The sequence below is a fragment of the Nibribacter koreensis genome, assembly GCF_039541795.1.
GTDB lineage: Bacteria > Bacteroidota > Bacteroidia > Cytophagales > Hymenobacteraceae > Nibribacter > Nibribacter koreensis.
Window position 1 is genome coordinate 461,372 of sequence record NZ_BAABGX010000002.1, and the last position, 57,671, is coordinate 519,042.

51 protein-coding genes (2 of these 51 running past the window's edge) are annotated in these 57,671 nt (G+C 49.6%); 26 read left to right on the forward strand and 25 right to left on the reverse strand.

Annotated features, from left to right (window positions below):
• From ABD880_RS09180 to ABD880_RS09200, 5 genes are all read right to left on the reverse strand, one after another.
• Positions 1–115, reverse strand: partial view of a bifunctional 3,4-dihydroxy-2-butanone-4-phosphate synthase/GTP cyclohydrolase II gene (locus tag ABD880_RS09180; RefSeq protein WP_345164903.1) — the start only. The gene continues 1,088 nt to the left of window position 1, outside the view; 115 of the gene's 1,203 nt are visible here — the first part of the coding sequence; the start codon lies at positions 113–115; its stop codon lies beyond the left edge, outside the window.
• A 193-nt stretch (positions 116–308) separates the two neighbouring features.
• Positions 309–812, reverse strand: coding sequence for a hypothetical protein (locus ABD880_RS09185; RefSeq protein WP_345164906.1), 504 nt, complete (start codon positions 810–812; stop codon positions 309–311).
• A complete protein-coding gene (locus ABD880_RS09190; RefSeq protein ID WP_345164908.1) occupies positions 813–1,280 on the reverse strand; it encodes a hypothetical protein in 468 nt (155 codons plus the stop codon).
• Between the two features lie 22 nt (positions 1,281–1,302).
• Complete coding sequence (dnaG, locus tag ABD880_RS09195) at positions 1,303–3,291, reverse strand: DNA primase (protein WP_345164910.1); 1,989 nt, start codon at positions 3,289–3,291, stop codon at positions 1,303–1,305.
• A 221-nt stretch (positions 3,292–3,512) separates the two neighbouring features.
• On the reverse strand, positions 3,513–4,007 hold the full coding sequence (locus tag ABD880_RS09200; protein ID WP_345164912.1) for a DUF6252 domain-containing protein: 495 nt from the start codon (positions 4,005–4,007) through the stop codon (positions 3,513–3,515).
• Between the two features lie 244 nt (positions 4,008–4,251).
• Between ABD880_RS09200 and ABD880_RS09205 the strand changes: the two genes are divergently transcribed.
• From ABD880_RS09205 to ABD880_RS09220, 4 genes are all read left to right on the forward strand, one after another.
• The gene (locus ABD880_RS09205; protein ID WP_345164915.1) at positions 4,252–5,352 is read left to right on the forward strand and encodes an Mrp/NBP35 family ATP-binding protein; all 1,101 of its coding nucleotides are present in this window, start codon (positions 4,252–4,254) and stop codon (positions 5,350–5,352) included.
• Between the two features lie 5 nt (positions 5,353–5,357).
• Positions 5,358–5,636: a NifU family protein gene (locus tag ABD880_RS09210; RefSeq protein ID WP_066508956.1), complete on the forward strand. Its 279-nt coding sequence runs from the start codon at positions 5,358–5,360 to the stop codon at positions 5,634–5,636.
• 927 nt (positions 5,637–6,563) lie between these two features.
• Positions 6,564–7,841, forward strand: a complete 1,278-nt coding sequence (gene fahA, locus ABD880_RS09215) for a fumarylacetoacetase (RefSeq protein ID WP_345164918.1) — start codon at positions 6,564–6,566, stop codon at positions 7,839–7,841.
• A gap of 210 nt (positions 7,842–8,051) precedes the next feature.
• Positions 8,052–8,957: a flavin reductase family protein gene (locus tag ABD880_RS09220; protein ID WP_345164921.1), complete on the forward strand. Its 906-nt coding sequence runs from the start codon at positions 8,052–8,054 to the stop codon at positions 8,955–8,957.
• Positions 8,958–9,412: 455 nt separating this feature from the next.
• Here the strand turns inward: ABD880_RS09220 and ABD880_RS09225 are convergent, their stop codons facing one another.
• The 3 genes from ABD880_RS09225 to porX are packed head-to-tail and all read right to left on the reverse strand — an operon-like array spanning position 9,413 to position 12,651.
• Positions 9,413–10,645 carry an alanine dehydrogenase gene (locus ABD880_RS09225; protein ID WP_345168057.1) on the reverse strand — a complete coding sequence of 411 codons (1,233 nt, stop codon included), beginning with the start codon at positions 10,643–10,645 and terminating at the stop codon, positions 9,413–9,415.
• Positions 10,629–11,096, reverse strand: coding sequence for a tRNA (adenosine(37)-N6)-threonylcarbamoyltransferase complex ATPase subunit type 1 TsaE (gene tsaE, locus ABD880_RS09230; RefSeq protein ID WP_345164923.1), 468 nt, complete (start codon positions 11,094–11,096; stop codon positions 10,629–10,631). Before tsaE ends, ABD880_RS09225 begins: the two co-directional genes overlap by 17 nt.
• Positions 11,089–12,651, reverse strand: a complete 1,563-nt coding sequence (gene porX, locus ABD880_RS09235) for a T9SS response regulator signal transducer PorX (RefSeq protein WP_345164926.1) — start codon at positions 12,649–12,651, stop codon at positions 11,089–11,091. The genes tsaE and porX overlap by 8 nt, the downstream gene beginning before the upstream one ends.
• Before the next feature lie 133 nt (positions 12,652–12,784).
• On the opposite strand from porX, the gene ABD880_RS09240 reads away from it, so the two are divergent.
• The 10 genes from ABD880_RS09240 (at position 12,785) to ABD880_RS09285 (ending at position 21,896) form a co-directional block, all read left to right on the forward strand.
• Positions 12,785–14,017: an HD domain-containing protein gene (locus tag ABD880_RS09240; RefSeq protein ID WP_345164928.1), complete on the forward strand. Its 1,233-nt coding sequence runs from the start codon at positions 12,785–12,787 to the stop codon at positions 14,015–14,017.
• Between the two features lie 246 nt (positions 14,018–14,263).
• On the forward strand, positions 14,264–14,596 hold the full coding sequence (locus ABD880_RS09245) for an ArsR/SmtB family transcription factor (protein WP_345164931.1): 333 nt from the start codon (positions 14,264–14,266) through the stop codon (positions 14,594–14,596).
• 119 nt (positions 14,597–14,715) lie between these two features.
• Positions 14,716–15,183, forward strand: coding sequence for a DUF6428 family protein (locus ABD880_RS09250; RefSeq protein WP_345164934.1), 468 nt, complete (start codon positions 14,716–14,718; stop codon positions 15,181–15,183).
• Between the two features lie 10 nt (positions 15,184–15,193).
• The gene (locus ABD880_RS09255) at positions 15,194–15,685 is read left to right on the forward strand and encodes a GNAT family N-acetyltransferase (protein ID WP_345164935.1); all 492 of its coding nucleotides are present in this window, start codon (positions 15,194–15,196) and stop codon (positions 15,683–15,685) included.
• A gap of 220 nt (positions 15,686–15,905) precedes the next feature.
• Positions 15,906–16,685, forward strand: coding sequence for a metallophosphoesterase family protein (locus tag ABD880_RS09260; RefSeq protein ID WP_345164938.1), 780 nt, complete (start codon positions 15,906–15,908; stop codon positions 16,683–16,685).
• 9 nt (positions 16,686–16,694) lie between these two features.
• Positions 16,695–17,774: an ACR3 family arsenite efflux transporter gene (gene arsB / locus ABD880_RS09265; RefSeq protein ID WP_345164940.1), complete on the forward strand. Its 1,080-nt coding sequence runs from the start codon at positions 16,695–16,697 to the stop codon at positions 17,772–17,774.
• 248 nt (positions 17,775–18,022) lie between these two features.
• On the forward strand, positions 18,023–19,045 hold the full coding sequence (gene lpxD, locus ABD880_RS09270; protein ID WP_345164942.1) for a UDP-3-O-(3-hydroxymyristoyl)glucosamine N-acyltransferase: 1,023 nt from the start codon (positions 18,023–18,025) through the stop codon (positions 19,043–19,045).
• A gap of 31 nt (positions 19,046–19,076) precedes the next feature.
• Positions 19,077–20,471, forward strand: a complete 1,395-nt coding sequence (locus ABD880_RS09275) for a bifunctional UDP-3-O-[3-hydroxymyristoyl] N-acetylglucosamine deacetylase/3-hydroxyacyl-ACP dehydratase (RefSeq protein ID WP_345164945.1) — start codon at positions 19,077–19,079, stop codon at positions 20,469–20,471.
• Positions 20,468–21,256, forward strand: coding sequence for an acyl-ACP--UDP-N-acetylglucosamine O-acyltransferase (gene lpxA / locus ABD880_RS09280; RefSeq protein WP_345164948.1), 789 nt, complete (start codon positions 20,468–20,470; stop codon positions 21,254–21,256). The genes ABD880_RS09275 and lpxA overlap by 4 nt, the downstream gene beginning before the upstream one ends.
• Entirely contained in the window at positions 21,219–21,896 is a 678-nt protein-coding gene (locus tag ABD880_RS09285) for an ABC transporter ATP-binding protein (RefSeq protein ID WP_345164951.1), read from the forward strand. Before lpxA ends, ABD880_RS09285 begins: the two co-directional genes overlap by 38 nt.
• 876 nt (positions 21,897–22,772) lie before the next feature.
• On the opposite strand, the gene ABD880_RS09290 is transcribed toward ABD880_RS09285, so the two are convergent.
• Both ABD880_RS09290 and ABD880_RS09295 read right to left on the reverse strand, forming a co-directional pair.
• The gene (locus tag ABD880_RS09290; RefSeq protein WP_345164953.1) at positions 22,773–24,053 is read right to left on the reverse strand and encodes an erythromycin esterase family protein; all 1,281 of its coding nucleotides are present in this window, start codon (positions 24,051–24,053) and stop codon (positions 22,773–22,775) included.
• Positions 24,054–24,160: 107 nt separating this feature from the next.
• Entirely contained in the window at positions 24,161–24,901 is a 741-nt protein-coding gene (locus ABD880_RS09295; protein ID WP_345164955.1) for a DUF4197 domain-containing protein, read from the reverse strand.
• Positions 24,902–24,969: 68 nt separating this feature from the next.
• On the opposite strand from ABD880_RS09295, the gene ABD880_RS09300 reads away from it, so the two are divergent.
• From ABD880_RS09300 to ABD880_RS09310, 3 genes are all read left to right on the forward strand, one after another.
• Positions 24,970–26,232, forward strand: coding sequence for a competence/damage-inducible protein A (locus ABD880_RS09300; protein WP_345164958.1), 1,263 nt, complete (start codon positions 24,970–24,972; stop codon positions 26,230–26,232).
• A 200-nt stretch (positions 26,233–26,432) separates the two neighbouring features.
• On the forward strand, positions 26,433–27,797 hold the full coding sequence (locus ABD880_RS09305; protein ID WP_345164961.1) for a dihydrolipoamide acetyltransferase family protein: 1,365 nt from the start codon (positions 26,433–26,435) through the stop codon (positions 27,795–27,797).
• A 178-nt stretch (positions 27,798–27,975) separates the two neighbouring features.
• Entirely contained in the window at positions 27,976–28,521 is a 546-nt protein-coding gene (locus tag ABD880_RS09310; protein ID WP_345164964.1) for a hypothetical protein, read from the forward strand.
• A 380-nt stretch (positions 28,522–28,901) separates the two neighbouring features.
• Here ABD880_RS09310 and ABD880_RS09315 read toward each other — a convergent pair whose 3' ends face one another.
• Both ABD880_RS09315 and ABD880_RS09320 read right to left on the reverse strand, forming a co-directional pair.
• Entirely contained in the window at positions 28,902–31,538 is a 2,637-nt protein-coding gene (locus tag ABD880_RS09315) for a valine--tRNA ligase (protein ID WP_345164967.1), read from the reverse strand.
• 251 nt (positions 31,539–31,789) lie between these two features.
• Entirely contained in the window at positions 31,790–32,140 is a 351-nt protein-coding gene (locus ABD880_RS09320) for a 4Fe-4S binding protein (protein WP_066508922.1), read from the reverse strand.
• A 129-nt stretch (positions 32,141–32,269) separates the two neighbouring features.
• On the opposite strand from ABD880_RS09320, the gene ABD880_RS09325 reads away from it, so the two are divergent.
• The gene (locus ABD880_RS09325) at positions 32,270–33,283 is read left to right on the forward strand and encodes an acyl-CoA reductase (RefSeq protein WP_345164971.1); all 1,014 of its coding nucleotides are present in this window, start codon (positions 32,270–32,272) and stop codon (positions 33,281–33,283) included.
• 167 nt (positions 33,284–33,450) lie between these two features.
• Positions 33,451–33,750, forward strand: coding sequence for a hypothetical protein (locus ABD880_RS09330; RefSeq protein WP_345164973.1), 300 nt, complete (start codon positions 33,451–33,453; stop codon positions 33,748–33,750).
• 88 nt (positions 33,751–33,838) lie between these two features.
• Here the strand turns inward: ABD880_RS09330 and ABD880_RS09335 are convergent, their stop codons facing one another.
• The 9 genes from ABD880_RS09335 to ABD880_RS09375 all read right to left on the reverse strand — a co-directional run bounded on the left by ABD880_RS09335 (position 33,839) and on the right by ABD880_RS09375 (position 44,814).
• The gene (locus ABD880_RS09335; RefSeq protein ID WP_345164976.1) at positions 33,839–34,702 is read right to left on the reverse strand and encodes a nucleoside phosphorylase; all 864 of its coding nucleotides are present in this window, start codon (positions 34,700–34,702) and stop codon (positions 33,839–33,841) included.
• 123 nt (positions 34,703–34,825) lie between these two features.
• Positions 34,826–35,794 (reverse strand): oxygen-dependent tRNA uridine(34) hydroxylase TrhO, encoded by a 969-nt coding sequence (gene trhO, locus ABD880_RS09340; protein ID WP_345164978.1) that lies wholly within the window; start codon positions 35,792–35,794, stop codon positions 34,826–34,828.
• 216 nt (positions 35,795–36,010) lie between these two features.
• Entirely contained in the window at positions 36,011–36,643 is a 633-nt protein-coding gene (locus ABD880_RS09345) for a NeuD/PglB/VioB family sugar acetyltransferase (protein ID WP_345164980.1), read from the reverse strand.
• A gap of 43 nt (positions 36,644–36,686) precedes the next feature.
• The gene (locus ABD880_RS09350; RefSeq protein ID WP_345164983.1) at positions 36,687–37,973 is read right to left on the reverse strand and encodes a hypothetical protein; all 1,287 of its coding nucleotides are present in this window, start codon (positions 37,971–37,973) and stop codon (positions 36,687–36,689) included.
• Positions 37,974–39,269: a DUF2851 family protein gene (locus tag ABD880_RS09355; protein WP_345164986.1), complete on the reverse strand. Its 1,296-nt coding sequence runs from the start codon at positions 39,267–39,269 to the stop codon at positions 37,974–37,976.
• Positions 39,270–39,372: 103 nt separating this feature from the next.
• The gene (gene pyrF, locus ABD880_RS09360) at positions 39,373–40,203 is read right to left on the reverse strand and encodes an orotidine-5'-phosphate decarboxylase (RefSeq protein WP_345168060.1); all 831 of its coding nucleotides are present in this window, start codon (positions 40,201–40,203) and stop codon (positions 39,373–39,375) included.
• A gap of 149 nt (positions 40,204–40,352) precedes the next feature.
• Positions 40,353–40,997: an outer membrane lipoprotein periplasmic chaperone LolA1 gene (gene lolA1 / locus ABD880_RS09365; RefSeq protein ID WP_345164988.1), complete on the reverse strand. Its 645-nt coding sequence runs from the start codon at positions 40,995–40,997 to the stop codon at positions 40,353–40,355.
• 34 nt (positions 40,998–41,031) lie between these two features.
• The gene (locus tag ABD880_RS09370) at positions 41,032–43,701 is read right to left on the reverse strand and encodes an FtsK/SpoIIIE family DNA translocase (protein WP_345164991.1); all 2,670 of its coding nucleotides are present in this window, start codon (positions 43,699–43,701) and stop codon (positions 41,032–41,034) included.
• 84 nt (positions 43,702–43,785) lie between these two features.
• The gene (locus tag ABD880_RS09375; RefSeq protein ID WP_345164993.1) at positions 43,786–44,814 is read right to left on the reverse strand and encodes a quinone-dependent dihydroorotate dehydrogenase; all 1,029 of its coding nucleotides are present in this window, start codon (positions 44,812–44,814) and stop codon (positions 43,786–43,788) included.
• Positions 44,815–44,964: 150 nt separating this feature from the next.
• Here ABD880_RS09375 and ABD880_RS09380 point away from each other — a divergent pair, with 150 nt between their 5' ends.
• From ABD880_RS09380 to ABD880_RS09390, 3 genes are all read left to right on the forward strand, one after another.
• The gene (locus tag ABD880_RS09380) at positions 44,965–45,294 is read left to right on the forward strand and encodes a hypothetical protein (protein WP_345164995.1); all 330 of its coding nucleotides are present in this window, start codon (positions 44,965–44,967) and stop codon (positions 45,292–45,294) included.
• Between the two features lie 95 nt (positions 45,295–45,389).
• Positions 45,390–45,638 (forward strand): magnesium citrate secondary transporter, encoded by a 249-nt coding sequence (locus tag ABD880_RS09385; protein ID WP_345164998.1) that lies wholly within the window; start codon positions 45,390–45,392, stop codon positions 45,636–45,638.
• Between the two features lie 315 nt (positions 45,639–45,953).
• Positions 45,954–48,425 carry a penicillin-binding protein 1A gene (locus tag ABD880_RS09390; protein WP_345165000.1) on the forward strand — a complete coding sequence of 824 codons (2,472 nt, stop codon included), beginning with the start codon at positions 45,954–45,956 and terminating at the stop codon, positions 48,423–48,425.
• 1,001 nt (positions 48,426–49,426) lie between these two features.
• Here ABD880_RS09390 and folB read toward each other — a convergent pair.
• From folB to ABD880_RS09405, 3 genes are read right to left on the reverse strand one after another with little or no spacing between them, the layout of a single operon-like run.
• The gene (gene folB / locus ABD880_RS09395) at positions 49,427–49,786 is read right to left on the reverse strand and encodes a dihydroneopterin aldolase (RefSeq protein ID WP_345165003.1); all 360 of its coding nucleotides are present in this window, start codon (positions 49,784–49,786) and stop codon (positions 49,427–49,429) included.
• An 8-nt stretch (positions 49,787–49,794) separates the two neighbouring features.
• Positions 49,795–50,820, reverse strand: a complete 1,026-nt coding sequence (locus tag ABD880_RS09400; protein ID WP_345165006.1) for a DivIVA domain-containing protein — start codon at positions 50,818–50,820, stop codon at positions 49,795–49,797.
• The gene (locus ABD880_RS09405; RefSeq protein WP_345165008.1) at positions 50,817–51,746 is read right to left on the reverse strand and encodes a WD40 repeat domain-containing protein; all 930 of its coding nucleotides are present in this window, start codon (positions 51,744–51,746) and stop codon (positions 50,817–50,819) included. The genes ABD880_RS09400 and ABD880_RS09405 overlap by 4 nt, the downstream gene beginning before the upstream one ends.
• Before the next feature lie 87 nt (positions 51,747–51,833).
• Between ABD880_RS09405 and ABD880_RS09410 the strand changes: the two genes are divergently transcribed.
• From ABD880_RS09410 to ABD880_RS09425, 4 genes are all read left to right on the forward strand, one after another.
• Complete coding sequence (locus ABD880_RS09410) at positions 51,834–52,484, forward strand: 4'-phosphopantetheinyl transferase superfamily protein (RefSeq protein WP_345165010.1); 651 nt, start codon at positions 51,834–51,836, stop codon at positions 52,482–52,484.
• Positions 52,485–52,505: 21 nt separating this feature from the next.
• Complete coding sequence (locus tag ABD880_RS09415; RefSeq protein WP_345165012.1) at positions 52,506–53,108, forward strand: redoxin domain-containing protein; 603 nt, start codon at positions 52,506–52,508, stop codon at positions 53,106–53,108.
• A 449-nt stretch (positions 53,109–53,557) separates the two neighbouring features.
• Positions 53,558–54,361: a M57 family metalloprotease gene (locus ABD880_RS09420; RefSeq protein WP_345165015.1), complete on the forward strand. Its 804-nt coding sequence runs from the start codon at positions 53,558–53,560 to the stop codon at positions 54,359–54,361.
• Between the two features lie 442 nt (positions 54,362–54,803).
• Positions 54,804–55,610 (forward strand): M57 family metalloprotease, encoded by an 807-nt coding sequence (locus ABD880_RS09425; protein ID WP_345165017.1) that lies wholly within the window; start codon positions 54,804–54,806, stop codon positions 55,608–55,610.
• 389 nt (positions 55,611–55,999) lie between these two features.
• Here the strand turns inward: ABD880_RS09425 and ABD880_RS09430 are convergent, their stop codons facing one another.
• A protein-coding gene (locus tag ABD880_RS09430) for a S8 family serine peptidase (RefSeq protein ID WP_345165020.1) crosses the window boundary here: on the reverse strand, positions 56,000–57,671 show its 3' portion. Its footprint extends 983 nt past the window's final position; the window shows 1,672 of its 2,655 coding nt (coding positions 984–2,655); its start codon lies off the right edge, out of view; its stop codon occupies positions 56,000–56,002.

Consider the following 57,671-nt stretch of genomic DNA (forward strand, 5'->3'; position numbering starts at 1 on the left):
TTTTCTCAGCGGCACAGATAAAGTCGCCTTCGTTTTCGCGGTCATCATCATCTACCACTATGACTACCTTCCCGGCTCTGATGTCATCAATGGCATCTTGTATTTTATCTAACATGACATTACTGTAAAGTGAAGGACGTGTTTTTTCCACAAAAGAAGAACCCATGCCTTTGGATGCGCAAAGATAGCAGTTTTTTATGCCTAACCCTTGTTAGGAAGCAGTATCCTTGAAGTGCGTGGGATATGGAAGCGTTTTGGGGCTGTTTTCTGGAAAAGAGCGTGAAAATGGAATGAAGATACCAGATGAACTAACTGAATACGTCCAGTGAGTTCCAATAAATTCCCATCTGGCCTCTACTTTGCATAGCTACCCTATCAATTCTTTCAGGGAATGAAATCTGTTTACCCTCTAACATAAACTCTTGGAGGCTTTTGAAAGAGGAAAATCTATCAAATACAAAATCCCAGTCTATGTAATAGCCTAGCATCCAAGCGAGTTCCTTGTCAAGTGTTCCTGCGCGGATACGGTCATCTAGAACCTGAATTAATTTAAGTTCAGAGTCCTCATCCAATTCACAAATTCCTGATAAGTCACTAGGCTCAACAAGCGCGTACCATTGTATAAAAAGAGCTCTTTTTAAGGCTTCAGGCTCAAATTCAGCTAACGTTGCATATTGCCTGTGCACCTCTTTATAAGCCACAAAGATTTCTTGCAATGTGTCTTCATCTCGCGTTTTGCTACTTTTTAGTTGAAGAGCGCGAGAATAAAGCCTGTTTTCTTCTTGTGACAGTTGTTGCAAGTTTAAACCCATCTACAACTGTGGTATGTTGCTAATCTTTTCAATTACTGGCTCCAAAGTAGAAATGATATGTACCACATGGTTCTGACAGTAAACTCCATAATGCTTTAATTCATCTGGAAAGATGTAATCAGCTATCGTTTCATTTTTAATAAAACCCATATACCTAGATTTCTTAAAAATACAGAAGGTGTTAAACTCTCCTGTTTCATACTCGTCCCAATCATTGAAGTTTAAAAAACTCTCATTGAATACCTGATAAGCCACATAACGATGGAAGGAGATGTTAAACTTTGTACCGTTTTCATTCACCGACAATAGACGGTTCTCTGAAATCACCTTATCATTAATTAGTACATCTTGTACAGTTTCAGAAGTCATGGATTCTGAAATTTCCAGACAAAGACCATTATCTCTGGGTTCATACAATGCAGTTAAATACATTGATGGATACCGGTTAATTTCTTGGAAATTCTTCATTTGCTTACTTCCCTCTTGCAGACTATCTGTTCACCACAATCCCCAGCATATCGCCAATCTGCTTCTCAAAGTCTTTGAGGGCTTTGATGGTGCGAAGGACTTTGTCTAATTCTTGCGGGTCTTGGAGGGTTTGCAGGCTTTCCATGTGGCCGCGTATCATTGCTTGCACGTTTCGCCATTTCAAGCGGAGGACTTCACGCTCAGAGCCGTATTGGATGAGGTCAATCTCGCGGGGCACGAAGACTTCATGTTTGGCCCAGCCGTCGCTGAGCTCATACTTTTCGCTGACTAGGTCTATCACCTCGTTGCGGATTTCCTTTTCCTCATGTTGCATAAACTCGGAGGCGGTGGGTACAAAGCCTTGCTCCAGTTTAATGCGGCACATGTCAAAGAGGCGCTTGTAGATGGGCGTCTGGAATTCAATGTCCTCTAGTTCGCCGAGCATGAACTGACTGGCGGTGAGGCCTTCTTCTACTTCTTTGTCGGCGTAGTTGAGGATGAGTCTTATGACTTCGCGCTCCCGGGTCCTGATGAGGCTGGTGGTGTCCTCGCCCTGGTTTTCCTGTTCATAGGCTTCGGCCTCTGCCGCCGCGGCGGCTTCTGCTTCAGCGGCCATCTCTTCAAAAGAGCCAGGCGCGTAAGAACCCGGCGAAAACGCTGAAGGAGCGGAACCCGGTGCTGGCTTAGAAGACTTTTGCTCGGCCAGATGAATCTTGTTGTACTCAGAAATAAGCACCTGCTCGTCAATCCCGAACTGGATGCTACACTGCTTCAAAAATACCGACCGCTTGATGGCGTCTGGAATCTTGGCAATAGAGACCACCATCTCTCTAATGGCCTCGGCTTTTTTGACCGGGTTGTTTCTGGCCTCTTGCGCGTAGAGTTCAGACTTAAAGGATATAAAATCCTGACTGTGCGCCTTGAGGTACTCTTTGAATTTGGTGTCGCCTACCTTCCTAATGTAGCTGTCGGGGTCATCGCCGTCCGGGAACAGCACCACGTCCACGTTCAAGCCACCCTCCAGAATGAGGTCGATTCCGCGCAGAGAGGCCTTGATACCCGCCGGATCGCCGTCGTACAAGACCGTAATGTTCTTGGTGTAGCGGCCAATGAGCTTAATCTGGTTCTCTGTTAAAGAAGTGCCTGAAGAAGCCACTACGTTTTCAATGCCGCCCTGGTGCAATGACAGCACATCCAGATAGCCTTCTACCAGATAACAAACGTCCTCCTGCCGGATGGCCTGCTTGGCCTGAAATATGCCATACAGCACATCAGACTTATGGTAAATAGGCGACTCTGGAGAGTTGACGTATTTAGGCGACTTCTTGTCATTGCTCTTAAGCGTTCTTGCCCCAAAACCAATGGTACGGCCACTGACATTATGAATAGGGAACATGACGCGACCCCTAAAGCGGTCATACTGCTTGCCTTCCTCCTGCTTGACAATGGTGAGGCCGGTTTCTTCCAGGTACTTGAGTTGGAAGCCTTTCTCCAGCGCCGCTTTAGTGAAATCATCCCAGGAGTCCAGGCTGTAACCCAGTTCAAACTTCTGGATGGTGGCCGCCGACAAGCCGCGTTGCTTAAAATAGGGCGCACCTATGCTCTGGCCTTCGTCGTTTTTATGAAGCGCCTTGATGTAGTATTCTTTGGCAAAATCAGAGATGATGTAGAGGCTGTCGCGCTCGTTTTGGGCTTGGACGGCGGCTGGGCTAGTGTCTTCCTCAATGTCAATGCTGTACTTTTTGGCCAGGTACTTGAGCGCCTCCACGTAGCTGGTGCCCTCAATGTCCATGATGAACTGCACCGCGTTCCCCGCCTTGCCACACCCGAAGCACTTGTATATGCCCTTATTGGGCGCTACTGAAAAAGACGGTGATTTTTCATAGTGGAAAGGACAAGGCGCCCACAGGTTCTGACCCTTCTTCTTCAAACTCACAAAATCACCCACTACCTCCACTATGTCGGCTTGCTGGATGATTTGGTCAACAACTTCTTTCTTAATCAGGGCCATGGGTACATTTGAGAGATGCTAGTAGTAAGACGCTAGATGTTAGACTCTTTATTACTGGCTCTTTGGAGTTACAAGACAAAGATACTGCGGTTTTACTTAATCATAGTCTACCCTAATATGCAGAGGAAAAACAGAAAAAGCCAGCTATGATGGCTGGCTTTTGAGGAAATCGTTTTGGGCTGTTTCCTGGAAAACAGCCCAAAAACGGCAATTACATTCGTTTACTTTTTAGTTATGATCCCTTCAAATACTCCTTTCGTAATCTGGATCTCCTCTTGGTCTGATGGATCGCTGTTATAAGGCACCTTTTTTAATGCAATCTGGAAAGTTCCTTTCACCATATTGGTTTCTGTGTTGTAGGCAGTCACCACTACCTCAGAGGAAGCATCTTCCCTATTCAAGATATAATTGCTTTTGATAGATCCATCCTCATTCAACTTATAATAAAGAGCAAAACCTGTAGCTGGCAATTTATAGGTGCCTGTTCCTTTGAAAGCAATTTCTAAACTCATCATGCCATTCTTGGTGTAGGCGCCAATAAATAAAGAGTCTGTCCATTGTGAGATCTTATATAGATTTAAGGTAGGCGGTTTTTCTTGAGTCCAGACAACTGTGTTTTTGCTTAAGCTCGCATCTGGAGCTGGATCATCCTCTTTTCCGCAAGAAAGTAAGAACACGGCAATCAGAATGGGTAAAATGGTTTTTAGATATTTCATTTGTAATAGGATTATAGGATTGTAAAATTGAGATTTAATAGAATTAATATGACAACGCTAATATGCTAAGCAATTAGTATAAGCTTAAATCATTTTTCACCTGTTTCCCAGAAAAGAGGCTGAAAATGAGGCAATAGACAAAAACACAGTTTCCTACACGCTACTACAACTAAACCTTGCTTCTTAGCTTGTTATACAGATAGTGTGTATCTTTGCACTAGCGAAATTTAGCGCCTATATTCCTATGGCCATTACCAAAGAAGACGTATTAAAAGCCCTTAGTTATGTAGAGGAGCCAGATCTGGGCAAAGATTTGGTGACCTTGAACATGATTGAGGAGGTAGCAATAGACGGCCTTAAGGTGAGCTTCACCGTGATTCTCACCACGCCGGCCTGCCCCTTAAAAGACCTTATCCGGAATGCCTGCATCAGGGCCATAACTACCATGGTGGACCCAGCCGCCCAGGTGACCGTGAACATGACCTCGCGCGTGACCACCGCCCGCGTAGATACCACGGTATTGAAAGGCGTAAAGAATATTATTGCCGTAGCTTCTGGTAAAGGAGGCGTAGGCAAGTCTACCGTAACCGCGAATCTGGCCGTGGCTTTGGCCCAGTCGGGTGCGAAGGTAGGTTTGGTAGATGCTGATATTTCTGGCCCGTCTGTGCCGACTATGTTTGGCGTAGAGGATGCTCGTCCGGTAGTATACCGCACGCCAGAAGGCCAGAACTTGATTCAGCCTATTGAGAAATTCGGTATCAAGTTAATCTCCATCGGGTTCCTGACGCCAGCAGAACACGCGGTGGTTTGGCGCGGTCCTATGGCCAGCTCAGCCTTAAAGCAGTTCATCACCGAGGTGGAGTGGGGCGATTTGGATTATTTGCTCATTGACTTACCTCCGGGAACCAGTGACATTCACCTGACGTTGGTACAGACAGTACCGGTAACGGGCGCCATCATTGTGACCACGCCGCAGAAAGTAGCTATAGCCGATGCCGTGAAAGGTTTGCAGATGTTCAGACAACCGCAAATCAACGTGCCGGTTTTGGGCTTGGTAGAGAACATGGCCTACTTTACGCCAGCTGAGTTGCCAGACAACAGATACTATATCTTCGGGCAGGGCGGCGGACGTGATTTGGCAGAGCGCTACGGGGTTCCGTTCATTGGCGAGATTCCGTTGGTACAAAGCATTAGAGAGAACGGTGACGCGGGCACCCCGCAGATTCTGGAAGAAGGCTCACCGGCCACTGCCGTATTCAAGCAGGTGGCAGAGGAAGTTGCCCGCCAGATTTCTGTCAGAAACGCCAGCTTGGCCAGAACTCAGGTAGTAGAAATTAAAGCGTAAGTAATATGGCAGAGAGCGCATTGAATGAGATATTGCTTCTTCAGGTAGAGCAGGCCCTAGACTCCATCCGTCCGTACTTGAAAACAGACGGCGGCGACGTTAAGGTGCTGGAAATCACCGAGGAAAAGATTGTGCAGTTGGAGTTGGTGGGCGCCTGTGGTACCTGTCCTATGTCTGCCATGACCTTTAAAGGCGGCATTGAACAAGCCATCATGAAAGCCGTTCCCGAGATTAAAGGAGTGGTGGCCGTGAACCTGACGCCTATCTCTGAGAGCTTCGTGTAAGGCTTCTGAGTTAGATTTTCTTTCAGAAAAATTCGCCCACGGGGTGTTGAGGATTCTTTTATCTTCAACTCCCCGTGGGTTTTCCGTTTTTAGGCTATTTTCTGGAATTAGGGCAAAAATGGCTGATAGGTGATAGTTGATTTGTTTATTGGTAATAATCCCACCGGGGTTGATGCCCTCACCCACCACCTCATCTGCTTCTCCAGCTGTTATGATACTTACCTCTACTACTCCGCCGTTGTTGGTGTTATCACCAACGACCAATATTGCTTCTCCAGCTGCAGTACAGTTGTGCATGAATGTGGCTGTTCCTGCGTAATACCGTTTGCTCCGGTGCGCATTCACAGCCTTGTTTCATTTCTTCCGCTAAGCGCTCACGGCCGCGGGGCCTCGTCTTGGCCCTTCGCACTGCTGTTGTACTCTGGGCCTTTGGCCCCGCCTTTCAGGCGACGAAACAACAGAGGCGCTCAGAACCAAGACTGGTTTTGGTTCCAATCCTGCTTTGGCTATTTGGTTTTCTTAGCTAGATGTAAGTCATGGCCGTCCCTGTCGGTGCAGAGTCATGCGTGCTGCGCACGGTCTGCTTTATCTTGGTTCACGGGACTGGTTCAAGTCTTTGACTTGGACCCATGACGGCGGGCAGTTTGCAACTGCCCTGAGACGCTGGCTTTGACCTGCGCATTCCGTATTCCTTTGAAGTCGAAGATCCCGGACTTGTTCCGGGAGGAATAGGGGGATGACAGGTGCTTTCCAAATCAACAATGCCTACGCACACAAGCGGACGCTGTCCTCATTTTCATTTTTTGCTTCTTTTCCGGAAAACAGGCCAAAAACAGGTCTCACCAGAAAACTCCTACTCCTTCTGTTTAAACTTCAGAATTGTCGGGAAGGTCGCTATCTTTGTTTACCAACCTACGTCATGATTGTATGATTAGAGCCAACGACCCAACCCTTCATTCCTGGATTCAGATTGCGCCAGAGAGTGACTTTCAGATACAGAACCTTCCCTTCGGCATTTTCCAGGCCCAGGACCGCGACCCGCGCGTGGGCGTGGCCATTGGGGACTATGTGCTGGACGTGTACGTGCTCACCCAGCATGGCTTGTTTGACATGCTGGACGTGGAGGACCCTACCGTTTTTCATAGGCTGTACCTCAACGACTTCATTGCCTTGGGCAGGCCTATCTGGCGCCAGGTGCGGGACCGAATCTCTGAACTTCTGCGCAATGACAATCCAGAAATTAGGGATAACCGCGAGCTCATGGCCGAGTGCCTGGTAAAGCAGAAGGATGCCCAGATGCTGATGCCGGTGAAGGTGCCCAACTACACAGATTTTTACTCCAGTATGGAGCACGCCACCAACGTGGGCACTATGTTTAGAGACCCAGCCAACGCCTTGTTACCCAACTGGAAACACCTTCCTGTAGGCTACCATGGCCGGGCCTCATCTATCATTCCTTCTGGGGTGCCGGTGCGCCGTCCCAAAGGACAGACCAAACCCGCCGATGTAGAAAGCCCCATCTTTGGACCTACCAAACAGCTGGACTTTGAGCTGGAGGTAGCCTTCATCACAGGCAAAGCCACCGAACTGGGCTCCAGCATCACCACGCTAGAGGCCGAGGAGCATATCTTTGGCATGGTGCTGTTCAATGACTGGTCTGCCAGAGACATTCAAAGCTGGGAGTACGTACCGCTGGGACCGTTTTTGGCCAAGAACTTCGCGTCTTCTATCTCCCCATGGGTGGTGACCTTAGATGCCTTGGAGCCATTTAGAGTCCCAGGACCAGTGCAGGACCCTCCGGTATTGCCTTACTTGGAGTACAGCGGTGAAAAAAACTTAGACATCAACTTAGAGGTAACCTTAAAGGCACCAAACATGGCAGAGGAGGCCGTGATTTGCCGTTCCAACTACAAGTACATGTACTGGAACATGAACCAGCAGTTAGCGCATCACACCATCAATGGCTGTAACCTGGAAGTGGGCGACATGTACGCCTCGGGCACCATCTCAGGCCCAACGCCAGATTCTTATGGCTCCATGCTGGAACTGACCTGGCGCGGCACCAAGCCCCTGACCTTGCCAGACGGCTCTGAGCGCAAGTTCATCCATGACGGTGACACCATCACCATGCGCGGCTACGCCGAGAAGAACGGCGTGCGCGTAGGTTTTGGTGAGGTAAAAGCTAAGATTCTACCTTCCATCTAGCTAATTTGAAAATGTGAAGATGTGTAAATTTGAAGATAATTTAAACTACCATGCCGCAAGCGTCCGCTTGTGTCCGCACGTATTCCTTACAATATGCGTGCGGACACAAGCGGACGCTTGCACCATGGTAGCCTTTTCAAATTGAGTATATCATCTTCACATTTTCACATCTCCACATTTTCACATTGATTTACCTTCAAATTAGAAAAAGTGAAAGTTTTTGACCCGAAAGAGATTTCTACTGGTGAGTTTCATGCCTTGATGCTGGGTGCCATTGCGCCCCGCCCCATTGCGTTTGCCAGCACCGTAGACAAAGAAGGAAACGTGAACCTGAGCCCGTTCAGTTTCTTCAACTGCTTCGGGTCCAATCCGCCGGTGCTCATCTTCTCCCCTGCCCGCCGCGTGCGCGACAACTCTGGCAAACACACGCTAGACAACGTGCTGGAAACCGGTGAGGTGGTCATTAACATCTGCAACTACTCCATTGTGGAGCAGATGTCTTTGGCCAGTACGGAGTATGACAAAGGCGTCAATGAGTTTACCAAGTCCGGCTTGACGCCCGTGGCTTCTACCTTGATAGGCCCTCCCCGCGTGGCCGAGGCGCCGGCTGCGTTTGAGTGCAAGGTACTGGAAGTGAAACCCATTGGCGACAAGGGCGGCGCGGCCAACCTGGTTATTTGCGAGGCGGTGCTCCTGCACGTGAACGAGAATGTGCTTGGACCGGACGGGAAGAAAATCGACCCCTTCAAACTAGACGCGGTGGCCAGACTGGGTGGCGACTGGTACCTGCGCGCCAACGGCGACTGCCTCTTTGAACTGCCCAAACCCTTGCAGTCCAAAGGCATGGGCATTGACCAGTTACCCGACCACATCCGGACCAGCCAAGTCTTAACCGGCAACAACCTGGCCCGTCTTGGCAACACCGAGGCCATGCCTACGCCAGAAGAACTGCAGGCCTATGAGCATGAGCCTATGCTCCGCTACATGCTGCAAACCCACGCCCAAAACCCGCAGGAACAGGAACGCCAACTGCACCTCTTCGCCCAGAAACTCTTGGAGGAAGGACGCGTGCAAGATGCTTGGAAGGTGTTGCTTTTGGCTGAGCCGAAGGGGTAATCAGGATTTTATTTTTGGCTTGTTTTCTGGAAATCAGGCTGAAAACGGTTAATCATTGCTGATTGTTGGAGAAATCTCTAGAAAACTAATCTGGCCCGAGTCGTAATTTATCCCGAAGGATTTCGGGAGACTCAGGATTAGGGATGAGGTGTGTCTCCAGACTCACTAACACCAAGAGCCTTTTACCATAGCGCAAGCGTTCCCTTGTGTCCGCAAGCATTGTAAATCTGGAATGCGTCAGAGACAAGGCGGTGCCTGGTCTCTACAGGATTGGCATCGCCATTTATCTCCAATACCAATCCCTAATCCTAACCTTTTCCCCTAGGGAGAAGGGATAAATAAGCTAAGAGCTCCGTTTTTGGGCTGTTTTCATGAAAACAGCCCAAAAACGGAGCTCTTATAATATAAGGTAATCCAATCCTGAAAAATCGAAAGGAATCCAGAAAATCCTGCTTCTAGTTACGCACGGCAATCATCAAACTCAACTCTTTGTAGCGCATGTTGAATTTCTTGGCGATGGCGGCGTTGGTTAAGCTTCCTTTGTAGATGTAGACCCCGCTGCGATAGTGCTCATGAGTGAACAAGACTTCATTGACGCCGCCGTATTTAGAAATCTCCAGGAACATGGGCGTGAAGATATTGCTTAAGGCTTTGGTAGCGGTACGAGGTACGCGCGATGGAATGTTAGGCACGCAGTAGTGAATCACGTCATACTTGCGGTACACCGGCCGATTGTGGGTGGTCATCTCTGAGGTCTCAAAGCAACCGCCTTCGTCAATACTCACGTCAATAATCACGGAGCCAGGCGTCATCTTGGCCACTACTTCCTCTGCTATCATACAGGGCACCTGGCCTTCCTCGGCGGTGACGGCGCCAATGACCACGTCTGCGTCTTGTATCTCTTTGTGCAGGATGGTATTGTCTAGCGTAGACGTGAAGATTTGCGCGCCTACATTGTGTTTCAGTCTTCTCAGTTTATAAAGATGATTGTCAAAGACCTTCACCTCGGCCCCCAGACCTAGGGCGGCACGGGTGGCGTATTCAGCTACGGTACCGGCGCCAATGATGACAACCTTGGAGGGCGGCACACCGGTGATGCCACCCAGAATCACCCCTTTGCCTTCTTTGCCACTGCTCAAATATTCAGCGGCAATCAGCATGACGGTACTGCCGGCAATCTCGCTCATGGCCCTCACCACAGGCCTGGACTCAGACTTGTCCTTGAGGAGCTCAAAGGAGATGGCGCTTATTTTCTTGCGGGACAGGGCATTGATGTATTCAGAGGTGAGGCTGCCAATCTGCAAGGCCGAGATGAGCGTCTGGCCAGGCCTAAAGTACTCCATCTCGTCTAAGGTTGGCGGCGCAATCTTGAGGACGATGTCGGCTTCATAGACTTCCTGGGGGCTGTACACTATTTGAGCACCTGCCTCTGAATATTCATGGTCTGAGTATTTAGAAGGGGCTCCTGCGCCAGACTCCATCCAGATCTCATGCCCGTGGTCTACCAACTGCTTGACAGACTCTGGCGTGAGGCCAATACGGTTTTCCTGCAAAGAAGACTCTTTAGGAAGGCCAATGAACAGGTTGCGCTTGCGCGTTTCCACGGCCAGCATGGACTCCTTGGGCATTAGGCTGCGGGCAGTGGCCTTGGTAAGGGCCTCAAATCCAGTGCTAGGCTTTTCCGTCATTTCCTCCATAAACTCTCATCTGTATGGTACGCGCTTCGTCCTGCGGACCGGGGGCAATAGACACTATAACACCCTCCTCTGGCAACAGGTTCTCAATTTTGGACGGCCATTCTATCAAACACAGGTTGCCGGAATAAAAATACTCCAGCACGCCAATGTCCAGGGCCTCGGCGGGATCGTCAATGCGGTAGAAGTCAAAATGATAGATGACCTCGCCGCGGGCGGCCTCATACTCGTTGACCAATGCAAACGTAGGACTGCTTACGTGCTCTTGCACGCCCTTGGCCGCACATATCGCCTTGATAAACGTGGTTTTACCCGCCGCCATCTCGCCTTCAAACAAAATTATTCTTTTTTGACCGATAAATGCCAAAAATTCTGCGGCCGCCTGGGGTAGCTCTGCTTTGGAGGAAATCTGCAAGGTGCGTTCCTGCACCAATGGATCAGGCATTTTTAGAACTTAGGGTAACAAATGGAATAATAGTCTCTTCTAAAGAGACGCCCCCGTGCTGGAACGTGTCTTTGTAGTAGTTGACGTAGTAGTTGTAGTTGTTGGGGTAGGCAAAGAAATCATCGTTCATGGCAAACACGTAGGCGGTAGACACATTGGCCTTGGGCAAATGGAAGCGCTCTGGCTTGCGGCACACCAGCACGTCCTTCTCTGTGAAGCCCAGGTTCTTGCCGTGCTTGTAGCGCAGGTTGGTGTTGGTGTTGCGGTCGCCAATGATTTTGAACGGCTTTTTCACACGCACCGTGCCGTGGTCAGTGGTGATAATCAATCGGCCTTTCTTCTCGGCAATAGCTTTAAGCGTGTCAAAAAGCGGCGAGTGCATGAACCAGGAACGCGTCAGAGAGCGATAGGCGGCCTCATCGGCGGCCAGTTCCCGTATCATCTGCATGTCTGTGCGCGCATGCGAAAGCATGTCCACGAAGTTGTAGACGATCACGTTGAGCTTGTTGGACTCCAGGTTGCTCATCTTGCCTACTAACTCCTTCCCAGCCGTGATGTTAGTGATTTTGTTGTAGCTGAACTTTTCTTTGATGTTGTTCTGCTGGAGTTGAATCTCCAGGAAATCCTCTTCATGCATGTTCTTGCCTTCTTCTTCGTCGTCAGAAACCCACAGGTTAGGGTATTTCTTGGCGATTTCGGCCGGAAGCATGCCCGAGAAGATGGCGTTGCGGGCGTAAGCAGTGGTGGTAGGCAGAATGGAGTAGTACATCTCCTCGTTCTCCACGTTGAAGTAGTCGGTGATGATGGGTTCCAGCACCTTCCACTGGTCATAGCGCAGGTTGTCAATGAGCACAAAGTAGATGGGCGTGTCGCTTTCCTTCATCATCGGGAAGACGCGGTCTTTGAAGAGCTTGTGGCTCATCAAGGGGATCTCATCGGTTTCATCGTTCACCCATTCTTCATAGTTGTCCATGATGAACTTGGCGAAGTTGGTGTTGGCCTCGTCTTTCTGCATGTTAATCACGTCGGCCATGCCCTTGCCTTCGGTCTCGGCAATTTCCAATTCCCAGTAGACTAGTTTTTTGTACACGTCTGCCCATTCCTGGTAGCTGAGGCGCTCGCCAAAGGCCATGCCCAGGGTCCTGAAATCGCGTTGGTAGGAGCTGTTGGTCTTTTCATCTACCAGCCGGCGGTTTTCCAGAATCCGCTTCACGGACAGCAAGATCTGGTTGGGGTTGATGGGCTTGATGAGGTAGTCAGCAATCTTGGAGCCAATGGCCTCTTCCATGATGTGCTCTTCCTCGCTTTTGGTAATCATTACCACCGGCAGCAGCGGCCGAAGGGCTTTTATCTCAGAGAGCGCCTCCAGACCAGAGATGCCCGGCATGTTCTCATCTAAGAATACAATGTCAAAATTTTGTTCCTGCACTTTCTCTATGGCGTCTGCCCCGCTGTTGACAGGGGTCACTTCATAGCCGCGCTCCTCTAGAAAGAGGATGTGGGGCTTGAGAAGGTCAATCTCATCATCTGCCCATAAAATAGTATATCTTTGCATAGCAATATTTTTTCACGTTAGTGTGGCTTGGGAGTGCGCAATCTGGGAACAGGTCTCTTTGAAAAGGTTTTTTCCGTATAAATCGCACAACTATACAATTACCGACAACGGACACACGGAGAACTAAGTTATCTTGAATAAGAAAAAAATCTTCAACGACCCAGTCTACGGGTTCATCACGGTTCCTTCTGAGCTGCTGTTTGACATCATTCAGCATCCATATTTTCAGCGTCTTAGACGCATCAAACAACTAGGCCTCACCGAGTTTGTGTACCCTGGCGCCTTGCATACGCGGTTCCATCATGCCTTGGGAGCCATGCACCTAATGAGCATTGCCATTCAAAGCCTGAGCGGTAAAGATAATCGTATTTCTGACAAGGAATGTGAAGCCTCCATGGCGGCCATTCTCTTGCATGACGTGGGCCACGGGCCTTTTTCGCATGCGCTGGAGCATGCCATTTTTGACCAGGTGCCACATGAGCAGATCTCACTGCACATCATGCAGCTGCTCAACGAGGAGTTTGACGGCAAGCTGCAGCTGGCCATTGACATCTTCACCGACACCTACGAGCGACATTTCTTCCACCAACTGGTATCAAGCCAGCTAGACGTAGACCGCCTGGATTACCTGAACCGCGACTCTTTCTATACCGGCGTGTCTGAAGGCTTGATTGGCGCAGACCGTTTATTAAAGATGCTCAACGTGGCCGAGGACCAGCTGGTAGTGGAGGAGAAAGGCATCTATTCCATTGAAAGCTTCTTGGTAAGCCGCCGCCTCATGTACTGGCAGGTGTACATGCACAAAACGGTGACCTCTGCCGAGCAGATGGTCATGAAAGTGATGCAACGCGCCCGTGAACTCACCCAGCAAGGCGTGTCCGTGCCCGCCAGCCCGGCTCTGACCTTCTTTTTGCATGAGTCTCTGTCCATTCTGGACTTTGAGCGCGACCCAAGTATTCTCAAGAAGTTCATTGCCCTGGACGACTATGATATCTGGGGCGGCATCAAAGCCTGGGCCGAGCACCCGGACAAGATACTGAGCTACCTTTCTGTCTGCCTTTTGGAGCGGAAGCTGTTCAAAATCATCCTGTCCCCTACTCCGTTTGAGATTGAGTTTCTGGAAGGCGTGCGCGAACTAGCCCAAGAGCAGTTTAACGTGGCCCCGCAGGACGTGCATTACCTGGTGGTGACCGGCAAGATTAGCAACAACGCCTATGAATCTGGCGGCGAGACCATCAACGTACTGACCAAGCAAAGCCTGATTGTGGACGTAGCCCAAGCCTCAGACCTGCCTAACATTCAGGCCCTGAGCAAAAAAGTGGAGAAGTATTACGTCTGCTACCCAAAGGAGATTGCCAGTTTGTAAGTAATAGTTTGCAGGTATTTGCGTATTGCGCCAGCTCCTTAAGATTTTCCTTCGTTTTTGGCCTGTTTTCCGGAAAATAGGCCAAAAACGAAGGAAAAGAAAGATGTTTGATATAGTTAGAGAAATGCAAGGACTGGCTCATTACTAGTTACCAATCAAAAACTTCAGATAAAAATTCTGGAGTTTTTTTTATGAATCGAAACTTTAATCGTATTATTGCGATATAGTAATTAAAGAACGGGAATCATGGGCGTGACCAAGACACAGAATTTTACCGAGGAGCAGAACACGCTGGCTTTGTATGCAAAGGCGCTGGGTCATCCTGCCCGGGTGGCCATTCTCCAGCATTTGCTCCAGCGTACCACCTGTGTTTGCGGTGATTTGGTAGAAGTTCTGCCTTTGGCACAGGCTACCGTCTCGCAGCACTTAAAAGAACTAAAAGCAATTGGCTTGATCAATGGCACGGTAGAAGGCACCAGCGTCTGCTATTGCATCAACAAGCACAAATGGGAAGAGGTACGGGACATGCTCATGACGATGTTCGCCGCACCTGTATCTTGTGACCAGAAGTGCTGTTAACTTTTTTTGCCTTTATTCATCGTAATATTGCAATAATATATAATTGAAGAGAAAGCGGTCTCTGTACAAGCCGCCTAGCATCTGCCTTAATTTTTTAACTAGTTTTAATCCTTACTACCATGAAACTATCAGAAGTAAAAAAAATTCTGGAGACCGCTGAGTCAGTGGACTTCGGTTTAGAAAACGGAAACATGGTGCCTGAGCACTTCCATATCACAGAGGTGGGCGTGGTGACCAAGCATTTTATTGACTGCGGCGGCACTGTGCGCCATGAGAAGGTGGCCAACTTCCAACTTTGGGACGCCAATGACTTTGACCACCGCCTTAAGCCCGGCAAGCTTCTCAACATCATCAACCTCTCTGAGAAGACACTGGGCATGGAAGACCTAGACATTGAGGTGGAGTATCAAAGTGACACCATTGGTAAATATGATTTAGGGCATGACGGCAAGAAATTCATTTTAAAAGCTAAAACCACGGCTTGTCTGGCCCAGGACAGCTGCGGGATTCCGCCAGAAAAAATAAAACTTAACTTAGCCACGGTTGGGGCCGGCAACGCATGCGCCCCGGGTTCTGGTTGCTGTTAAATTACTTGCTATGGTCATAGTTGACATGTTGCCCCAACACTGGGCAGAGGTAAAACAAATTTACTTAGACGGCATAGCCACCGGCCAGGCCACCTTTAACACAGATGCTCCCTCTTGGGAGGAATGGGATAAGAGCCACTTGCCCACTTGCAGATTTGTCGCCCTGGACGGGGAGAAAGTCTGCGGGTGGGCGGCCCTTTCGCCCGTCTCTAGCCGGTGCGTGTACCAGGGCGTAGCCGAAGAAAGCGTCTACATTGCCCAGGACTGTCGGGGCAAGGGATTAGGTAGTCAGCTGCTAAGCCATTTAATCCTGGAAACCGAAAAGGCCGGGTTTTGGACCTTGCAGGCGGGCATTTTCCCAGAAAATGAAGCCAGTGTTAAACTGCATGAGAAACTAGGCTTCAGGATAGTAGGCACAAGAGAACGCTTGGCCAAACATTATGGCGTCTGGCGAGATGTATACCTGCTAGAAAGGCGCAGCACTGTGGTTGGCATGGATTAGAAGGTATTTAAAAAAAGTACCTGCCTTAAAAAGAATCACCGTAAAACAACATTTATCGTTTTTAGCCTATTTTCTAGAAATCAGGCCAAAAACGGTAGGTTATATTTTTTTGAAATATTTATTCGGTGTCTTCTAACCAAGGATTAGACCTCAACCAGAGAACTGTACGTCCATCTTATCCTTTAAAATAGATTACACCCAAAACCCACTCCAATAGTTTATGAGAATTGCTTTATTCAGTGACATACATGCCAACCTTCCGGCGTTGGAGGCAGTGCTGGCCCACATAGACCAGCAGAACCTGGACGCCGTTTATTGCCTAGGCGATTTGGTGGGCTACTGTACCTGGCCCAATGAAGTAGTGGCTGAGATTAGAAAGCGTAAAATCCCTACCCTTGCGGGTAATTATGATGAAGGCGTTGGTTTGGCTAGCCCCAACTGCGGCTGCGCCTATAAATCTGACACCGAGAAAGACCTGGGCCAGCAGTCCATTGACTATACCAACCACGTGGTCACGGATGAGACGCGCCAGTACCTGCGCATGTTGCCACGGCACATTAAGCTTACCTTTATGGATGACTCTAAACTAGAGAACAAAATAGAGCTTTTAATGGTACACGGCAGTCCGCGTAAAATCAACGAGTACCTGTTTGAGGACCGCCCAGACAAAAGCTTTCTGCACATGTTCTCTGAGGCCAATGCTGACATCCTGTTTTTCGGGCACACGCACAAGCCATACCATCGCGCCATTCCTTATGAGCAGAATGGCCAGACGCGTTACCGCCATGCCATCAACATAGGCTCAGTGGGCAAGCCCAAGGACGGAGACCCGCGCGCAGGTTACGTCATTGTGGAACTGTCCCCAGACACCAAACTCACTAATCCAGAAAGCATCCAAGTAGAATTTGTGCGGGTAAACTATGACGTGGAGAAGGCGGCGCAGGCCATAGAAGCCAGTCCCCTGCCCAATGAATTTGCCACCATGCTCAGAACCGCTTAAGCCCAGAATATGAGTCAATGTACCGTAGATCAAAGAAAGAAGCTTTCCCGCCTGGACCAATTCCTTACGCTTTGGATTTTCCTGGCCATGGGCGCAGGAGTCCTACTAGGATATTTGTACCCAGGGGTGGAAGAGGTCATTAACGTGTTTCAGGTAGGCACCGTCAATGTGCCCATTGCCATTGGTCTCATCTTGATGATGTACCCGCCGCTGGCCAAGGTGCGGTACGGGCAGCTGGGCAAAGTTTTCCAGAATGTGAAAGTGATTACGCTCTCCCTGGTCTTGAACTGGATCATAGGTCCTATTCTGATGTTTTTGCTGGCCATCATCTTCCTGAGAGACTATCCAGAGTACATGGTGGGCATCATCCTCATTGGCTTAGCCCGCTGTATTGCCATGGTTTTGGTCTGGAATGAATTGGCAGAAGGAGATAGAGAATATGCCGCTGGCTTGGTGGCTTTCAACAGCATCTTTCAGGTACTATTTTACAGTGTTTTTGCCTATGTGTTCATCACCATTTTGCCCACTTGGTTTGGCCTGGAGGGAAAGGTAGTAGACATTAGCATGGGTGACATTGCGCAGAGCGTAGGCATCTATTTGGGCATTCCGTTTTTAATGGGCTTTCTGTCCAGCCTGATTCTGCGCCGACTCAAAGGGGATGCGTGGTACCAGAGCATCTTTATACCGGCCATCAGTCCCATTACCCTCATTTCTTTACTGTTCACCATTGTGGTTATGTTCAGCTTAAAAGGAAATTTGATTGTGACCATCCCCATGGACGTGATCAGGATTGCCATACCGTTGGTCATTTACTTTGCCATCATGTTTGTGGTAAGCATTTATATGGGCAAGGCCTTGGGTGCTAACTATGCACAAAATGCGTCAGTGGCGTTTACCGCTACGGGCAACAACTTTGAGCTGGCCATTGCGGTGGCCATTGCGGTGTTCGGGTTGAATTCTGGCCAGGCGTTTGCCGGGGTGGTAGGCCCGCTCATTGAGGTTCCGGCCTTGATTGCCTTGGTGAATCTGGCGTATTGGTTTAGAAGAAAATATTACGGCCCCACAACAGACGCCGCATCAATTTCTTAGCTACCCGGCAAGTTTGGCCTACTGGTGAGGACGCTCTGGTGTATTGTAATGAAGGCTCACCCATCAACAAGTAAATACCTGTGCACAAAAACACCCTTTCCTAGTAATACCTATTGCTAGGTAATTGCTTTACAGAGAACCTGCTATCTAAACCGTGGCAGGCTTTTTTGTCTAAGTACTTTGAATAGACGAGCTACCCATTAGGTCTGGGCCAAGCATAAAATAAATTGTTTCTTTAACTTTACCCCATGGAATTTACAGTACAACAGATCGCTGATTTACTCCAGGGCCAAGTGCAAGGAGACGGTCAGGCCACGGTAAACAGATTGGCTAAGATTGAAGAGGGTACCCCGGGGGCACTTTCGTTCTTGTCTAACCCCAAATACGAGCATTTTCTGTACACCACCGGGGCATCGGCGGTGATTGTTGGCAAAACCCTGGAGCTTAAACAGGCTGTTACTACTAACCTCATTCTGGTAGAGGACCCATATAGTGCTTTTTCAACGTTACTAGAAGTCTACCAACAAGCCTTGGCGTCTATGCGCGAAGGCGTGGAAGAGCCCTGCTTCTTAGGCGAGAATTCCAGCATTGGCCCCAACCACTACCGCGGCGCCTTTTCTTACATTGGCAAAAACTGCCGCGTGGGCAAGAACGTGCACATCTACCCCAATGCCTACATTGGCGACAACGTCACCATTGGCGACAATACGGTCATTTACGCCGGCGCTAAAATCTATCCAGAAACGGTGATTGGTAGTTCTTGCACCATCCATGCCGGGGCTGTGGTAGGGAGCGACGGCTTTGGCTTTGCACCGCAGAAAGACGGCAGTTACAAAACCATTCCGCAGATTGGCAACGTGGTTTTAGAAGACCATGTGAGCATTGGCGCCAACGCCACCATTGACTGCGCCACCATGGGTTCTACCATCATAAGGCTGGGCAGTAAGATTGACAACCTGGTGCAGATTGCGCATAATGTAGAGATAGGCCAACATACGGTAGTAGCGGCCCAGACCGGAATCTCTGGTTCTGCCAAAATTGGAAACCACTGCACCATAGCCGGCCAGGTAGGTATTGTTGGGCATATCTCCATCGCAGATAAAACCATTGTAGGTGCCCAGTCTGGGGTTTCCAAGACCATAAAAGAGACAGGTACTTTCATTCAAGGCTCTCCGGCTTTTGACTACAAACAGAACCTGCGCGCCATGTCTGTTTTCCGGAAACTTCCTGAGCTACAGAAACAGGTAGATGAACTCAGAGAAAAGCGTTAACTTTGACGCCTCTTTACCTATTTAGTGCCGCATGAACGATAAACAGCATACCATCAAGGCGCCGGTAACGGTTTCTGGTATTGGATTGCATACAGGGGTTATCTCAAACATGACCTTTTTGCCTGCCCCTATCAACCACGGATACAAATTCCAGCGCGTTGATTTACCGGAGCAGCCTATTGTAGACGCTGATGTAGACAACGTGGTAGACCTGTCAAGAGGCACTACCATTGAGCAGAACGGCGCCCGCGTCAACACCGTGGAGCACGTCCTGGCGGCATTGGTAGGCTTGGAGATTGACAACGTCCTCATTCAGTTAGACGGCCCAGAGCCGCCTATCATGGACGGTAGCTCTATCCTGTTTGTACAGCCACTATTAGAAGTAGGTCTGGAAGAGCAGAATGCGCTGCGCAACTTCTTTGAGGTGCCTGAAGAGATCAGGTTCAGAGACGGTGCCCGTGAGACGGAGATTGCCATTTTACCGCTAGATGATTACCGCGTAACCGTGATGGTAGACTACCATTCGCCGGTACTGGGTAGCCAGCATGCTTCCTTGACAGACATCTCTCAGTTTAAGGACGAGATTGCCTCTTGCCGCACTTTCTGCTTCTTGCATGAGTTGGAGATGCTCTACAAGCAAAACCTCATCAAAGGCGGTGACTTGAGCAATGCCATTGTGGTGGTAGACCGCGTGGTAGAAGACAATGAACTGGATTATCTTTCTGACCTCCTTAAGAAACCTAAAGTAGAGGTAAAGAAGGAAGGAATCCTGAACAACGTTGACCTACGCTATAAAAACGAGCCTGCTCGTCATAAGCTATTAGACTTGATTGGTGACCTGGCCTTGGTAGGCCGTCCCCTGAAAGGACAGATTCTGGCTGCGCGCCCGGGTCACGCCTCTAACGTGGCCTTCGCCAAGAAAATCAAGAAATACATCAAAGAAACTGCGGTTAAAAACACGCCCATCTACGATCCTAAGAAGACGCCGGTGATGGACATTAACCGCATCTCACAGACGCTGCCGCACCGCTACCCGTTCTTGTTGATTGACAAAATCATTCATCTGGATGAGACCACGGTGACCGGCATCAAGAACGTGACCATGAACGAGCAGTTCTTTCAGGGCCACTTCCCGGGTAATCCCGTGCTGCCAGGTGTGATCCAGATTGAGGCCATGGCGCAGACAGGCGGTATTCTGGTGTTGAACACCGTGCCAGATCCAGAGAACTACTGGACCTACTTCCTAGGCATTGACAAATGCCGCTTCAGAAGAAAGGTTATTCCAGGAGATACCATTATCTTTAAGTGCGAGCTCTTGGCTCCTATTAAACGCGGTATCGCAAAAATGCAAGGTCATGCTTACGTAGCGGGCCAATTGGTAATGGAAGCAGAAATGTCTGCTAGCATCGTAAGAAAAGACGCATGAATCAGCCCCTCGCATACATCCACCCCGAAGCTAAAATAGCTCAAAACGTTGTCATAGAGCCGTTTACCAGCATCTATAAAAACGTTGAGATTGGGGAAGGCACCTGGATTGGTCCTAACGTGACCATCATGGAAGGTGCCCGCATTGGCAAGAATTGCAAGATTTTTCCGGGGGCGGTGATCTCTTCCATTCCGCAGGACCTGAAGTTTGCTGGTGAGGATACCCTTACGTTCATTGGCGACGGCACCGTGATACGCGAATGCGTGACCGTGAGCCGTGGCACCGTGGACCGCATGAAGACCGTGGTGGGCAGCAACTGCCTGATCATGGCCTATGCCCACGTAGCACATGACTGCATCATTGGCAATCACTGCATCATGGGCAATGCCGTGCAGATGGCCGGCCACGTAGTAATGGGTGATTATGCCATCATCAGCGGCGCCAGCGCCGTGCACCAGTTTGCCAAGATTGGCGCGCATGCCATGGTGTCTGGTGGTTCTTTGATTAGAAAAGATGTTCCTCCGTTTGTGAAAGCGGCCCGTGAGCCTTTGTCTTACGCCGGCATCAACTCCATTGGCTTGCGCCGCAGAGGGTATACCAATGAGCAGATTAACGACATTCAGCAGGTGTATCGCATTCTGTACATGAGCGGCTTGAACAATGCTGCCGCCGTAGACAAGATTGAACTAGAAATCTCCCCTAGCCCAGAGCGTGACGAAATCCTGAATTTTGTGCGTGACTCGGGTCGTGGCATCATCAAAGGGTACCAACGGGATGCAGATTAAGCTAACGTCTGTTGGCAAACGATATAATTACGAGTGGATTTTCAGGAATCTGTCCTATGAGTTTGTGTCTGGCAAGGCATACGCCATTTTAGGACACAACGGCTCCGGAAAATCCACTTTGATTTCCCTCCTCAGCGGTTTTCAACTCCATTCTGAAGGAGACATCTCCTACTCTTTAGGCTCCAGGCAGCTCGTGGTAGAACAGGTTTACCGCCACCTCTCCATTGCCGCACCGTATCAAGATTTACTGGAAGAACTGACGCTGGAGGAGATGATTCAATTTCATACCCGGTTCAAGTCTCTCCGTAACATCACGGCCCAGCAACTGCCAGACATTCTGCAACTACAGAAAGCCAAGCACAAATTGGTGCGTGATTTCTCCTCGGGCATGCGCCAGCGCTTAAAGTTGGGCTTAGCCCTCTATTCAGACACGCCTTTTCTGCTTTTGGATGAGCCTACTACCAACCTGGACCAAGACGGCGTGGCTTGGTACCTGGAGCATTTGCATCAAAACCGCAAAGACCGCTTGGTCATCATAGGCTCCAACGTGCCGCATGAGTACAGCTTCTGCGACGAGCAACTGTCCATCAACCAGTTTCACTACACTGCTCCCGCTCGTAAGAACAGTCTTATCCAATAGTACTTCCGTTTTTGGTCTGTTTTCTGGAAAAGAGGCTGAAAACGATTCTTGGCACAGACGCCTGCAGGAGCTCCACCCCAACCCCTCCCCAACTGAGAGGGACTTTACCTAACACGTGCGGGAGACAAGGCGGTGTCGTTGTCTCCACCTCCTCCAATGCCATCCCCCTCATCCTAACCTTCTCCCTCAGGGAGAAGGGATTGGGCTAGTCCGTTTTTGGACTATTTTCCTAAAAACAAGCTAAAAACGATTTCTTCCCAACCTGCCGCGCAAGCGAGAAAAGCATTGCAACCTTTCCTATTAGAAGTCCGCCGGCCCCTGACCGAGGGAAAAGAGACTGTTCAATCTAAGTCTCTTTTCACGAGGGAGAGAGTAGTGGCTCATCCATTGGCAAAGGCGTAAGCGGGCCATGAAATAGATAGCCTTGGCCAGGTGCACCTCTGTGAAGAAAAGACTGTCCGAGCGTTCAGCGAGTTTCTTTTCTTCTTGATTCTTTTGGTTAGGTTGAACATCAAGGAGAAAAGTGACAAACCAGGGCCGAGAGGAAGAACAGAAATAGTTGGCAAGACGGTATTGGGAGGCAGAGGCTTGAACGGCACTCTGCGGTCGTTGGTGATAACACCAACAACGGCGGGCGATATGACCAGAAGGTGTAAACACCCCTCTGCGCTCCCCTCAAGGGGAAAATCCTCGGTGCCTCAAACTCTCGTTTGGGCAATCCTCACGGGGAGAATCCGCGTTGAATAGTGATAGTCAGATAAAGAAACAGAAGTCCATTTTCAACCTGCTTCCCAGAAAATAAGCCAAAAACGGTTTTCCTTTAAACAAAGAAGCCTGTGCTATCACACAGGCTTCTTTGTTTAAAACATCATGTAGCTATTCATTCGCCGGATATAATTCTGGCGGCTCCTTTTCTTTGGTCTTCACTATGAATGGACGCAGGGCCTCGCTTTCATCAATATACAGGAAGGCGTCATAGCGCTCTGGGATAAGGGTAGGCACATAGTTGCCGTTAGACTCATGGTTAGCGTTGTACACTACCCCAATAGCCCGGTGCCCAATCTGCTGACGGGCCTCAGGGATTTCCTTTAGCTCATGAGAAAACAATAGTTTGTTGGTAGGACTCAAGGAATGGAGCCAATGTTCCCAGCTTCCTTCCTTGGCGGGAGGCATCTCCATTTTCTGCATGGGCGCACCCCAGTTACTTCCGGCAATGACAGAACCCTCATAAGAGCCAAACCCAACCAGGTAGACGCTGTCATTGCCATACTGCTCACGGGCCAACTGACCAATGTTTACCATGCCGGCACGGGCCATGTCAGTAAAGCGAGCATCACCAATGTGGGTGTTGTGCTCCCAGATGATGACTTTAGAATCGGGGCCGTGGAATTCAAGCAGGCGGTTGAGGGTCTCCATCATGTGCTCATCGCGCACGTTCCAGGAACTACCGCCGCCTCTAATCATGGCTTTGTAATAGCGCTCAGCATTCACGGCCACCAAGGCATTCTGCTCGGCGTCAAAAACAGCCTCTGGGTTGCTTGGCTCACCGCCTTCGTGCTTGCCCAGTTCCATCAAAAGCGAGAGAACGTCCTGCTCACAGTCCTCAGACACGTAGGCCACGGCGCGGGCGTACTCCTGCGGGTCTGAGCTATAGGGTTCAAAGCACTTGAAGGCTTCTTTGGCCGCTTTTAAGGCCTGGCCGTCGCGCTTTTCTAGGTACTTCATGATGCGCTGCAAGGAATCCCACAGGCTGTATACATCCAAACCATAGAACCCTACCGGTAGTGAATTGGGATGGTCATTGTGCTCTTTGAGCCATTCCACCAAGGCGGCTACCTCCCAGTTGCCCCACATCCACGTAGGCCAGCGGTTGAAGTGCTTGAGGATGTCAGACACCTTGGTGCCCGGCTTGCAATACCCTTTGATGAATTTATTGATTTGGAAGCAGTCTGGCCAGTCACCCTCTACGGCAATGAAGGTGAAGCCTTTCTCTTCTATTAAGCGCTTGGAGATGGCGGTGCGCCAGGAATAGTAGTCAGAGGTGCCATGGGAGGCTTCGCCCAGCATTACAATGCGCGAGTCTCCTATGTCCTCAATAAGCGAGTCTAAATCTGATTTGTTTTCCAGCCGATGATATGGCAGTTTGGTATATGTCATGAGTGGTAAGCAAGTGAAGTCTTGCCTTTTACCCATACATACCCAAAAAAGGTTACCCGTTTTTAATCTATTTTTGAAAAAATAGGCTAAAAACGGGTAAAGTATTTTTATTGATTGCTGCCAAACACCCTACGTAATAACTCAGTGGTCCTGGCAATGGGGTTTTCCCTGATGTTGGCCTCTTCCTGTGCTACCAAGGTAAACAACCCGTCAATGGCCTTCTGGGTGGCATAGGCCTCTAAATCTGGGTTGGCTTTCTGCACCAAAGGAATCTGGTTGTATCGGTTCACCAAGTCTGCATAATACCGCGTGGCATTCACCTTGTCCAATGAGTTTTTAATGACCGGTCTAAAAGCGGTCGTCAACTGGGAGGTGGTGGTTCTTTTCAAGAATTGGGTAGCCGCGTCTTTTTCGCCGCGCAAAATGTTCCAGACGTCTGAGAAGGTGAGTTGCTTTATGGCGCTGATGAAAATAGGCACTGCACTTTTGGCTGCATCCTCGGCACCGCGGTTCAAGGTCATGACAAATTTGTCCACCTCAGAGCCCAGACCAATACTGCGCAGGGTTTTCTCTACGCGCTGTACGTCCTGGGGAAAAGGGATTCTGATGAGGCTGTTCTTATAATACCCGTCAGTCTGAGCAGCTTGGTTGGCGCCCTTGGTGATGCCTTGAGACAAGGCTTCGCGCAAGCCCATAGCCACTTCATTCTGCGTCAAAGGACCGCCGCGGCCGGTTTGCGTAGCCATGACACCGTCCATGGTCTGCTGTATTTGGCTGGCCGTGCAGGAGGTCAACCCTAAAAATAATAGAGTGCCTAAAACAAAAGGGGACGTAGTTAATTTCTTCATCTGAGCGTACATGATTACATTTGATATAACGTAGGTAAAACTCGTTACGCATAAATCAAGCCAAACAGATGAAACAGGAGGTATCAGCAGAAATTATCACCATAGGCGATGAACTGCTGTACGGGCAAGTGGTGGACACCAACTCTGCCTGGATGGGAGAAAAACTAGGGAAAATTGGAATCAAGGTTAAGCAGATCACCTCTATTTCTGACAGCCCCGAGGCCATAGAAGAAGCTTTAGACACGGCCAAGCTGCGGGCACACGTCATTTTGATGACCGGCGGTTTAGGCCCTACCAAAGACGACCTTACCAAACACACGCTTACTAAATATTTTAAGACGCACTTGCAACTGCACCAACCATCTCTGGACAATGTGGTGGCAATTTTCAAGAAATACAACCGGCCGCTCACGGTCACCAACCAACAACAGGCCTATTTACCGGCAAGCTGCACGCCTATTCTCAACACCTTGGGCACCGCGCCCGGCATGCTGTTTGAAGAAGAGGGCCACATTATTGTCTCCATGCCCGGCGTACCGTTTGAGATGAAGGGCATGATGACCAACCACATTCTGCCGCACCTGCAAGCCCATTTCCAACTTCCCGAAATCAACCATAAAGTCATCCAGACCATTGGCCTGGGCGAGTCCTTTCTAGCCGATACCATCTCTGACTGGGAAGACAGCCTGCCTACCAACCTCAAACTGGCCTATTTACCTAACTTGTCTGGCGTGCGCTTACGCTTGACGGGCGTGTACAACGGCATTGATGATTTAGAAGACCAGATGATGCGCGAAGTAGGCAAACTAAGCGACCTCATCCCTGACTATATCTATGGCTACGGCGAGATTTCTTTAGAAGAAACCGTAGGCATGCTCCTAAACGGACGCAACTACACCATCTCTACCGCAGAGAGCTGTACCGGCGGACTCATTGGCCATAAATTGACCAGCGTGCCGGGTAGCTCCATGTATTACAAGGGCGGCATCATTGCCTATGACAACTATGTAAAAATAAATGAGCTGGGCGTGGAGCAGGACATCCTGGACAAATACGGTGCGGTGAGCGGCGAAGTAGTGCGTCAGATGGCCGAGGGCGTGCGTCGCAAGATGGGCACCGACGTAGGCATTGCCACCAGCGGAATAGCCGGTCCGGGCGGAGGAACCCCAGATAAACCCGTGGGCACCATCTGGATTGCCTATGCAGACGCTACCCAAACCATTGCCAAGAAACTCAATTACAACAAGTCGCGCTTGCTCAACATTGAGTATACGGCGCTGCAGGCCTTGAACCTCATTCGGCAAAGTTTGCCCGGCCCGGTTGAGGAATAGGTAAAAAACTCTAAATTTGCCTAACAAGCGTTAGAATGGTTGCCTTGCATTAGCACCTTACAAGAAGGTAGTTTTTGAAAACCAGCAACTTATCCTAAAACCCAAGGCTCCTAAATGTGACTGCTCATCGCTTGCTAAAAAAGATTACCGTTTACTGATTACCGTTTATTGTTAACTAATCATTGAATTAAACTGATAATATGGCCCTTGTAGAAATGGTGATGCCCAAAATGGGCGAGAGTATCATGGAAGGCACTGTCTTGAAATGGTTGAAGCAAGTAGGCGACACCATTGAGCAGGATGAGTCTGTACTGGAAGTAGCCACTGACAAAGTGGACACCGAGGTACCAGCCATCCAAGGCGGTGTGTTGAAAGAAATTCTGGTGCAGGAAGGCCAGGTTGTTGCCGTAGGCGCTCCTATTGCCATCATTAGCACCGGCGGAGATGATACTCCTTCTGCTTCTACCCCATCGGCCCAGGCGGCTCCGGCCACACAGCCTACAACCCAACCAGCGGCTCACCCAGCCGAAGCGCCTCAGGCTTCTGCCCAGGTGTCTCAGCGCTTAGAGCAACCAGCTTCGGGACGTTTCTATTCTCCGTTGGTGATGAACATTGCCCGTGAGGAAGGCATCTCTATGCAGGAACTAGAGTACATTCCAGGCACTGGCAAAGAAGGCCGTGTGTCTAAGAAAGATATTCTGGAGTATGTGGCCAACCGTCAGAGCGGCGCTCCGGCGGCATCTGCCCCGGCTCCGCAACCCGTTGCTCAGCCTGCTTCAGCACCTGCTCCACAGCAGTCGGCACCAGCTCCAGCGGCGGTTTCTGCTCCTTCTGCCCCGGCGCAGTCGTACAGCGGCAATGTAGAGATTATTGAGATGGACCGCATGCGCAAGATGATTTCTCAGCGCATGGTGGACAGCAAGCGCATCTCTCCGCACGTGACCTCTTTTGTAGAGGCAGACGTGACCAACATCGTAAACTGGAGAAACAAGATGAAGGACGCGTACAAAAAGCGCGAAGGTGAGAACCTGACCTTCACTCCTATCTTCATTGAAGCCATCGTGAAAGCCATCAAAGACTTCCCGATGATTAACGTGAGTGTGGACGGTGACAAAATCATCAAGAAGCGTGACATCAACATTGGTGTGGCCGTGGCCTTGCCTTCTGGCAACCTGATTGTGCCCGTGATTCATAACGCGGACCAGATGAACCTGAATGGTCTGACCAAGAAGGTGAATGACTTGGCAAACCGCGCCCGTTTAAACAAACTGACTGCCGCTGACCTGGCAGACCCAACCTACACTGTTTCTAACGTAGGTTCTTTCGGAAACGTGATGGGTACGCCTATCATCATGCAACCACAGGTGGCCATTATGGCCGTGGGCGCCATTAAGAAGAAGCCTGCCGTCATTGAGACGCCAGAAGGCGACTTGATAGGCATCCGTCAGTTCATGTTCCTGTCGCACAGCTATGACCACCGTGTAGTGGATGGTTCTTTGGGAGGCATGTTCGTACGCCGCGTAGGTGACTATCTGGAAGGCTTCGACCCGAACACGACTATCTAATTTGAAGATTTGAAAATTCCCTTATTCTAAGAAAAGCCTCTCCATCTGGAGGGGCTTTTTTGTTGCCCCATTTTTGGCTTGATTTCCAAAAAACAGGCCAAAAACGAAAACCCATAACCCGAACGGCTAGAATATAGTAAAAGCTGTATCTTGCCGATGCAGGTCTATCCCTACAACTATGAAAAACACCTTATTCTTAATTTTCCTGGCCTTCGTTCTGTTTCTGGCCATCTACTTTTACTGGGGCCAAAGCCAGGCCGAAAGCCAGTTAGCCAGCGCCAACACCAAAATCACCAGCCTGGAACAGCAACTGCAACGCTACACTCACTCTGCCCCGCCGGTACAGAATCCTGCCCCTAAAGACACTACCGCCAGACCCAACCCAAACAACCTGGAAGAAGACATAGTGACGCCTCCGCCTTCCACTACATTTGAGGACGAACTAGGTACCTTGAGCGCCGGAGACATACAACGTCTGCAACGCAAGGGCCTTAAAAACCCAGAGGCAGACTTGATGAATGATTTGATGCGCCGCCAAAAAACCATCCTCAACGCCACCGGCTCTATGGGAGGCACCATGGCCATCCGGGACATCCGCATCCTTAACGACCGTTACGCCATGGCCTATTTTGAAGACGGTCACAACGGCGGCCACATGCTGTTAAAGTACGCTGTGGCAGATGGCACCATCACCTGGACTAGATTAGATTCCTATAAACTATAGAAAACCGTTTTTGGCTTGTTTTCTGAAAAACAGGCCAAAAACGAAATTATCAGCTTCCATCAAATACTGCGTCAACAACGTGCAGATTCTCCCCTTGAGGGGAGCGTAGGGGGGTGTCTACATTTGCAGATTATATCTTTGTTAACTGAAGAATTTAATTTTAAGATTAGAATCACTTCTCTTTTACTTGGGACACTCTCTCATATAAGCAACATTGGCTCTCCTGTGTAAACACCCCTCTGCGCTCCCCTCAAGGGGAGAATCCGCATTAAACAAGCGTCTTTACAGGAGTTATCCTTTGGAATTATTTAATCATACAAACAAGAAAGCGGCTACCCTTTGCAGAGTAGCCGCTTTCTTTATGGGCAATAACTTAAAACTTACTCAGAAGGCAAGGCAGCTAGACTTTGCTCCAGGGCGGCAATCTTTGCTTCGGCGTCTGCTTGTTTTTTGCGCTCTGCGTTGATGACTGCATCTGGGGCACCGGCCACGAAACGCTCATTGCTTAGTTTCTTATCCACTGAAGCCAGGAACCCTTTGGTGTAGTCTAGTTCCTTCAAAATACGTTCACGCTCAGCGGCGGCGTCAATGGTCCCCTCCATCGGGATGAAGAACTCAGAGCTGTCTACCACAAACGAAAGGGCGCTGTCTAGAGGCTGTTCAGTCTCCTGAATTTCGCTGAGGTTGGCTAGTTTGCTTACTAGAGCTTCATACCCGGCAATGGCGTTTTTGCCTTCGTTCAAGCGCACGTGCAAGGCCAGTTTCTTGGCCGGGGACAGGTTCTTGCTGTTGCGCTGGTTCCTGATTTGGCCTACCACGTTCAGCACGTATTCCATGTTGCGGAGAATATCAGCGTCTACACGGCCTTGGGCTGGCCAAGGTGCTACCACCAGGCAGTCCTTCTCGGCGCGTTCTGCCATGGAATTCCAGATTTCCTCGGTGATGAACGGCATAAAGGGATGCAACACCTTCATCAACTTCTCTAAGAACTCATTGGTAGCCTGCAAGGTGCCGGCGTCAATTGGCGACCCGAAGGCTGGTTTAATCATCTCCAGGTAAGAGGAGCAGAAGTCATCCCACACCAGTTTGTACACGGTGAGCAAGGCATCTGAGATTCTGAACTTCTCAAAATGGTCTTCCAGAATGTTCAATGACTCATTGAACTTAGAATCAAACCACTTGATGGCCTTCTCGTTCGGGTTAGGCAAGGTAGCATCTACTTCCCAGCCATTGATGAGACGGAACGCATTCCAGATTTTGTTGCTGAAGTTACGGCCCTGCTCACACAATTTTTCGTCAAACAAAAGGTCATTACCCGCCGGCGAACTGAACAACATACCGGCACGCACGCCATCAGCGCCGTACTGCTCAATCAACACCAATGGGTCTGGCGAGTTGCCCAGTGACTTGGACATTTTACGGCCCTGCGCGTCACGCACAATACCAGTCAGATACACGTTTTTGAACGGCAATTCCTTCCGGAACTCATAGCCAGCCATAATCATGCGCGCCACCCAGAAGAACAGAATCTCAGGGGCAGTTACCAGGTCATTGGTTGGGTAGTAGTACAGGATATCCTCGTTGTCTGGGTCTTTGAAGCCGTCGAACACCGAGATAGGCCATAACCACGATGAGAACCAGGTATCCAACACGTCTTCGTCCTGACGCAAATCAGATAGCTGCAGATTAGCATCACCACTTTGCTCTTGGGCTAAGCGTAAGGCTTCTTCTGGCGTAGTGGCTACTACAAACGTGCCGTTAGGCAGGTAATACGCCGGAATCTGCTGACCCCACCACAGCTGACGCGAGATACACCAGTCGCGCACGTTTTCCATCCAGGAACGGTACATGTTCTTGAACTTGGGCGGGTGCAACTTGATGTTGTCGTTCATCACGTTTTCAAGCGCTGGCTTGGCCATCTCCTCCATCTTGCACCACCACTGCATAGACAGCTTGGGCTCAATTACGGCATCGGTGCGCTCAGAGAAGCCCACGTTGGTCACAGAGTCCTCTACCTTCTCCAGCAGACCTTTGGCCTCTAGTTCTTTGGTGATTTTCTTGCGTACCACAAAGCGGTCTTCGCCCACGTACAGGCCGGCGCGCTCATGGATGGTGCCGTTGTCATTTAAGACGTCAATGCTAGGCAGGTTGTGCTTCACACCCAGTTCATAGTCATTGATGTCATGGGCGGGCGTCACTTTCAAAACCCCCGTCCCGAACTCAATGTCCACGTACTCGTCAAAAATGATGGGGATGGCGCGGTTCACCAACGGAATGATGGCTTTTTTGCCTTCCAGGTGCTGGTAGCGGGGGTCTTGGGGGTGTACGCAGATAGCCACATCGCCCATGATGGTTTCCGGGCGTTTGGTGGCCACGGTCAAGACCTCGTCAGAGCCTTCAATGGCGTAGCGCAGGTAGTACAGCTTGCCGTTTACCTGCTTGAAGTTTACTTCCTCATCGGATAAAGCAGTCAGGCCCTGCGGGTCCCAGTTGACCATGCGCACACCGCGGTAGATGAGGCCTTTGCGGTACAGGTCCACAAACACTTCAATCACGGCCGCGGTCAGGTCTGGCTCCATGGTGAAACGGGTACGGTCCCAGTCACATGAGGCGCCCAGTTTCTTGAGTTGCTCTAGGATGATGCCGCCGTATTTTTCTTTCCACTCAAAGGCGTATTTCAGGAACTCCTCCCGACTGATGTCTTTCTTCTCAATGCCTTTCTCCTTGAGCATGTTCACCACGCGGGCTTCGGTAGCGATGGACGCGTGGTCCGTTCCCGGCACCCAGCAAGCCTCTTTGCCTTGCATACGCGCTCTACGCACCAAAATATCCTGAATGGTATTGTTGAGCATGTGGCCCATGTGCAAAACCCCCGTCACGTTGGGCGGCGGAATCACCACGGTGTAAGGCTCCTTTTTAGGATTGGGCTTCGACTTGAAGAAACCGCGTTCCAGCCAGGTGGCGTACCACTTGTCCTCTACTTCTTTGGGATTATATGTTTTCGGGATAGACGTCATTGGTAATGTGCTAATGTTTTCATGTGCTGATGTGCTAATTCAATAGACACCAGCTCATTTTACGTGAATCTGCAAAAATAACAAATTAGCAGACTTACGGCTCAGTTAATAGCAGTTAGATGAGTGGCATTTGGATTTAAAACTGTAAACAAGCTTCGTTTTTGGCCTGTTTTCTGGAAAACAGGCCAAAAACGGCTGAAAACAAAAAACCCGCACAGGGCGGGTCTTTTGGAATACATATAGCAATTGGCTTAGCTGGCCGCGTGTAGCCATTCTTTTTTGGCTAGCAGGTCTTCTTCGCTCTCGCGGTAGTCTGGGTCGTCTACACAGCAGTCTACCGGGCAAACCGCGGCGCACTGAGGCTCCTCATGGAAACCACAACACTCGGTGCATTTGTCAGAGACAATGTAATAGAACTCATCTGAGATGGGCGGCTGCGGGGCTTTGCCGTCAATGGTTTCACCGCCGTCTATCTCCACTTGGGTTAGAGAGGTACCGTCTCCCCAGGTCCACTGCGCGCCACCTTCATAGATGGCCGTGTTAGGGCACTCCGGCTCACATGCGCCGCAGTTGATACACTCATCCGTAATCATTATAGCCATAATCGTATCTCCTGTTTCTTTTTAGTAATTTTGCACCGGCCTCTGCGGTACGCCATTCCAAGCGCAAAAGTAATAGTTAGCGCCCATTGTATCAAACGTTTCTCACGCACTCGCTGTTCCCCTTTCAATATGATGACTTTAGAAAACCGACTTTCTGCCTTTGTAGCCTTAGGAGATTACCTACGCGCACTCACAGAAGAGGAATTAGAATACCTGGCCCGAAGAACGGGGCAGTTCAATAACTTCTTTGACTTGCCAAATGTTTCAGCGGCCCTAAGTGGCATTGCGCACATGCTTCAGCGTGAGGCGCTGGAGAAATGGGTGGCCCAGTATGATTTCAGCCAGATAACGCCCAAGAAAGTGGGCGTGGTGATGGCGGGCAATATTCCGGCGGTGGGTTTTCATGATGCGCTGTGCATACTATTGTCAGGCCACATTTTGCAGGCCAAACTGAGCTCTGATGACCCGTTCCTGGTACGTCATCTGTTAGATAAACTCATTGAGCTGGACGACCGCTTCTTGACGCAGGTACAGTTTGTGGACATGCTCAAAGAGTCTGACGCCATCATTGCCACCGGCTCTGACAACACTGCCCGCTACTTTGAGTACTACTTTGCCAAGCGCCCGCACATCATTAGAAAAAACCGCACCAGTGTGGCCGTCCTGACCGGTGAGGAAACTCTTGAAGAACTAGCCGCTCTGGGTGATGACATCCTGCGTTATTACGGGCTGGGTTGCCGAAACGTGGCCAAGGCCTACGTGCCGGTGGGCTATGATTTCACGCCTTTCTTTGAGGCCATTGAATACAAGAAGGAAGTGGTCAACCACCACAAGTACCAGAACAACTATGACTACAACAAGTCCATTCTGCTGGTGAACCGCGTGGAACATCTGGACAACGGCTTCTTAATGGTCACCGAAAGCAAGAACCTAGTCTCCCCTATCTCGGTACTGTTCTATGAAACTTACACAAACGCCGAAGACTTAAAGGCGAAACTGACCGAGGTGCAGGACAAGTTGCAGTGCGTGGTCTCCAAGGAAGGCGCGTGGCAGAACAGCTTCTCATTTGGGCAGGCCCAGTGCCCGGCCGTGACAGATTATGCAGACGGTGTGGACACCATGGCGTTTCTGGCGAAGCTGTAGCCGTTTTTGGCTTATTTTAGGCAAAACAAGCCAAAAACGCTTGTTTGTTTGGCAACAATAGCACGATTCAGATTTCTTTCGTATAAACTAAAACCAACGCAATCGTTTGCGTTTATTCTGAATTATTTATTCATTGCCAGCAGACAACCAGACAACACTGACTAATTATGGAAAAAACCGCACCTCATTTTCCGCTGATTGAGAAAGAAACCATACCTGAACTTCAGTTTGGACAAGAAGACGTTTGGGCCGATAAAGAATCTCAAAAACGCCGTATGCATGACTTGGAGCGTGCCAGCCGCTTAGGCAATGGCTATCAAGGCAAAGTTGAATTAACTTTTCAAGTAGCCAATGGCGACATTAAGCGTGTACAAACCACCATCTGGCAGGTAGACCAGGAGTACGTGACCTTGAAATCTGGGGTGACGCTTCCGCTGAAATCTGTGTTGGGTGTTGAGTTCTTCTAAATAGACGTCCTTTATAAAAGAAAAGGCTCCTGCTATCACAATAGCAGGAGCCTTTCTGTTTTAACATCATTACTGAAATTGGTCCTTCTTAAATTCTATCCAGCACTTTAATAATCAAGTCGTCAATTACCTGCTCAGAGTTATCAGCGAAGGTGTTGGAGATTCTATTGGCCACAATGGCGTTCAACGACAAGACCTCATGGCCTAGCAATCTGCCCAGCGCATAAATACCGGCGGTTTCCATCTCGAAATTGGTGAACTTAACATTCTCATACTGAAAGGCGCTTAGCTTCTGAATCAAGTCCTGCACTTTTGGCTGCAATCTTAATTGTCTTCCCTGCGGGCCGTAGAAGCCCGGGCAGGTGAACGTGTTGCCATGAATCATGTCAAAGGCAATCTGCTCGCGTAACAGATCAGAGCCCTTCGCGCAGTACGGCAAGAAACCGATACCTAGGGCCAACTGTACCTGCACCGCAATCTCGGTTTCATAGCCGGTTTCCATTAATGGGTAGAACTGCATCAAAGAATCCAAGCCCATGGCATACTCGGTGGCCAAGTGACTGCCCAGCGGAATGTCCTGCTGCAAAGCACCCGACGTGCCTATACGCACAATCTTCAGAGAGATATGGTCCTCATGGTCTACCGGCTCCCGGCTCACGAAGTCAATATTCACCAGCGCGTCCAGTTCATTGAACACAATGTCAATGTTGTCTGTGCCTATACCCGTAGAAACCACTGAGATGCGCTTGCCTTTGTAATAGCCGGTATGGGTCACAAACTCGCGTTTGGCCACCTGCACCTCAATGGAGTCAAAATGCTGGCTTACCTTGGCCACGCGGTCCTGGTCACCCACGGTAATGATGGTGTCAGAAATCTGCTCAGGCAGAAGGTTTAAATGGTAGATGCTGCCGTCGGGGTTAAAAATCAGTTCAGACTCCGGAATGCGGGCCATAGGTTCATAGTTTTAGGTAGTACATGAGAGGCAAGGTCTTCTTACCCCTAAGTAAAGAAAAAAGCGCCAGCAACATTGCCCAGAAGCAACATTTGGCGCTTTTTCTTTGAATATTATTATTGTTTACACGGCCTTAGGTTGCTCCGTCTTGCGGCGGTTCAAGCCTTTGTACGGGTTGTAGCCGTTGGTGTTTTTTTGGTAATAACCAGTGCCATCATACGGGCGCTTGTCGGGGTGCTCCTGGCAGGTGGTAGAGCAGGCGCCATCCATGTGAGTACCGCAGGCTTCACAGATGGGCACGTGTAGGTTGCAGTGCGGGTTGGCACAGTTCACCATTCTAGCAGAAGGTGTCTCGCAGACATGACATTTAGAAATGACCACCGGATTGACCGTGTTCACGTCCACGGCCACGCGGTTATCAAAGACATAGCATTTGCCTTCAAAGTCCTCGCCGCCAGCTTCCATGCCATACTTAATGATGCCGCCGTGCAATTGGTACACGTTCTCAAAACCACTCTCCAGTAAGAAGGCGCTGGCTTTCTCGCATTTAATACCGCCGGTACAGTAAGTCAGGATTTTCTTGCCCTCGTACTTCTCCTTCAGCTCATCAACCTTCTCTGGGAACTCCCGGAAGTTCTCAATGTCTAGCGTAACGGCGTTCTTGAACTTGCCCATGCTGTACTCATAGTCTGAGCGCACGTCCAACACCACCACGTCTTCCTGGTCCTTCATGTCCCTGAACTCCTGTGGCGACAGGTGCACGCCCGTCCGTTCGGTGGGATCGATGTTCCTCAGGCCCGCGTGTACAATCTCGGGCTTATGGCGCACGTGCAGTTTGGTGAAGGCATGCTCCTCAGAATAGTCCACCTTAAAGTCAATGCCGGCAAACCGTGGATCGGCTTTCACGGCGGCCATGTAGGCTTCGCAGTCTTCTACCAGACCAGAAACGGTGCCGTTCAAACCCTCTGGCGCAACGATGATGCGGCCCAGCAGGTTAAGCTTTAAACAAAGCAGATGGTGCTCCTCACGGAACAGCTCTGGGTCTTCAATCTTAGTGTAGTGGTAATAAAGAAGGATACTGTACTTTTTCATACGAGCTTAGTTTCAGACTAAGTGTAGTTAATGTGATAATGAATTAATGTGCTGATGTGCTATTTTCTGGCAACACCTGCTTTTCTGTTTTTGTGCAAATTTACAGAAAACAGCCCAAAATCGGAAAATGACCTTCGTCAGTTCTGAGTCTTGAGTCAATCTGATAATCTAAGATTTCATAGGTCTTGAATCTTTTGTCTTGCGTCTTATGTCTTTTTAAACAGCTTTTGCAGGATTTCCGAAGACGGTTTGTTTGGCGGCTACGTCTGCCACTACCACAGCCCCGGCCCCTACGCGGGCGTTCTTGCCAATCTTCACGCCAGAGACAATCACGGCTCCAGTTCCTATGAAGGCACCTTCGGCTACGGTCACACCTGCGTTAATGATGGCCCCGGCGCCTAGTTGCACGTGGTCTTCTATAACAGCGTTAGAATCTACCAGCGCTCTGGCTCCTATCACACAGCTGTCACCAACCTTGGCGTTGGGGTTGACGATGGCACCGGCCTGCACCAAGTTGCCATGGCCCAGCCAGGCATGCTCAGACACGTAGCTGAATCTATGGATGCCGTTCACCGGAACCACTTTATAGTCTTCCTTGAGCATGTTCACCAGGCTCTTGCGGGCGGCCATGTCCTCGGCAGCCACAAACACGTCGCACTTCTTGCCAATGAGCTTCAGGAAATTCTCATCCTCGGTATTGCCCATGACCGTGATCTCATTCACCTCTTGCTGTTGCAGGGCCACTTTGTCATCTAAAAAGCAATACACCACTACATCGTTACTCTGGAAAGTATCTAGCGCGGCGATGCCCAACTCCTGGGCACCTAATATTATTACAGGATTCTGCATGGTATCAAATTGAAATATTTATGCAAAAATACGCAAAGAAAAATTAAGCGCTTTTACTGCCTTTGGTCAGGCGGTGCCACCAGCGTTGCCAAGGTCCCTGCGCTAACGCAATGGCCAGGAAAATTGCCAACAATGGTGCACGGTATCGGTTCAATGATCCAAAATTGGGTGTAGGGAGCGCTACCAAAACCGCACCTGTTAAGAAGAAACACAACAATACCCACCAGAAGGCTGGGAGTGGTTTCATCTTTCTATTCTTGATGATTTCTACCAGCGCCATTAGAATTATGAAAAGAATGACCAGGTTCTCAACCGCAATCAGTTTATAGAACAAAGGCGCCGATTCCCAGATAAACGGACGAACCAGCATCTGCACCACCGCTTGCGGCGCATGCCAAAGAATGGAGGTGAAAGAAGCATTTAGATGGGGAAATACTATTTGCGGAAGGTCTGGGGAGGTTTTGGCTGAAATTTTACTGTAGTTCAGCATGACGTGAAAACCCAGGTCGTCTGGCGTAAAATCAGATTGCAAAAAGTAAGCACCAACTGCTCCCAGCACCATCATTCCCACCCACAGCATTGCCTTTCTTAATAAAGAGTTTAGCACTTCAAATCGGTTCGCTAAAAATTCTACTAACAAATAGGCCAGCAGAAACACGATAGCCGGCACTGCTAAAAAGAATTTCACCTTCCAGAAGAGCCAGGATGCCAGTGCAAACAGCAGTCCGTAATACAGTTTTTCCTTGACGCCCTGAGCATTAATCAACTGTACCGTAAAACCAAACAAAAAGCACATGGCGCCCATTACCAGACTGTCCTTGCTCACCCCGCTGGTCCAGAAAACAATGGACGGGAAAAACAGAAATGCTATAAATGCAGGTATTCTGAAATCCTGGAATCGTTCTTCAATTCTTAGAAACAAATACCAGCAGCCCCAGAAGCTGAACAGAGATAAATAGACGCTGCTCCACCAGTAAGAATTATCCGTGAGCAAGTATAGAAAACTTAACAGCTTGACAAAAAAGAAAGAATTAGAGTCTTCCCTGAAAATCTCTAATGAATCACCTACCTGGTTTTGAAAGATGAACCTGATATAGTCATGAGGACTTTGAGTAGTTTCTTGTAAAACATTTAGCGTTATCTCATGATAAGACCAGGTATCTCCGCCGCCTAGTATTTCTTTATATACATACCCCAGCGCCAGTCCAGCCACTACCTTTACCGCCAGCCCAGCCCAAAAAAGAAAACCGTGCGCCTTTCCCTGGTGGAAGCGCCACAAGAGAAACACTAGAAAAAAAAGCGGTGGCAGATGCAGCCAGGATGAAAGCATTCAGGGGCGGGTTAGGTGTTGCTTCATCAGGCGGTGCCCGACCACGCAATTTAAACATTTCTTGGGTTGGCAGTACCGTTGGTACAACCCAATCAAGGCCTGGGAGTCGGCGGCCGATTTGTGCTGGAAACCTAAACTGGAGTAAAGCCTGGTAATCTTGTTGTTTTCTTTGGGTATTTGCTCTAACAGACTGATGGCTTTGTCCTGGTACAGGTAGTCACCGGTTCTTCGGCTGTAGGCAATATACAAAGGCGCTACTACATTGATGAGCAGGTTTTGAATGCTTTCTTCGCCTACCCTTGAAAATGTCTGCTTGCTTTTCTTGCCGGGTGCGTAATGCTGTTGCCAATATGAAGGCGGGCTCTGCCGGAAGAACTCCTCAAATTCTTTTGCGGTAGTACAAGCCACTAAGGTAGACCACAGGTGCTCATGCGCTAGCAACACCGCCAGAAACTGTCCCAACCGGATGCCCGGAAAATTAGCTGGCCGCAACCTGAGCATATTCCAGGCCTTGGTCGTCAAAGGTTCCTCTAAGGAATGTTTATGGCTTAGGTATTGATGCTCCTTGGCCAGTTGCACCGCATATTCATCTGGGCTGTTGATGTCAGAAAGCAAACCTGCTTGCCCAAACACTAGCGCTTCCAACTGGCTTGGCTTTTTTTGATAACGCTGAATCAGTGTCCAAGGCAGTACCTGCGTGAGGAACAGAAACCCATCCTGGTTCACTTTAAACCCAAAGCCCGCCGCCATGGTCTGGTACACGGTACTCTCCCAGTTCTGCTTGCTTTGCGCCATACGCTCTACCACTAGGTCTGCTTTGATCTGCAGCCTTTCCAGCAGGGTCTTATCTAGCATGGAGGCTTTGTAAATAGGGTCTATGAGATGGGCTTGCGGGGCACAGGGAATGACGGCCTGGCTCCAGAGGAGTTCCTGGTACTGGGCCTGCAAAGGCAGTTGCACCCGGCCTTGCAATTCCAGCGTGGGCATGGAGGTTCCTTCTTCGCGTAAAGCTACTTCATCCTCTTGCCAGACTACGTGCAACACTACCTGGTTGTATTTGGCATCTCGTTGGTGATGGTGCCGGCGCCAGTCTGAGGAGGAAAGGTGAATCTCTACACTGCCTACCCATTCCGTTTCGCCTAACTTGATTCTGGCGGAGGAGAAATCGGGGCCGGCGTCTGAGCGGTTGTAAAAGCCGGGATGCAGAATGGTTACCTCTTCGCCGGTAGTGGTGCGCAGCTGTTCTTTGTTGAAGTATTGATGGCGCCAGACGTAGTGCAAAAAGTCCTCTTTCATAAAACGGGAACAGCCTTTCACATTTCCTTAGCTCATACGGCAAGAAAAGATGAAAGGCTGTTCCCGTTTTTGGCCTGTTTTCCAGAAATCAGGGCAAAAACGACTAGCTAGGGATGTATTCGTTTAGATATCTATCCATTTCTTGTTGCACAGCTAACGCAGCGGTCCGGGCTTTCTCCGCGAAGTCCTCGCCCTGAGAAGCGTAAATGATTTGGCGGGAAGAATTGACCAATAACCCGCAGTGGCTGTTCATGCCATATTTGGAGATTTCTGCTAAGCTTCCGCCTTGGGCGCCTACACCCGGGACTAATAAGAAATTGTCTGGGGCAATCTCGCGCACGCGCTCTATGTAATCACACCGGGTGGCACCTACCACGTACATCATATTTTCTGGCGTGCCCCACTCCTGGCTTCTGAGCAAGACCTTCTCAAACAGAAAATGTTCCTCCCCTTGGGCCACTACGCTGGAGAACTGAAAATCCTTACTGCCTTCATTGGACGTGAGGGCCAGCAGAATCACCCATTTATCTGGGAACTGCAGAAACGGCGTCACAGAGTCTGCTCCCATGTACGGTGCCACGGTGATGGAGTCAAAATGCATCTGCTCAAAAAAAGCGCGGGCGTACAGCTCTGAGGTGTTGCCAATGTCCCCGCGCTTGGCATCGGCAATGGAGAACACGTCTTCTGGAATCGCTTCTAAGGTCTTCTGCAAGCTCACCCAGCCTTTGGGGCCGTGCGCTTCATAGAACGCTATATTAGGCTTGTACGCCACGCAAAGGTCAGAGGTGGCTTCAATGATCTGGCGGTTGAACTCAAAGATGGGATCCTCGTGCTGCAGCAAGTGCTGCGGAATCTTCTTCAGGTCTGTGTCCAGGCCAATGCAGAGGTAGGAACGCTTGCGCTGGATTTGCTCAAAAAGCTGTTGTCTGGTCATGGGAATGGTGACTAGGTTGTGGTGCACAAATCTAACCGTTTTTGGCTTGTTTTGTTGAAAATAGCCTAAAAACGAAAAGGCTCCCGCTTTGCAGCAGGAGCCTTTTACGAACATCTTGAATCTTGTGTCTTATGTCTTACATCCTAAGATTACCGCAAGTCTACCACTTTCACGCCTTTGTATTTGGCTTTGTCAAAGGCGAAATGGTTGGCCGGCAGCACTGGGTTAGGTGTAAATTTCTTGATGGAATACACATAACGGTTTCCGTTCTTCCGGAACATCTGCCAAGACTTGATGGCGTTGTCCTTCTTATTGATGAACATGCGCACTTTGAACACTTGGTTGGTTTTATCCTCTGGGGTCAAATCAATCACGTGCACGGTCTCACCGCCCATTTTCTGCTCGCCGCTGTAGTTGTACTTGTAGCCTTTTTTGTACAGCGTGTAGATTTGGTTGGGCGTCAGCTCCTGCTCGTCTGGATCATTGTCAGAGATGTTCACTTCGTTCTCTTTTTTCATGAACGTCCAGATGGTGGTACCGTTGTTGATGATCTCCTGTCCGGCAACAGCCAGTCTAAACTTATTTCCGGACACCGTGATGTCACCGTTGATGGTTTCCTTCACCTTGGCATTCTGGCTTTCTAAGGTCTGGGAAAAAGAGGCTTTGAAGGCGTTCATGGCTTGGTATTTCTTGCTCATGGCGTCCAAAATCTGCTCAGCTTTTGGGTCTTTCTGCGCGCTGGCGATCTGGGCTACCGTCATCAGAGCGATCAGGAAAGAAAAGAATCGTTTCATAAGAGTGTATTTAGTAAAAATTGGATCTACTGATTTAGTTACGATCCAGTGTATTCAATAACTGTTCCAAACTGTATTCATCTGGAATTAAAACTTCGCGGGCCTTACTTCCCTCAAACGGCCCCACTACGCCGGCGGCCTCTAATTGATCAATTAAACGACCGGCACGGTTATAGCCCAACTTTAATCTGCGCTGCAACAAAGAGGTGCTTCCCTGCTGATGGGTCACCACAATGCGGGCCGCCTCTTCAAACATGACGTCTTTGTTGCTCGGGTCAAAGTCTGCTTTCTCATTGCCGCTTTCATCACCCACAAACTCAGGCAACAGATACGCGTCTGAGTACCCTTGCTGTTCGCCAATGAAATCACAGATCCTGTCTACCTCTGGCGTATCTACGAACGCACACTGTACCCGGATGAGGTCTGAGCCCAGAGAGAACAGCATGTCACCCTGGCCAATAAGCTGGTCTGCCCCGCCGGTGTCCAGAATGGTGCGGGAGTCAATCTTGGATGTTACCTTAAAGGAAATTCGGGCAGGAAAGTTCGCTTTGATGATACCCGTAATCACATTAACCGACGGACGCTGCGTAGCGACCACCAAATGGATACCAATGGCACGGGCCAACTGCGCCAAACGGGCAATGGGCGTTTCTACCTCTTTACCGGCCGTCATCATCAAATCTGCCAACTCATCAATTACCAGAACAATATATGGCATGAATTTGTGCCCTTTCTTAGGGTTCAAGCGGCGCTCTACAAACTTGAGGTTGTATTCTTTCAGATTACGGCAGCCGGCGTCTTTGAGTAAATCATAGCGCTGGTCCATTTCCATACACAAAGAGTTGAGCGTGTTCACCACCTTCTTGGTATCGGTGATGATGGCCTCGTCGGTGTCTGGTAGCTTGGCCAGGAAATGGCGCTCAATCTTGTTGAACAGGGAAAGCTCCACTTTTTTAGGATCCACCAGCACAAATTTCAACTGCGATGGATGGCGCTTATATAAGAGCGAAGTCAAGATAGCGTTCAGACCAACCGACTTACCCTGACCCGTGGCACCGGCCATGAGCAAGTGAGGCATTTTGGCCAAATCGGTGATGAAGACTTCATTGGTGATGGTCTTCCCGAAGGCGATGGGCAGTTCCATCTCGCTCTTCATGAACTTCTCGGTGCTCAAGATGGATTTGATGGAGACCATCTCCTTCTTCTTGTTGGGAACCTCAATACCAATGGTGCCTTTGCCCGGAATAGGCGCAATGATACGAATCCCTAGTGCGGCCAAGCTCAACGCGATATCATCTTCCAGACTCTTGATCTTGGAGATGCGCACGCCCGCGTCCGGCACAATCTCATACAAGGTCACCGTGGGCCCGATGGTGGCTTTGATGCTGGCAATGCCAATGTTGTAGTTGCCCAGCGTCTCAACAATGCGGTCTTTGTTGGCCTCTAGTTCTTCTTTGCTTACAGATACTTTGGCTGTGCCGTAGTCTGTGAGCAAGTCAATGTGCGGGTATTGGTAGCGGGGTAGATCTAAGGTTGGGTCATAGTTTTCACTGGTCACCGCTTCTACCTCGGCGTGCGCGGGAATAGGCGCAATGTCCAAGTCCAGTTCGGGCTCTTCTTCAAATTCAGCCTCGTCCTCAAACGGTTCATCTTCAAAATCATCTTCCACCTCTAGGGCAAGCGGAACTGATGTTGGAGCTGGTGTTGAACGGGAAGTCAACGGCAGGTCATTGACAGCAAACAGGTCTTCTTCTGGCTCTTCCTCGTCTTCGTTATAGTCACCATCGTTTTGGTCTTCGTTAAAGAAGTCTTCTCCTTGCTGGTCTTGGAGGGCAAACGGCGCTGGATACACTACATCCTCCTCCTCGTCCTCTTCTTGCTCAATGCTGCCTGACGGATTGGTGAGGTGGTTCATGGCCATGGACGGTGAGGCATACACCCCAGACTCAGCCGGATAGTCGGCGCGGTAGGTGTTTCCTTCTGGCCCGGCAGTGGCTACTACTGGTTTAGGACGGTTGAGCGTGGTAATGTTGAAGAAGAACATCACAAAGGCAATCAGTGCGAAGGCCAACAGCAAACCGGTTCCCCAGCGCAACAGGCTCTCCAGCCACAAGGCAGTTTCATAGCCAATGGCCCCGCTCAAGAAACTATAGCCACTGGCCAGTCCGCTGGTCAGGACCACATAGCCGGCAGAGATACTTCCCCACAGCAAGCCAAACAAACAAAGCGTGACTACTGAGGAGAGCGTGATAGTAGTGCGTCTAAAGACAATCTTGTAGCCTATGTAGAAGATGATGGGGATAAAAAAGAAGGAGGCTACCCCAAACCAGCGGTTAATGAAGTAGTCAGATACCCAGGCCCCGAACAAGCCCAGCCAGTTCTCAGATTCCAGACCCGCCTCTTTCACGGCGTCAACGGTCACAGACTCTACCACGCTCTGGTCTGCCGTGCCCGTGAACAGGTAAGACACAAAGGCAATGGTGAGGTACAGACTAGAAAGCAGGAAGAAGAAGCCTACAAATAACTGCAGGCGTCTGTCTTTAAAGAAGGTAAAAGAAACTTTAGGGGCTGTGAAGGTCCGCTTAGGTTTGGGTTCTTTGGGAGCCCGCGCTTCTGTCTTTCCTTTCGGCTCATTCTGGCTCCTCGGCATGTTTTTAGGCCGCGGACCAGTCCCTACTTCGCGTTTATATGTGTTCGTAGCCATGATGTCTCCAAACCTCAAATCTACACTTTTCCGTTCAATAACGCCTGAAGAATTTAAAGCTGTTTGCTCAGAGAAATCGGCTAACTAGCTCAATATTCGCTTATTAATATGTTTAATGAGACTAGGGCCTTCATAGATAAAACCAGTGTACAATTGCACCAGGTCAGCACCGGCGGCTAGTTTCTCCAGCGCGTCTTCTGGGGTCATGATGCCGCCCACGCCTACCAGCCTTATCTCTTCCGGAAGATTCTGGCGCAGATACTTTAAGACTTGGGTAGAGGCGTCTCTTAAAGGTCTGCCGCTCAAACCACCCATTCCCATGGCTTCTATCTGTTGGGAAGATGTTCTTAAGCCGGCTCTGCTAATGGTGGTGTTGGTGGCAATGATACCGGCTAGGTTGGTTTGCACCGCAATCTCTACAATGTCATCCAGCTGCGCGTGGTTAAGGTCTGGGGCAATCTTGAGCAGGAGCGGCTTGGGCTTGGCTTTGCCTTGGTTGCGGTTCTGCAGATTGGCTAACAGGTCTAGCAATGGTTCTTTCTCCTGTAGCGCGCGCAGGTCTGGCGTATTAGGCGAGCTTACATTGACCACAAAGTAATCCACCACGTCATACAGGGCGTCAAAGCAATATAGATAATCCTGCAGAGCCTGCTCATTGGGCGTGACTTTGTTCTTGCCAATGTTGCCGCCAATAATGATGTTGCTTTTGCGGGTTTTGAGCCGTTCTACCGCCGCGTCTACGCCGTGGTTGTTAAAGCCCATGCGGTTGATGATGGCGCCGTCCTGCGGCAACCTGAACAGGCGCGGTTTGGGATTGCCTTCCTGTGCCTTGGGCGTGAGCGTGCCAATTTCAATGAACCCGAAGCCCAGTTCTGAGAACTCGTCAATCATCTTGGCGTCCTTGTCAAAGCCCGCGGCCAACCCCACGGGATTGGGAAACGTGAGCCCGAAGACCTTGCGCTCTAGTCTTGGATCTTTTACCTGAAAAAGGCTCTTGGTGATGGACTTGGCCAGAGGCAGATGAAACGCGCTTTTGACGGCAGAATTGGTAAACGAATGGACTTCTTCTGGGTCAAACTTGAAAAGGAGCGGACGGATGAGTTGTTTATACACGGCAGGGCAGGTTTTGGCAAAGATAGCAAAAGACGCCTGTTCCCATAAGCGGCTTCCCGTAAAATAGAAAATGACTGTAGAGCGTTATTTTCTAGAGCGACCAGGCCAATCAAGAATTGGGTTGTAACTTGACCACCGCTAAAGGCTTTTTTGAAAACACTACCCAAGGAGCCGCCATTGCCTATGAACGCCACCAAGAAATGTCCGCATTGTCAGCAATGGTCTGCCTGGCACCACCAAGTCACTGACCGTTGCGAGCATTGCCATGAGTTGTTAGACCCCAAAGCTCATCAAAGGCTTCTGGCGCAAGATGAGCGGGAGGAAGAAGAGAGCAAGAAAATCAACATCGCTCTCATTGAAATCCTGCCTACAGACTCTGCCTTCACCAGGTTCTGGAAACGCATAGTGCAGGGCTTCCAGCTTATGTTCATGGCCATTCTTTCCTTTATCTTATGGCTCATCGCGCTCTTGGCAGGATAAGGTGGCACACCCTTAGTCCTCTCTTCTGGGTGTTGGCACTTGTATATGCTGGTCATAGGGTTCTGGTCTGGCTAGAAATACCCAGACCCGACTGGATGCAGTTTTACTTGGACGACCTGCTCTGCCTCCCTCTTATCTTAACCGTCACGCTGTTCATCCTGCGCTTTTTTAAGGGGCCATTGTTTCGGCTCACATCGTACCAAGTGGGCATTGCCGTAGTGTATTATGCCCTGGCGTTTGAAGTCTTCTTCCCTTTGTTTATGCCCAGGTATACCGCAGACATAGTAGATGCTTTCTTATATGCACTTGGTGGCTGGTTCTTCTATAGGTTTTTAAATAAATAGCCGTTTATGGGCATTTTTCTGGAAAATAGGTCAAAAATGAAATTCAATGAGTATACTTCTGCGAACCTTTATTTATTTTATTAAGTGGCGATTCTCCCCTTGAGGGGAGAATCTGCGCTGAATGTGGCGAATCCTCATTTCAACCGTTTTTGGCTTATTTTTCAGAAAATAGCCCAAAAACGGCTCGCTCAACCGCTTAGCCACCATTATTATTAATCATTATTCATTGGTCACTATTCATTACAAAAAGCTGTAACAAAAAAAGTAACTAAGGGGTAAGCATAGCCTTATCTCTGGTTTCTACGTTCTTACGGCATGCCCTTTTTCAATACCTACTTCGGGAGTTTCTCTGACTGGATCAATACCCGCTGGAAACGCTGGAGACACCGCCACGCTCCTAAGCTTACCAAACAATACTGGCAATCTTTAACGCCGCAAGGCTGGCTGCGCCTGCTGGCAAAAGCATTTCTGTACGTGCTTCTGCTGTTGTTTTTGTTTTACCTGTCGGTGTACTTCGGGGTGTTTGGCTGGTTGCCCACCAAGCGCCAACTCAAAGAAGTGCAGAACAACATGCCCTCAGAGGTCTACACCGCAGACGGCGTGCTCATGGGCCGGTATTTTATCCAAGACCGCACCAACATAAAGTATGACCAGATAGCCGAACCCGTCATCCAGGCCCTCATTGCCACCGAGGACGCCCGTTTCTATGAGCATGACGGCGTAGACAACCGCAGCCTGGCTCGGGTGTTTTTCAAGACTTTGCTCTTACAAGAAGAAAGCTCCGGCGGCGGAAGCACCATCAGTCAGCAGTTGGCTAAAAACCTGTATCCGCGCAAAAGCATAGGATTTTTATCTATGCCTGTGAACAAGATGCGCGAGATGATTCTGGCCAAGCGCTTGGAGGCCGTCTATAACAAACAGGAGATCCTGGAGCTGTACTTGAATACAGTGCCTATGGGCGGCAATGTGTACGGCATTGAGTCGGCGGCGCGGCGGTTCTTTAATACATCTGCAGATTCTTTGAAGACCGAAGAAGCCGCCACGCTCATTGGCATGCTCAAAGCCACCACCACCTACAACCCTCGCACCAATCCAGACCGGTCAAAACAGCGCCGCAATGTAGTGTTGGCCCAGATGACCAAATACGGCTATTTGACGCAGGACCAGAAAACCGTGCTGCAAGGCAAACCGCTCAAGCTGGACTATAACCTGTACTCCCATAACAGCGGCCTGGCTACCTATTTTAGAGAGCACCTGCGGGAGGAGCTCACCAAATGGGCGGCCCTGCAAGAGAAACCAGACGGCGGCAACTACAACCTGTACACAGACGGCCTTAAGATTTATACCACTCTGGACAGCCGCGCCCAGCGCGCCGCAGAGACGGCTCTTAAGCGCCGCATGTATGACCTGCAAGTATCCTTTGACAAACACTGGGGCAAGAAAGCGCCCTGGACCGGTCAACCTGCCATCCTCAAAAACGCCAAAGAACGCTCTCTGCATTATAAGCGATTGGTGGCGCAAGGCAAGTCTGAACGCGAGATTGACGAAATCTTCAACACGCCGGTGCCCATGCGCCTATTCAGATGGAGCGGTGAGCAAACCCGCACCCTCTCGCCTATGGATTCCATCAGGCATTACATGCGCTACTTAAACGCCGGGTTTCTGGCCATGGAACCAAGGACGGGCTATGTACGCGCCTGGGTGGGTGGCATCAACCACACCTTCTTTAAGTATGACCACGTGCGCGCCAAACGCCAGGCAGGTTCTACCTTTAAACCCTTCGTATTTGCGGCGGCTATGGAACGCGGCATCTCGCCGTGCTCCTATTTCCCCAATGACCGGCGCGTGTTCCCAGAATATGAGAACTGGTCTCCGCGTAATTCTGACGAGGTGTACGGTGGCGCCTATTCCATGCAGGGCGCCCTGGCTAAGTCTGTGAACACGGTGGCGGTGAATGCGGCCTTGCAAGTAGGCCTTCCGGATGTCATCAAAGTGGCCAAGAATTTGGGCTTGCAAAGCGAAATGCCTTCTACGCCAGCTCTGGCCTTGGGCACCGCAGATGCCAGCTTATATGAAATGGTGGCCGCCTATGCCTCCTTCGCCAATGGTGGTTACCAGGTAAAACCACGCTATTTGTTGCGCATTGAAGACCGAAACGGACGCGTACTCTTAGACCAGACCAACCAAGATGGGCTAGGCCCCAAAGTACTCTCCAGCCAAACCACGGCCCTTATGCGCCCCATGCTGGAAAGCGTCATTAATGACGGCACCGGCCGCAGGCTGCGCAGTGAATACAACTTGCAAATGGACATAGCCGGCAAGACCGGTACCACCCAATCCCACGCTGATGGCTGGTTTGTAGCCTTCACGCCAGACCTGGTGGCCGGCGCCTGGGTGGGCGGACAGGACCAGCGCATCCGGTTCAGGGATTTAGAATTGGGTGGCGGCTCCAACACGGCCTTGCCTATCTGGGCAGGCTTCTTCCAGCGGCTCACCAAAGAAAGAGACTTTAGAAGGTTAGCCAACAGCCGTTTCCCGGCATTGCCTGCTCACTATGCCATGTACCTGAATTGTCCGCCGTTCCAACCGCCCGTGCCCGTAGAGCCCGTGTATGAGGAGGAAGACCGCGGCATTGAAGACATCTTCAAGAAAGGAGGCCGCAAATTAAAAGACCTCTTCAAACGCAAGGACAAGAAGAAAAACAAGGACCGCGACTGGCAAAGAGACCTGGAAGAGGAACTAGACAAGCGAGGCAGAGGCAACGGCCGGGGCAGAGGCAGAGATTAGTGTTTCAAGGTGCTAATTCCTTAATGTGCTGATTTGCTAATGTGCCGAAGTGCCATTGCATATTAATAAAAGAAGGCCGCTCTAGTCTAAGAGCGGCCTTCCCGTTTTTGGCCTATTTCCCAGAAAACAGGTCAAAAACGATTGAAGCGCAGTCCCTTCTCCCTGAGGGAGAAGGTTAGGATGAGGGGGTTGGCGTTGGAAGCTATTTCTCACTGGCGCGAATCTCTAGACTCGTGACCACGGATGCCGGGTAGTCTCCGGACTACCCTCGCGGGCACCGCGAAAAAGACACGCATTGCCGTTTAGTGCTGGCTAGGCTCTAAATGCGTCATCATCCCCCTACCCCTCCTGCAACGAGTCCGGGATCTTCGACTTCAAAGGGGGCGATATGCGTGTTTGTTTGTAGAGACCCGGCATCGGCTTGTCTCTGACGCATGGCCAATCCCCCCCCAACCCCTCTCCCTGATGAGAGGGGCTTTCAACCAAGCTCTTCCGGATTTGCAATCCGGAAGCACCGAAAGGGGGATTTGCAATCCCCTACGAATTGCGGGTTGTGGTTTGTGGCAGGCGGATTGCAAATCCGCTTCCAAGTAGTTCGGGATTGCAAATCCCGAACAGCTAGGTCTAGTAATGTAAACACCCCCCTTTGCCCCCCTCAAGGGGGGAATCTGCGGCTGGAAACGCCCTTGGCTCAGAGACGCTCGTTTGGGTAATCCTTAAGGGTAGAATCTGCAAATGAAATGGCATTGGCGCAGACGCTCACAGGTCCTGCCGGACACTACGAGGTCTTTTGAGCAGAGGCAATTAGGTCTCACAGCTTGTCGATTATCGAGTTCTTTTACAATTCCCCAGACCAACATCTAATCAGTTTTAAAACCTGAACGTCAAACTACTACTTTACTATAAAATGCAGAAGCCTTCTTAGTTGTGACTAAGAAGGCTTCTCTGGTATAAAATCGTTTTTGGGCTGTTTTCTGGGAAAGAGGCCAAAAACGGCTTGTCTAATCTCTCTTTCGTTGCAAGGTCACCTTAGACTTGTGGCAGATGCCGCCCAAGGGTGGATTGAACTTGGAGACGCTTACTTGGGCCAGGTCTACAAACGGAAACTCCTGGAAGACGCGTTCCATGATTCTGTGGCCCACGTGCTCCAGCAGACGGGCCGGGGTGGCCATCTCCTGTTGCACCAGTTGGTACAGAATTCCATAATCTACGGTGTCTTGCAGGTTGTCAGAAATTGCCGCGGCTTGCAGATCTGTCTCAATGGAGATGTCCACGCCGTAGCGGTTTCCTATCTTCTGCTCTTCGTCAGAGAATCCATGAAAGGCAAAGAACTCCATGCCTTCCAATGCCACTTGCCCCATATGTATGCTTACGCGATGTCGTCAAAGAAAGAACCACCACCGGCGGCTACCGCTGGGGCGGGTTTGGCCTGCGTGGTCATAGGTGGCTGTACTTCTGGTTTTTCTGGCAGTGGGTGCTCACGCTCTGGCTTTGGCTCCTCAATAGGCGGAGGCGTAGGCGATGGCACGGTGCTTGGCTTTGGCTCTTCAATCTCTGGTCTAGGCGAGGGCGTAGACGGCACGTGCGGCGTGGGCGGCACAATCTCAGGCGTTCTTGGGTGCACGTCTGGCGCCGGGTCTGGCATGTGCGGCGTTGGGAACGTACCCGGTGTGGCCGGGATGGACTCACGGCTTCCGCCGCCGCCGCCAATCTGCTGGGCCATTGGTTGGTCTGTGAATGCTGAGGCAGGAAGGGCGCTTGGCGCGGCTGTCTCTATGATAGGAGTTGCTAAGGCGTTCATAAACGTATCATTATCTTGGCTAGGGCGCTGCGCTTTTGCCTGCGCGGCTCTAGATAAGATACTTCCTATGGCGGCTTTAGGTTTAGATTTGGTCTTCTCAACTTTTTCCAGGGCGTCGGCGGCCATGTTCTGCAGGTCGCGCACCATGCCTTCCAGGTAATCTTCCAGACGCAGGTAGTCCTGCTCCAGGTTCTTCACCTCGGCTTGCATGTCGGCAATAGTTTTGTCTGCCTGCTGGTAGGCGTTCTCCACCACAGAGCGGGCTTTCTGGCGGGCGGCTTCCAGCAGTTGGTCTGCTTTTAACTGAGCCTCACGCACTTGCAGGTCGGCGGCCTTAGAGGCCTGCTCCACCATGCTGTTGCTGGTATCCTCGGCGGTCTTTAGGGTCTTGTACAGCGATGACTCCACCTCGCGCATTTTCTGCACTTCGCGGCCCGTCACTTCCAGCTTCATCTTTAGGTCCTTGTTCTCGTCCTGAAGTTTTTCCCACTGTTGCGAAAGCGTCAATAAAAACGCCTGAACCTCATCCTTGTCCAACCCTCTAAACGCTTTCTCAAACGTTTTCTGTCTTATTTCTAACGGTGTAATCTTCATATTTCCTTCAATGTTAAGGCCCAAACCGAAATACTGCGGTCATCGCTACACGAAACTAACTGATTCCAGTGACCCGACCAAAACAATTTGTTGACCGAGGTCCCGTGGCCGGCGTGGCGGGCTTTGTCAATCACTTTCAATAGTTTAAACGTCTCGGCATCCCAAATCTTAACCGACTTGTCCATGCTGCAGGTGGCAAACAAGCGGCCGTTGGGATGGAACGTGATGTGGTTGATGGTAAAGAGATGCGCAATGATGCTGGTGTGCTCACTGTAGTTTTCAGTAGCCTTCCACGTTTTTAAATGCGCGTCTCTGCTACCGCTAATCAGGTATTCTCCGGTAGGCGTATAGGCCACCGTGAACACAGAACCAGTATGACTTTCTAACGCCTGCTTCACGGTCAGCGTCTGCGCGTCCAGGATTAAAATTCTATGGTCGCTCAGGCCCACGGCTATCTCCTGCCCTGCCGGGTGAACGGCGATAGACCTAACGCTCTTCTCAGAGAGTTGCACGGATTTGACTACTTGCAGCTTTTCCAGGTCTAGCAAGAGCAACATCCCGTTTCCTAAGCCTATATAAGCTAGCGGCTGCGTTGCATGCACCTGAATGTCAAAGATGGCGGCCTGCGGCAGGGGAATGGTTTTCTGGATGGCTTTCTGGGCTAAATCCAGCACCTCCAGACTGTTCTGATTGTGCCCAATCAACAGCCAGTTCTGCTCAGGCAAATACTTTAATGCGTAGACTGAGCTACTCACCTTGGCCACCAATTGGGCGGTGTCTGGTTGGGTGAGGTCCCACTGCGCAACCATGCCGTCTGCCCCCGAGGAGAAGAACTGGTTGGTCTGCGCGCCCCGCTCAACGGTATACACGCAGTCACGGTGCCCGGTGAGGGTGGCAATCTTCTGAACCTGAAACGGACTAGCCATGTACAACCTGTAAAAACGATGAATGCTATTTTTGGCTAAATTTACCAAAAACAGCCCAAAAACCACTTTCTTTCTCAACCTTGCCGTATGCCCCTGCACCATGTCCATACCTTAGATGAAAACACCGTGCTGGGCATCTGGCAGATACAGGAAGACGTAGAGGAGCTGACCTTTCAATTACTGAGCCTGCGTCCCGCCAAGGAACTGCCATTTTTCAAAGCAGAGGCGCGCCGCCGGGAATGGCTGGCCTCCAGGTTGCTGGTGTACCTCTTATTGGAGAAGCTAAACTATCCTACGGCAGTTCTACAGAAACAGGAAACCGGCCAGCCGTATATAGAAGGGGCAGACGTGCACGTTTCCATTACACACTCGGGCAGATGGGCGGCAGCTGTGATTTCTGCTACCCACCAAGTTGGCATAGATATTGAATTAAAAGGCCTTAAGGTGCAACGGGCCATCCAGCGGTTCTTGAATGAGCAGGAGCTGATGGACGTACAGGATGATGAAGAGAAGATGCACCTGTACTGGAGCGCCAAGGAGACCTTATATAAAGTGTACGCCCAACGGGAACTGGATTTTAGAAAACAGCTGTTGGTAGAGGATTTTTTAAAAAGAGGTGCCGGGACATTTATTGGCAAAGTGGTAAGCCCAGCGCAAACCTTCACGTACACCGTGCAGTACCAGATAGCAAAAGAGTTTGTGCTTACTTATGTGGCAGCCCCGCTGTCCACTTTATAGAATACTAACGCAGAGCAGAACATGAAACGATTATATATCCTAGCCTTCGGGTTGTTTTTAACCAGCAGCCTGGCATTTGCCCAGGGAGGCTATAAGGTTGGCACCAAGGTAGCTGACTTTACCCTGAAGAACACCCAGGACCAACAAATGTCTTTGGGGCAGTTTAAAGACTCCAAGGCCGTGGTGGTGGTTTTTACCAGCAAGAATTGTCCGTATGCCAAACTATATGACGGCCGTCTGCAGACGCTGGCTACTACTTATGCAGACAGGGGCGTGCGCTTTCTCTTTGTGAACCCGGCCATTGGCCTGGAAGAAGGCGGAGACACCATTAAGACCATGGCAGACAAGATAGACACCAGCATTTCTGACATGACCTACCTACTGGACTACCAGCAGAAGGTGAGCAAACAGTTTGGAGCCGTTAAGACACCAGAAGTGTTTTTATTACAGAGCAGTGCAGACGGTTTTTATCTTAGGTACAAAGGAGCCATTGATGACAACCCCCAGGTAGAAACCTTGGCCAAAGAGCATTATTTAAAAAATGCACTAGATGCGGTATTGGCAGGCCGCACCATTACTACTACAGAAAGAAGACCCACCGGTTGTATGATTAAGAAATTCTAACTAGAAATACGTACCCGGTTTTTATACCATATAAAACAGAAAGGCCACCTACTAATAGGTGGCCTTTCTGTTTTATAAATCATTTGAATTACCATCTACTCCTAAATAAGTCTTTTTACTTTCTATCACTTATTCCCATTTTAAAATACGCTATTTAAAACAAGGAAACATTTACCCTAATCGTAACATAAATTAAAAATTAAATTGAGCGCCAAAGCACTTTTACCAAGTTGGCTACTCACCATTTTAAAGGAAGTCTCTTTTGAATTTATATGTTACTACATAAATTATTTTAAAGAAATTTATTAAGACCAGAGACATCTCTCATTTATGCACACCATTTAAATTTTAATGCAGACGCGGTTTTTGTAATTTATTTTAAAAAAAATTTGACAATGCATTTTTTAATCCATAACATAGGAACATCTTTCAACAAACCCCTAACAAACATGAAACTACATTACGCGTTCAAGCTTGCCGCTGTCGCCCTGGTATTGGGTAACACAGCATGTTCAACAAATGAAGAAGAGGTAGCAGAAAAAGCCTCAGTTTCTAAAGAGACCCTAGCTAAAATCTATGAAATGGGTTTTGGCACTACAGATGTAAAAGCCGTTGACGGCGGTTACTTGGTAGAAGGTGACATCTTGTTGACCGACGAGCAACTGAATACCAAACAAAACGGAAACTTCTTACGCGTTGGAGACACGGAGCAATACCGTACTACTAACCTGGTGAGCGTAGGAAGCGGCCGCACCATCAATGTTGCCATCACCACTTCTTTGCCAAGTTCTTATGTTACTGCGCTAGATGAGGCTATTCGCCGTTTCAACGCTGAGAACTTACTGATCAAATTCCGGAGAGTGTCTTCAAGCTACAACATCTTGATATCTAAGGCACCAACCGGTTCTTCTTACCTGGCTTCAGCTGGTTTCCCTTCTGGCGGCAACCCGTACAACAGCGTAAAAGTGAACTCTGACTACATGGGTACCAACCCAGGCACTAACTACCTGGCTACTATCCTGGCGCATGAGATTGGCCACACCATTGGTTTCCGTCACACAGACTACATGGACCGTTCTTACTCTTGCGGCGGTGCATATACCAATGAAGGAGCTTCTACGGTAGGTGCTATCCACATCCCAGGTACGCCAACTTCGTTTGATGCCACTTCTTGGATGCTGGCTTGTATTGGAACCGGTCAGAACCGTCCGTTCAATACCAACGACCGCACAGCCCTTAATTACCTGTACTAATTAGCACAGATTTATTGGCGCAATTAGGCTTTTAATTCTAAAAGCTTAAACCAACCTTATAGGCAATAAAATACCAGAGCGGGTTTATTAAAAAACTTGCACAGGTATTTTATTGCCTAAATTTAGCGGCTCTAATAAAAAAAATAATCATTTATTTTAAAAAGCGTGCATCCTTTTAAAAGAGGCATCGTACACAGTTGTCTCTAGCAAATTCTGCTGTTATTTTATCTTTTAACAGCCTCCCCTATTGACTATATAAACAAAGGCAATTAATTGAATTTCATCAGTTAATTAAGTGCTCCGTTTTAAAGATATAATTAACATTATTTCTCACCCTTTAATTAGTTAAAAGCACCCTAGACAAAGCACAGTATTACACACAAATCCTTTCAAAAAACCTTACAAACAAACTTTTTCAAACAACTCTCTAACAAAACTCATTATGAAATTAACACACACTCTTAAACTGGCTGCCGTAGCCTTAGTTCTTGGTTTCTCTTCTTGCTCTCAAGACGAAGAAGCAGTAGTAGAAAAAGCCTCAGTTTCAAAAGAAACGTTGGCTAAAATCTATGAAATGGGCTTTGGAACTACAGATGTACAGGCAGTAGAAGGTGGTTATCTGGTAGAAGGTGATATCCTTTTAACAGAGGCTCAATTGAACGCCAAGCATGACCACAAATTCTTGCGCGTTGGTGAGACAGAGCAATACCGTACCACTAACCTGGTAAACGCCGGTACTGGCCGTAACATCACCTTGTCAATTGACCCTACTTTACCAGCTACGTATGTAACGGCGCTTGATGCTGCTATTGCTCGTTTTAACGCGCAAGGCTTGTTGATCACTATGAGCCGCGTGGCTTCTGGCGGAAACATCTACCTACAAGCGGCTCCTAAGTCTGCTCAGTATTTGGCTTCAGCTGGTTTCCCAACTGCAGCAGGCGATCCTCATAACAACATCAAAATTGCCACTCGTTACATTGGTACTAACCCTAACCAAGCTTGGTTCACTACTATCTTGGCACACGAGATTGGTCACTGCATCGGTTTCCGTCACACGGATTACATGGACCGTTCTTACTCTTGCGGTGGTTCTTACACCAATGAAGGTGCTTCTACGGTAGGTGCTATCCACATCCCAGGTACTCCAACAACTGCTGATGCTACTTCTTGGATGTTGGCTTGTATTGGATCTGGTCAGAACCGTCCGTTCAACTCTAACGACGTAACTGCTCTTAACTACTTATACTAGTTTTTAGCTCGTCTTACACCCCTAATAAGAAAGGCCTCCAGGAAACTGGGGGCCTTTTCTGCTTTCTAGACATCATACCTGCCCTTGCTAATCAGTACCATAGCCAGCTGCCCAGCCAACCTGATGATTGTACCTTATAAACTACACCTACTCCTCCATGGATGGGTTAGAAAACGAATACACGTAGCTCTATAAAATGGCTCACTTAAGGGCAGATCTTTAAGAGGAATGTGCCCAGATACAGCCAGTACAGGTTTTGGATAGTCTGAAACTGCTAGCTAGTTGAGCAATGGTAAGGGAAAATGATATGAAAGACTAAGGCCCGTTTTTGGGCTGTTTTCTGCAAAACAGCCCAAAAACGGGCCTTAGTCTTATACGCGTAAATACCTTTAGAGAAGGATGACCTTAGTTTGCGTGCTAATGCCTTTAGATGAAATCACCTTTACAAAATATGCGCCGGGCCTTAGACCTTTGGTTTCAATGATTTTTATTGAACCGTCCTGAGCGTATTCTCTAATCAACCTGCCCGTTTGGTCATAGAGCAAGATTTGGCTGGTGGCATCATCCTGGGTGATAATGTTCAGATCAGCGCCCGCTAAGGCTGGAGTAGGATACACTTGTATATACCGCTCTGGCGTGTAAAAGAGTCCCTCTACCTGGCTGTAAAAAACGCCTCCGGTCTTGGTGACCAATTTGATGCGGTATTCATTCCAACCAGAGACGGGCGTCAGGTCCTGCAAGTCAAAATTTGTGCTTTGCCCCAAGGTGATAGGTTGGACCGTCTTATATTCGCCGTTTATCTTCTTCTCTAGGTACAAAGCAGATAATCCATAGGTAGTGCTTATCTGTAAATCAAGCAGAACGGTATCCGTGACAAAGTACTTGGGAATAAAATTTCTCACGTAACATCCCACGCCCTGCTGGCTGTAATTCTGGGTGAGGCTCCTTTGCCCTGCTTTCCCTTGCACCATTGGTGCCACGGCGTAGTGCAAGGCTGGTTGCTGGCTTTTCTTAAAGACCCAAACGGTGTCTTGGGTCTGCGCCACTGGCTCTAGAAACTGGCTTCCTACCTGGTAAACCTGATACTGCTGGGCTCCCGGTGCCTTGGGCCAGTACAACATTACCTCGTCCTCACATTGATAACCTACTTTTAAATTAAGGGTGGGGCTAATGACAAAAGCACCCGTCTCATACACCTCGCTGCCCACTACCATTCTTAGTTCAGCCAGGGCTGTAGTGTCAGGCATTAGGAGGTCAACGGCCTCCTTGTTCAAATCAACGGCACCGTTTAGGGCTTGCCAAGAAGCACCAGGGGTGGCGTATCTAAATTCAAGTGTGCCCATGCTTCTGTCTTTGACCGGGGTAATCCATCTTAGGCGTGATTTCTGGCCAGCTTCCAGATGACTGCTGATGAAAGGGTATGACCAGGCAAATGCTTTCTCAAACTCATATACTAAACTATAGGCCTGAGAACCTTGTACCTGATGGCCATTCACTAACACTTCATACTCGCCGGCTGCCGGGTTGGCCACCGTCACCTGTTCTACGTTGTTGAGGTGGTCTGCTTTTCTTCGGGCGGGCGCCAGCAAAGAATCTTTGTGCGCAAACGTGCTTACCCCCCAGGGCAGCCACTCCTGCCCCGAAGCTGATTTCAACACCAGATCCAGGTCGTTCACTAAGGCTTTGCTAGCATTGGGTTCTCCTTCTCTATCTAACCACACCAGGGTCACTTTTACATTGGCCGTGCCTGCGGGTACCGTAACCTTAATGGACCGGGTGGCACCTTGCGCTACTCCTCCTTGGGCGTACCTTCCTTCTAGGATGGACTGAACTGCACCTAAGGCATCTGCATTGCCAAAACCAGCGGCGTAGTCCACGTGGGCGCGCCCTTTGTCATCTGCCGCGTTGATGATGGCCGCCTTCACCAAGTCTGAAGTAGGTAAAGCACCGCCATTCTTTTTACGATGGGCATCTTGCACCGCCAAGGCAATCCCAGACACCACCGCGGCGGCTTCTGAGGTTCCGGCTTCACCGAAGGCGACTACCTCTGGCTTGATGCGA

Excerpts from the sequence above, each read along its gene's own strand:
- ABD880_RS09410 (WP_345165010.1), top strand. The coding sequence starts at position 51,834 with ATGCCCCTGCACCATGTCCATACCTTAGATGAAAACACCGTGCTGGGC.
- ABD880_RS09345 (WP_345164980.1), bottom strand. The coding sequence starts at position 36,643 with ATGCAGAATCCTGTAATAATATTAGGTGCCCAGGAGTTGGGCATCGCC.
- ABD880_RS09400 (WP_345165006.1), bottom strand. The coding sequence starts at position 50,820 with ATGAAGATTACACCGTTAGAAATAAGACAGAAAACGTTTGAGAAAGCG.
- porX (WP_345164926.1), bottom strand. The coding sequence starts at position 12,651 with ATGCAAAGATATACTATTTTATGGGCAGATGATGAGATTGACCTTCTC.
- lolA1 (WP_345164988.1), bottom strand. The coding sequence starts at position 40,997 with ATGAAACGATTCTTTTCTTTCCTGATCGCTCTGATGACGGTAGCCCAG.
- ABD880_RS09245 (WP_345164931.1), top strand. The coding sequence starts at position 14,264 with ATGGGCGTGACCAAGACACAGAATTTTACCGAGGAGCAGAACACGCTG.
- ABD880_RS09305 (WP_345164961.1), top strand. The coding sequence starts at position 26,433 with ATGGCCCTTGTAGAAATGGTGATGCCCAAAATGGGCGAGAGTATCATG.
- ABD880_RS09390 (WP_345165000.1), top strand. The coding sequence starts at position 45,954 with ATGCCCTTTTTCAATACCTACTTCGGGAGTTTCTCTGACTGGATCAAT.
- dnaG (WP_345164910.1), bottom strand. The coding sequence starts at position 3,291 with ATGGCCCTGATTAAGAAAGAAGTTGTTGACCAAATCATCCAGCAAGCC.
- ABD880_RS09255 (WP_345164935.1), top strand. The coding sequence starts at position 15,194 with ATGGTCATAGTTGACATGTTGCCCCAACACTGGGCAGAGGTAAAACAA.
- arsB (WP_345164940.1), top strand. The coding sequence starts at position 16,695 with ATGAGTCAATGTACCGTAGATCAAAGAAAGAAGCTTTCCCGCCTGGAC.
- ABD880_RS09335 (WP_345164976.1), bottom strand. The coding sequence starts at position 34,702 with ATGGCCCGCATTCCGGAGTCTGAACTGATTTTTAACCCCGACGGCAGC.
- ABD880_RS09190 (WP_345164908.1), bottom strand. The coding sequence starts at position 1,280 with ATGAAGAATTTCCAAGAAATTAACCGGTATCCATCAATGTATTTAACT.
- ABD880_RS09320 (WP_066508922.1), bottom strand. The coding sequence starts at position 32,140 with ATGGCTATAATGATTACGGATGAGTGTATCAACTGCGGCGCATGTGAG.
- lpxA (WP_345164948.1), top strand. The coding sequence starts at position 20,468 with ATGAATCAGCCCCTCGCATACATCCACCCCGAAGCTAAAATAGCTCAA.
- ABD880_RS09315 (WP_345164967.1), bottom strand. The coding sequence starts at position 31,538 with ATGACGTCTATCCCGAAAACATATAATCCCAAAGAAGTAGAGGACAAG.
- ABD880_RS09350 (WP_345164983.1), bottom strand. The coding sequence starts at position 37,973 with ATGCTTTCATCCTGGCTGCATCTGCCACCGCTTTTTTTTCTAGTGTTT.
- tsaE (WP_345164923.1), bottom strand. The coding sequence starts at position 11,096 with ATGCCTGATCCATTGGTGCAGGAACGCACCTTGCAGATTTCCTCCAAA.
- ABD880_RS09210 (WP_066508956.1), top strand. The coding sequence starts at position 5,358 with ATGGCAGAGAGCGCATTGAATGAGATATTGCTTCTTCAGGTAGAGCAG.
- ABD880_RS09425 (WP_345165017.1), top strand. The coding sequence starts at position 54,804 with ATGAAATTAACACACACTCTTAAACTGGCTGCCGTAGCCTTAGTTCTT.
- ABD880_RS09420 (WP_345165015.1), top strand. The coding sequence starts at position 53,558 with ATGAAACTACATTACGCGTTCAAGCTTGCCGCTGTCGCCCTGGTATTG.
- ABD880_RS09290 (WP_345164953.1), bottom strand. The coding sequence starts at position 24,053 with ATGACATATACCAAACTGCCATATCATCGGCTGGAAAACAAATCAGAT.
- pyrF (WP_345168060.1), bottom strand. The coding sequence starts at position 40,203 with ATGACCAGACAACAGCTTTTTGAGCAAATCCAGCGCAAGCGTTCCTAC.
- ABD880_RS09260 (WP_345164938.1), top strand. The coding sequence starts at position 15,906 with ATGAGAATTGCTTTATTCAGTGACATACATGCCAACCTTCCGGCGTTG.
- ABD880_RS09200 (WP_345164912.1), bottom strand. The coding sequence starts at position 4,007 with ATGAAATATCTAAAAACCATTTTACCCATTCTGATTGCCGTGTTCTTA.
- ABD880_RS09310 (WP_345164964.1), top strand. The coding sequence starts at position 27,976 with ATGAAAAACACCTTATTCTTAATTTTCCTGGCCTTCGTTCTGTTTCTG.
- ABD880_RS09325 (WP_345164971.1), top strand. The coding sequence starts at position 32,270 with ATGATGACTTTAGAAAACCGACTTTCTGCCTTTGTAGCCTTAGGAGAT.
- ABD880_RS09205 (WP_345164915.1), top strand. The coding sequence starts at position 4,252 with ATGGCCATTACCAAAGAAGACGTATTAAAAGCCCTTAGTTATGTAGAG.
- ABD880_RS09330 (WP_345164973.1), top strand. The coding sequence starts at position 33,451 with ATGGAAAAAACCGCACCTCATTTTCCGCTGATTGAGAAAGAAACCATA.
- ABD880_RS09300 (WP_345164958.1), top strand. The coding sequence starts at position 24,970 with ATGAAACAGGAGGTATCAGCAGAAATTATCACCATAGGCGATGAACTG.
- fahA (WP_345164918.1), top strand. The coding sequence starts at position 6,564 with ATGATTAGAGCCAACGACCCAACCCTTCATTCCTGGATTCAGATTGCG.
- ABD880_RS09385 (WP_345164998.1), top strand. The coding sequence starts at position 45,390 with ATGCAGTTTTACTTGGACGACCTGCTCTGCCTCCCTCTTATCTTAACC.
- ABD880_RS09295 (WP_345164955.1), bottom strand. The coding sequence starts at position 24,901 with ATGAAGAAATTAACTACGTCCCCTTTTGTTTTAGGCACTCTATTATTT.
- trhO (WP_345164978.1), bottom strand. The coding sequence starts at position 35,794 with ATGAAAAAGTACAGTATCCTTCTTTATTACCACTACACTAAGATTGAA.
- lpxD (WP_345164942.1), top strand. The coding sequence starts at position 18,023 with ATGGAATTTACAGTACAACAGATCGCTGATTTACTCCAGGGCCAAGTG.
- ABD880_RS09355 (WP_345164986.1), bottom strand. The coding sequence starts at position 39,269 with ATGAAAGAGGACTTTTTGCACTACGTCTGGCGCCATCAATACTTCAAC.
- ABD880_RS09405 (WP_345165008.1), bottom strand. The coding sequence starts at position 51,746 with ATGGCTAGTCCGTTTCAGGTTCAGAAGATTGCCACCCTCACCGGGCAC.
- folB (WP_345165003.1), bottom strand. The coding sequence starts at position 49,786 with ATGGGGCAAGTGGCATTGGAAGGCATGGAGTTCTTTGCCTTTCATGGA.
- ABD880_RS09415 (WP_345165012.1), top strand. The coding sequence starts at position 52,506 with ATGAAACGATTATATATCCTAGCCTTCGGGTTGTTTTTAACCAGCAGC.
- ABD880_RS09225 (WP_345168057.1), bottom strand. The coding sequence starts at position 10,645 with ATGACGGAAAAGCCTAGCACTGGATTTGAGGCCCTTACCAAGGCCACT.
- ABD880_RS09250 (WP_345164934.1), top strand. The coding sequence starts at position 14,716 with ATGAAACTATCAGAAGTAAAAAAAATTCTGGAGACCGCTGAGTCAGTG.
- ABD880_RS09275 (WP_345164945.1), top strand. The coding sequence starts at position 19,077 with ATGAACGATAAACAGCATACCATCAAGGCGCCGGTAACGGTTTCTGGT.
- ABD880_RS09185 (WP_345164906.1), bottom strand. The coding sequence starts at position 812 with ATGGGTTTAAACTTGCAACAACTGTCACAAGAAGAAAACAGGCTTTAT.
- ABD880_RS09370 (WP_345164991.1), bottom strand. The coding sequence starts at position 43,701 with ATGGCTACGAACACATATAAACGCGAAGTAGGGACTGGTCCGCGGCCT.